The 57,050-nt window shown below is 56.9% G+C and carries 51 protein-coding genes and 1 tRNA gene; 28 read left to right on the top strand and 24 right to left on the bottom strand.

Features of this window, described 5'->3' with window-relative positions:
• A partial coding sequence (locus GO007_RS00005) for a phage polarity suppression protein (protein WP_286141672.1) occupies nt 1–317 on the top strand: 317 nt, incomplete at its 5' end.
• Nucleotides 318–935: 618 nt separating this feature from the next.
• Nucleotides 936–2,921 carry an ATP-binding protein gene (locus GO007_RS00010; RefSeq protein ID WP_095094202.1) on the top strand — a complete coding sequence of 662 codons (1,986 nt, stop codon included), beginning with the start codon at nt 936–938 and terminating at the stop codon, nt 2,919–2,921.
• Between the two features lie 51 nt (nt 2,922–2,972).
• Here GO007_RS00010 and GO007_RS00015 read toward each other — a convergent pair whose 3' ends face one another.
• The 4 genes from GO007_RS00015 to proB form a co-directional block, all read right to left on the bottom strand.
• Nucleotides 2,973–4,148, bottom strand: coding sequence for a tyrosine-type recombinase/integrase (locus GO007_RS00015; protein ID WP_095094204.1), 1,176 nt, complete (start codon nt 4,146–4,148; stop codon nt 2,973–2,975).
• Between the two features lie 163 nt (nt 4,149–4,311).
• A tRNA-Thr gene (locus GO007_RS00020) sits at nt 4,312–4,387 on the bottom strand.
• Between the two features lie 115 nt (nt 4,388–4,502).
• The gene (proA, locus tag GO007_RS00025; RefSeq protein ID WP_095094206.1) at nt 4,503–5,756 is read right to left on the bottom strand and encodes a glutamate-5-semialdehyde dehydrogenase; all 1,254 of its coding nucleotides are present in this window, start codon (nt 5,754–5,756) and stop codon (nt 4,503–4,505) included.
• 10 nt (nt 5,757–5,766) lie between these two features.
• Entirely contained in the window at nt 5,767–6,870 is a 1,104-nt protein-coding gene (proB, locus tag GO007_RS00030; protein ID WP_095094207.1) for a glutamate 5-kinase, read from the bottom strand.
• A 288-nt stretch (nt 6,871–7,158) separates the two neighbouring features.
• On the opposite strand from proB, the gene phoE reads away from it, so the two are divergent.
• Entirely contained in the window at nt 7,159–8,211 is a 1,053-nt protein-coding gene (phoE, locus tag GO007_RS00035) for a phosphoporin PhoE (RefSeq protein WP_095094208.1), read from the top strand.
• Between the two features lie 64 nt (nt 8,212–8,275).
• Here phoE and GO007_RS00040 read toward each other — a convergent pair whose 3' ends face one another.
• Complete coding sequence (locus GO007_RS00040; RefSeq protein ID WP_095094210.1) at nt 8,276–8,839, bottom strand: C40 family peptidase; 564 nt, start codon at nt 8,837–8,839, stop codon at nt 8,276–8,278.
• A 328-nt stretch (nt 8,840–9,167) separates the two neighbouring features.
• Between GO007_RS00040 and GO007_RS00045 the strand changes: the two genes are divergently transcribed.
• On the top strand, nt 9,168–10,112 hold the full coding sequence (locus GO007_RS00045; RefSeq protein WP_095094211.1) for a LysR family transcriptional regulator: 945 nt from the start codon (nt 9,168–9,170) through the stop codon (nt 10,110–10,112).
• Here the strand turns inward: GO007_RS00045 and GO007_RS00050 are convergent.
• On the bottom strand, nt 10,109–11,176 hold the full coding sequence (locus GO007_RS00050; protein WP_095094212.1) for an ABC transporter substrate-binding protein: 1,068 nt from the start codon (nt 11,174–11,176) through the stop codon (nt 10,109–10,111). The two genes, GO007_RS00045 and GO007_RS00050, sit on opposite strands and share 4 nt — an antisense overlap.
• 223 nt (nt 11,177–11,399) lie before the next feature.
• Here GO007_RS00050 and GO007_RS00055 point away from each other — a divergent pair, with 223 nt between their 5' ends.
• From GO007_RS00055 to GO007_RS00070, 4 genes are all read left to right on the top strand, one after another.
• Complete coding sequence (locus tag GO007_RS00055) at nt 11,400–12,968, top strand: ABC transporter permease (protein WP_095094213.1); 1,569 nt, start codon at nt 11,400–11,402, stop codon at nt 12,966–12,968.
• Nucleotides 12,965–13,723 (top strand): ABC transporter ATP-binding protein, encoded by a 759-nt coding sequence (locus GO007_RS00060; RefSeq protein WP_095094214.1) that lies wholly within the window; start codon nt 12,965–12,967, stop codon nt 13,721–13,723. Before GO007_RS00055 ends, GO007_RS00060 begins: the two co-directional genes overlap by 4 nt.
• Before the next feature lie 11 nt (nt 13,724–13,734).
• Nucleotides 13,735–15,525 (top strand): aryl-sulfate sulfotransferase, encoded by a 1,791-nt coding sequence (locus tag GO007_RS00065; RefSeq protein WP_095094215.1) that lies wholly within the window; start codon nt 13,735–13,737, stop codon nt 15,523–15,525.
• 167 nt (nt 15,526–15,692) lie between these two features.
• Nucleotides 15,693–16,355: an HAD family hydrolase gene (locus tag GO007_RS00070; protein WP_095094216.1), complete on the top strand. Its 663-nt coding sequence runs from the start codon at nt 15,693–15,695 to the stop codon at nt 16,353–16,355.
• 46 nt (nt 16,356–16,401) lie between these two features.
• On the opposite strand, the gene phnE (GO007_RS00075) is transcribed toward GO007_RS00070, so the two are convergent.
• The 8 genes from phnE (GO007_RS00075) to GO007_RS00110 all read right to left on the bottom strand — a co-directional run bounded on the left by phnE (GO007_RS00075) (nt 16,402) and on the right by GO007_RS00110 (nt 23,268).
• Entirely contained in the window at nt 16,402–17,280 is an 879-nt protein-coding gene (phnE, locus tag GO007_RS00075) for a phosphonate ABC transporter, permease protein PhnE (protein ID WP_095094218.1), read from the bottom strand.
• On the bottom strand, nt 17,277–18,149 hold the full coding sequence (gene phnE, locus GO007_RS00080) for a phosphonate ABC transporter, permease protein PhnE (protein ID WP_095094220.1): 873 nt from the start codon (nt 18,147–18,149) through the stop codon (nt 17,277–17,279). Before phnE (GO007_RS00080) ends, phnE (GO007_RS00075) begins: the two co-directional genes overlap by 4 nt.
• A 68-nt stretch (nt 18,150–18,217) precedes the next feature.
• On the bottom strand, nt 18,218–19,159 hold the full coding sequence (gene phnD / locus GO007_RS00085) for a phosphonate ABC transporter substrate-binding protein (protein WP_095094222.1): 942 nt from the start codon (nt 19,157–19,159) through the stop codon (nt 18,218–18,220).
• A 23-nt stretch (nt 19,160–19,182) separates the two neighbouring features.
• Nucleotides 19,183–20,025, bottom strand: a complete 843-nt coding sequence (gene phnC / locus GO007_RS00090) for a phosphonate ABC transporter ATP-binding protein (protein ID WP_095094223.1) — start codon at nt 20,023–20,025, stop codon at nt 19,183–19,185.
• Nucleotides 20,026–20,204: 179 nt separating this feature from the next.
• Nucleotides 20,205–20,900: an amino acid ABC transporter permease gene (locus tag GO007_RS00095; protein WP_095094224.1), complete on the bottom strand. Its 696-nt coding sequence runs from the start codon at nt 20,898–20,900 to the stop codon at nt 20,205–20,207.
• On the bottom strand, nt 20,890–21,642 hold the full coding sequence (locus GO007_RS00100; protein ID WP_095094225.1) for an amino acid ABC transporter permease: 753 nt from the start codon (nt 21,640–21,642) through the stop codon (nt 20,890–20,892). The genes GO007_RS00095 and GO007_RS00100 overlap by 11 nt, the downstream gene beginning before the upstream one ends.
• Nucleotides 21,639–22,457, bottom strand: coding sequence for an amino acid ABC transporter ATP-binding protein (locus tag GO007_RS00105; RefSeq protein ID WP_095094227.1), 819 nt, complete (start codon nt 22,455–22,457; stop codon nt 21,639–21,641). Before GO007_RS00105 ends, GO007_RS00100 begins: the two co-directional genes overlap by 4 nt.
• 1 nt (nt 22,458) lies before the next feature.
• Nucleotides 22,459–23,268 (bottom strand): ABC transporter substrate-binding protein, encoded by an 810-nt coding sequence (locus GO007_RS00110; RefSeq protein ID WP_157349052.1) that lies wholly within the window; start codon nt 23,266–23,268, stop codon nt 22,459–22,461.
• Nucleotides 23,269–23,541: 273 nt separating this feature from the next.
• On the opposite strand from GO007_RS00110, the gene GO007_RS00115 reads away from it, so the two are divergent.
• Nucleotides 23,542–23,718, top strand: a complete 177-nt coding sequence (locus tag GO007_RS00115) for a hypothetical protein (RefSeq protein ID WP_095094233.1) — start codon at nt 23,542–23,544, stop codon at nt 23,716–23,718.
• Between the two features lie 106 nt (nt 23,719–23,824).
• Here GO007_RS00115 and eutC read toward each other — a convergent pair whose 3' ends face one another.
• From eutC to GO007_RS00135, 4 genes are all read right to left on the bottom strand, one after another.
• Nucleotides 23,825–24,604, bottom strand: coding sequence for an ethanolamine ammonia-lyase subunit EutC (gene eutC / locus GO007_RS00120; RefSeq protein ID WP_095094235.1), 780 nt, complete (start codon nt 24,602–24,604; stop codon nt 23,825–23,827).
• 11 nt (nt 24,605–24,615) lie between these two features.
• Nucleotides 24,616–25,989: an ethanolamine ammonia-lyase subunit EutB gene (locus GO007_RS00125; RefSeq protein ID WP_095094237.1), complete on the bottom strand. Its 1,374-nt coding sequence runs from the start codon at nt 25,987–25,989 to the stop codon at nt 24,616–24,618.
• 9 nt (nt 25,990–25,998) lie between these two features.
• Nucleotides 25,999–27,378, bottom strand: a complete 1,380-nt coding sequence (gene eat / locus GO007_RS00130; RefSeq protein ID WP_095094239.1) for an ethanolamine permease — start codon at nt 27,376–27,378, stop codon at nt 25,999–26,001.
• A 370-nt stretch (nt 27,379–27,748) separates the two neighbouring features.
• Nucleotides 27,749–29,131 (bottom strand): glycoside hydrolase family 28 protein, encoded by a 1,383-nt coding sequence (locus tag GO007_RS00135; RefSeq protein ID WP_095094241.1) that lies wholly within the window; start codon nt 29,129–29,131, stop codon nt 27,749–27,751.
• 236 nt (nt 29,132–29,367) lie between these two features.
• Between GO007_RS00135 and mmuP the strand changes: the two genes are divergently transcribed.
• The 6 genes from mmuP to tauD all read left to right on the top strand — a co-directional run bounded on the left by mmuP (nt 29,368) and on the right by tauD (nt 35,327).
• Nucleotides 29,368–30,774 carry an S-methylmethionine permease gene (gene mmuP, locus GO007_RS00140; protein WP_095094243.1) on the top strand — a complete coding sequence of 469 codons (1,407 nt, stop codon included), beginning with the start codon at nt 29,368–29,370 and terminating at the stop codon, nt 30,772–30,774.
• The gene (gene mmuM, locus GO007_RS00145) at nt 30,761–31,693 is read left to right on the top strand and encodes a homocysteine S-methyltransferase (protein ID WP_095094245.1); all 933 of its coding nucleotides are present in this window, start codon (nt 30,761–30,763) and stop codon (nt 31,691–31,693) included. Before mmuP ends, mmuM begins: the two co-directional genes overlap by 14 nt.
• Nucleotides 31,694–31,914: 221 nt before the next feature.
• Nucleotides 31,915–32,877 (top strand): taurine ABC transporter substrate-binding protein, encoded by a 963-nt coding sequence (tauA, locus tag GO007_RS00150; RefSeq protein WP_041144238.1) that lies wholly within the window; start codon nt 31,915–31,917, stop codon nt 32,875–32,877.
• Between the two features lie 10 nt (nt 32,878–32,887).
• Nucleotides 32,888–33,655 carry a taurine ABC transporter ATP-binding subunit gene (gene tauB / locus GO007_RS00155; protein ID WP_095094247.1) on the top strand — a complete coding sequence of 256 codons (768 nt, stop codon included), beginning with the start codon at nt 32,888–32,890 and terminating at the stop codon, nt 33,653–33,655.
• Nucleotides 33,652–34,479, top strand: coding sequence for a taurine ABC transporter permease TauC (gene tauC / locus GO007_RS00160; RefSeq protein ID WP_095094249.1), 828 nt, complete (start codon nt 33,652–33,654; stop codon nt 34,477–34,479). The genes tauB and tauC overlap by 4 nt, the downstream gene beginning before the upstream one ends.
• Complete coding sequence (gene tauD, locus GO007_RS00165) at nt 34,476–35,327, top strand: taurine dioxygenase (protein ID WP_095094251.1); 852 nt, start codon at nt 34,476–34,478, stop codon at nt 35,325–35,327. The genes tauC and tauD overlap by 4 nt, the downstream gene beginning before the upstream one ends.
• A gap of 32 nt (nt 35,328–35,359) precedes the next feature.
• Here the strand turns inward: tauD and olsF are convergent, their stop codons facing one another.
• Both olsF and hemB read right to left on the bottom strand, forming a co-directional pair.
• Nucleotides 35,360–37,060 carry a bifunctional ornithine lipid synthase OlsF gene (gene olsF / locus GO007_RS00170; RefSeq protein ID WP_095094253.1) on the bottom strand — a complete coding sequence of 567 codons (1,701 nt, stop codon included), beginning with the start codon at nt 37,058–37,060 and terminating at the stop codon, nt 35,360–35,362.
• Nucleotides 37,061–37,214: 154 nt separating this feature from the next.
• Nucleotides 37,215–38,189: a porphobilinogen synthase gene (hemB, locus tag GO007_RS00175; protein WP_095094255.1), complete on the bottom strand. Its 975-nt coding sequence runs from the start codon at nt 38,187–38,189 to the stop codon at nt 37,215–37,217.
• A gap of 505 nt (nt 38,190–38,694) precedes the next feature.
• Here hemB and ehaB point away from each other — a divergent pair.
• A complete protein-coding gene (gene ehaB, locus GO007_RS00180; protein ID WP_095094257.1) occupies nt 38,695–41,646 on the top strand; it encodes an autotransporter adhesin EhaB in 2,952 nt (983 codons plus the stop codon).
• A 91-nt stretch (nt 41,647–41,737) separates the two neighbouring features.
• Nucleotides 41,738–42,361 (top strand): hydrogen peroxide resistance inhibitor IprA, encoded by a 624-nt coding sequence (gene iprA / locus GO007_RS00185; protein ID WP_095094259.1) that lies wholly within the window; start codon nt 41,738–41,740, stop codon nt 42,359–42,361.
• On the opposite strand, the gene ampH is transcribed toward iprA, so the two are convergent.
• Nucleotides 42,362–43,519, bottom strand: coding sequence for a D-alanyl-D-alanine-carboxypeptidase/endopeptidase AmpH (gene ampH / locus GO007_RS00190; RefSeq protein WP_095094261.1), 1,158 nt, complete (start codon nt 43,517–43,519; stop codon nt 42,362–42,364).
• A gap of 198 nt (nt 43,520–43,717) precedes the next feature.
• Between ampH and GO007_RS00195 the strand changes: the two genes are divergently transcribed.
• The 3 genes from GO007_RS00195 to GO007_RS00205 all read left to right on the top strand — a co-directional run bounded on the left by GO007_RS00195 (nt 43,718) and on the right by GO007_RS00205 (nt 46,717).
• Entirely contained in the window at nt 43,718–44,251 is a 534-nt protein-coding gene (locus GO007_RS00195) for an isochorismatase family protein (protein ID WP_095094263.1), read from the top strand.
• Nucleotides 44,252–44,368: 117 nt separating this feature from the next.
• Nucleotides 44,369–45,589, top strand: a complete 1,221-nt coding sequence (gene sbmA, locus GO007_RS00200; protein ID WP_095094265.1) for a peptide antibiotic transporter SbmA — start codon at nt 44,369–44,371, stop codon at nt 45,587–45,589.
• A gap of 18 nt (nt 45,590–45,607) precedes the next feature.
• A complete protein-coding gene (locus GO007_RS00205) occupies nt 45,608–46,717 on the top strand; it encodes a DUF1615 domain-containing protein (protein ID WP_095094267.1) in 1,110 nt (369 codons plus the stop codon).
• On the opposite strand, the gene GO007_RS00210 is transcribed toward GO007_RS00205, so the two are convergent.
• A complete protein-coding gene (locus GO007_RS00210; protein ID WP_095094269.1) occupies nt 46,714–47,016 on the bottom strand; it encodes a DUF2755 family protein in 303 nt (100 codons plus the stop codon). The two genes, GO007_RS00205 and GO007_RS00210, sit on opposite strands and share 4 nt — an antisense overlap.
• Nucleotides 47,017–47,270: 254 nt before the next feature.
• On the opposite strand from GO007_RS00210, the gene GO007_RS00215 reads away from it, so the two are divergent.
• The gene (locus GO007_RS00215; protein WP_095097897.1) at nt 47,271–47,474 is read left to right on the top strand and encodes a DUF2754 family protein; all 204 of its coding nucleotides are present in this window, start codon (nt 47,271–47,273) and stop codon (nt 47,472–47,474) included.
• Nucleotides 47,475–47,550: 76 nt separating this feature from the next.
• Here GO007_RS00215 and ddlA read toward each other — a convergent pair whose 3' ends face one another.
• Nucleotides 47,551–48,648 carry a D-alanine--D-alanine ligase gene (gene ddlA / locus GO007_RS00220; protein ID WP_095094271.1) on the bottom strand — a complete coding sequence of 366 codons (1,098 nt, stop codon included), beginning with the start codon at nt 48,646–48,648 and terminating at the stop codon, nt 47,551–47,553.
• 336 nt (nt 48,649–48,984) lie between these two features.
• Between ddlA and GO007_RS00225 the strand changes: the two genes are divergently transcribed.
• The 7 genes from GO007_RS00225 (at nt 48,985) to psiF (ending at nt 56,144) form a co-directional block, all read left to right on the top strand.
• A complete protein-coding gene (locus GO007_RS00225) occupies nt 48,985–50,184 on the top strand; it encodes a multidrug efflux MFS transporter (protein ID WP_095094273.1) in 1,200 nt (399 codons plus the stop codon).
• A gap of 176 nt (nt 50,185–50,360) precedes the next feature.
• Nucleotides 50,361–51,125: a gluconate 5-dehydrogenase gene (gene idnO / locus GO007_RS00230; protein WP_095094275.1), complete on the top strand. Its 765-nt coding sequence runs from the start codon at nt 50,361–50,363 to the stop codon at nt 51,123–51,125.
• A 111-nt stretch (nt 51,126–51,236) separates the two neighbouring features.
• Nucleotides 51,237–52,526 (top strand): MFS transporter, encoded by a 1,290-nt coding sequence (locus GO007_RS00235; protein WP_095094277.1) that lies wholly within the window; start codon nt 51,237–51,239, stop codon nt 52,524–52,526.
• A gap of 66 nt (nt 52,527–52,592) precedes the next feature.
• Complete coding sequence (gene idnR / locus GO007_RS00240; protein WP_095094279.1) at nt 52,593–53,585, top strand: DNA-binding transcriptional regulator IdnR; 993 nt, start codon at nt 52,593–52,595, stop codon at nt 53,583–53,585.
• Nucleotides 53,586–53,953: 368 nt separating this feature from the next.
• On the top strand, nt 53,954–54,214 hold the full coding sequence (iraP, locus tag GO007_RS00245) for an anti-adapter protein IraP (RefSeq protein ID WP_095094280.1): 261 nt from the start codon (nt 53,954–53,956) through the stop codon (nt 54,212–54,214).
• An 87-nt stretch (nt 54,215–54,301) separates the two neighbouring features.
• Entirely contained in the window at nt 54,302–55,732 is a 1,431-nt protein-coding gene (gene phoA, locus GO007_RS00250; RefSeq protein ID WP_157349053.1) for an alkaline phosphatase, read from the top strand.
• Between the two features lie 91 nt (nt 55,733–55,823).
• The gene (gene psiF / locus GO007_RS00255) at nt 55,824–56,144 is read left to right on the top strand and encodes a phosphate starvation-inducible protein PsiF (protein WP_095094281.1); all 321 of its coding nucleotides are present in this window, start codon (nt 55,824–55,826) and stop codon (nt 56,142–56,144) included.
• 44 nt (nt 56,145–56,188) lie between these two features.
• Here the strand turns inward: psiF and proC are convergent, their stop codons facing one another.
• Complete coding sequence (proC, locus tag GO007_RS00260; protein WP_095094283.1) at nt 56,189–56,998, bottom strand: pyrroline-5-carboxylate reductase; 810 nt, start codon at nt 56,996–56,998, stop codon at nt 56,189–56,191.
• Nucleotides 56,999–57,050: the final 52 nt, after the last annotated feature.

Raw genomic sequence — 57,050 nt, forward strand, 5'->3', positions numbered from 1 at the left:
ACCGGCTGAATGACTTCATGCAGGCGCACGGGACAGAGCTCGCCGCCACGCTTGCCCCGGAGCTGATGGGACTCAGCCAGCAGCCCGCACTCCTGACCGGCCATGCGCTCGACCGTTCGGCGCATTACCTGCGCGAAGCGCTGTCCGTGTGGCTGAGTACCGGTGAAGAAATTAATTATTCGGCAGAAGACAGCGATATTTTAACGGCCATCGGATTCAGGCCTGACGCGGCTTCGCGGGTCGATAATCAGGAAAAATACACCCCCGCACAGAGCCTGATTTATGCCCGCCGGCGCACGGAACTGGCCAGCAGGTAGCTCCGCAAAAAATCCCCGAAAATACCGCTATTTTTCCCGAATTAAGCCATGCATCCACAGGGTGCATGGTTTTGCATGCGTTTCCTCGCCCCGTCACTCCCTTCGCAGCCCTGTCCCGGCGCGGCCTGAGCCCTCCGATGCACCTGCATGAAAACCGACCCACGAAGCGTGCAGGCGAGGCGGGGAAAGCACTGCGCGCCAGCGGTAAAGTATTTATTTAATGATATTTAATTTCGCTGCCTGAGCGCGTCGCTGCGCTGCGCGTGTTTGCGGGAGTGTCAGTGGATGGTGCGGTGCTGTTCGAGAGCGTGGTGAACCTCTGAGGCGATCAGGCGAGAATCAAGAAAAGGTCGACCGGTGGATGAGGAAAATCAGTTATTTCGGCGTTGAAACTGTTGCCTCTTAAAGCACTCACCTCATGTCCATGCATTCATCTGATGCATTCAGGCCCGTTGCAGTTTGAGCCTGAATGCACCTGCATGAAAACAGACCCACGAAGCGTGCAGGCGGGGAGAACATTGCGCGCAAAAATAAAAGCGTTATATTGTTTATTATCAGGCAGTCACTACAGAAGATTGTTACATTACAGCATACGCACTGTGAGAAAAGGATGCATTCATGCGCATTATAAGTGGCGAAACAAACATCAATGATGTTGGTATTAAGAAGAGATTTAAAAACTACGAACCGTTTCAGTCCATTGTAGAATTAGCATGGAATGGCTTTGATGCAAAGGCTCGCAATGTAGGCATTGAACTTCGTAGAAATGATTTAGGGGGATTATCCTCACTATACATTCTTGATGATGGGGATGGCATCGATATTAAAGACTTCGACTCCAACTTTAATAGATTTGATGACTCACTAAAAAAAGACAATATCGAACTACACGGTTCCCAGGGTAGAGGACGCCTTTCATTTCATAAGCTAAGTCATCAAGCAGTCTGGTTTACAAAAAATGATAATATTAACGCCAGAATCGAAATTGATGATAATGATATAAAAAAATATCAGGCATTTATCGATATATCTAACCCTGAGCAACACCCTACTTTAACTAAGCTAAAAAGCGGAACATGTGTTGTATTTAATCATTTCCATAATGATTTACCAACTGACAATGAAATAGTTAGACGATTACAGAGTGAGTTTTGTTGCCACTTAGCCTTAAATGGACAACTTACTTTATCGTTCAATGGCGAGATCATTACCGCCCCTGAGCATGATTCTTACACATTTGAGCAATACTTTGACGACTCCTTATTTTCAATAAAAGCATTAAGATGGAATGAAAAACCATCGAAAGAGCGTTCAAATGTTTACCTTGTAAATACACATGGAAAGAAAGTATTTGAAGTTCCTAGCAAATTCAATCAAAAGAAAGACTTTTATCTGTCTGTTTTCGTAAGTTCAGAATGGGCGAATAACTTCAGTAGCAGTGGTGATGATATCTTCTCTGAAGCTAAATACAATCCTGACTCTCCAACATGGAAAAATCTCATAAAATTTGTCTGGAGCTTGGCAAAAGATATCTATGATGATTTTCTCAAAAAGAGAATAGAGGCAATTCTTGAGCGTTATCAGCAAGAAGGCGCATTCCCATCCTATAGTGAGTACTCTGACCCTCAATATGCAGAATGGCGTTTAAATAATATTAAGGCAATTGTAAGGGATATATATATTGCTGATCCGACATTACTTGAATCTTTAAGCTCAAAACAAAGGAAAGTTTTCGTGAGGTTATTAGATAAGCTATCTTCTTCAAATAATAATGAAGAATTATTTAATATTCTTGAAAGTGTACTGGATTTGAGCAAGGAAGGGATTGAAAAATTTTCTAAACAGTTAAGGCTTACAAAGCTTGATAATATAATTAGCGCAATAGAAGAATTGCAAAAAAGAAGACTTGTAGTCGACAAACTACGTTACTTAATGGATAACCATTATAAAGAAATAAGAGAGACTCCTGACCTACAAAAGATCATTGAGCATAATACTTGGCTTTTTGGTGAGCGTTATGAAACTATTGGTGCTGAAGAAGACACTTTTACAAAAATAGCCAGCGAATTAAGAAATAGCGTAAAACATATTGATGATATAGACGAAAGCGACATTGGATCAGGGAATGAATTAGAGGGGGCAAAAAGGCAAACTGATTTATTCCTCGCTAGAAAATATCCTTGTCTGGACTCAAATGGGAATCCATATTTTAAATGTATAATAATTGAAATTAAACGCCCGAGTATATCTCTCAATATAAAGCATTTGAGACAACTTGACGATTATGCCGCAATTATCCAAAGACATCCAGGTTTTGGGAGTCAGAACTTACATTTTGAGCTTATACTAATCGGGCGGAAAATATCCAAAGACAGTTTTGAAATAGAGAGTAGGATGAACTCCCATTTACAGAAAGGTGATATGGGCTTAGTTGGTGATGATCCTAGAATGAAGCGTTATGTAAAAAATTGGTATACTATATTTGATAGCTTTGACCTAACGAATAGGTTTATGCTCGATAAATTGAAGCTCGAACGAGATACTATTGAAGTAAGTGAAAGTATGCCTAACGATTTAGTATCAATACTTCAAGGTAAAGGTTGAATAATAATGCTGCATGCACAATTAAGTGATGCAGCATTTTCTACAAATAATTTATTCTTTTGTTCCAAAAATAATATTTGCATACCACTCAATCATTTCTCTTCTACCCTCAATATATTGAGCATGATTATAAGTGCCTCTGATACTATTTTTATCGATATGGGCCAACTGCAACTCAATCCATGCAGATGAGTATCCTTTCTCATGCAAAATTGTTGAGAAGGTATGCCTAAAACCATGCCCTGTAACACGACCTGCAAATCCAATCCGCTTTATAAGTTGGTTAATGCTCGCCTCACTCATCGGTTTATTTGGATCGTTACGGCCCGGAAAAACATAACGATAGTTACCTGTCATCATCTTGAGTTCATTAAGTAAATCTAACGCCTGAGTCGACAATGGCACAAGATGTGACCTGCGCATTTTCATCCTTTCAGCAGGAATTTCCCAGATAGCGTTATCTAGATCAAATTCTGACCACAATGCAGCACGTAATTCGATGGTTCTCACACCCGTAATCATGAGTAATTTCGTAGCAATCTGGACAAGCCGACTCCCTGTGTAACTGTCTAAGGCACGTAGAAAATCTGGTAGCTCATCAGCTTTTAGGAACGGGAAATGATTGGATTGATGTACTTCGAGGGCGCTCGAGAGATCTGCAGCAGGATTAAACTCAGCTCTCCCAGTAGCTATGGCATAACGAAACACTTCTGAACAACGCTGTCGCACTTTGCGCATCTTCTCTAAGGCCCCGCGTTTTTCAATTTTACGCAGCACATTAAGCAGTTCTAGCGGTTTTATTTCACCGATAGGTCTTGTCCCTACATACGGGAAAATGTCGTTCTGAAACGCTTCCATGATATCTGACGCATATCCTGCCGACCATTTGGCGGACTTCATCTGATGCCACTCTGTAGCTATCTTTTCAAACGCACTTTCGGATTCCGTTTGCAAAGCGATCTTCTGCTCTTTTCGAACTTCACTCGGGTTCTTTCCTTCCGCGACCAGTTTTCGGGCATCATCCCGACGAGAGCGAGCATCGGCAAGGGTAATCGTCGGATACACACCAAGCGAGATCATTTTGGGCTTACCGGCATAGCGATAGCGGAACCGCCAGCTCTTGCTTCCATTAGGCTCTATAAGCAATGACAAGCCTTGCCCATCTCCAAGTGTATAGGCTTTAGCTTCAGGCTTAGCGCGGCGAATCTGCATATCGTTTAAAGGCATGTGTATAGGAATCCAAGACCGAACAGGAACATATACACAATCCTATACACATTCAGTATCGGATTCTACTGGATGGTTACGGACAATGACGGACTAAAAATCAGTAAAATCTTTATAAATCATAGTGTTTATGGATGAATACGGACGTTTGGGGAAGTTGAGATGGTGCCGATAATAGGAGTCGAACCTACGACCTTCGCATTACGAATGCGCTGCTCTACCAACTGAGCTATATCGGCCCTGAAGAGGACGCGTTCACCAGAGTGAATCACGGGGTAAAAGGTTAAAACTAAGTGGGTGATGCGTCAATGGCCTTATGAATCAACCGGCTACTTTTGCATCACCCGTCTGGCTTTAAGCACGAATAGTATCGTCGCCGAAACCAATCCACTTATAGGTCGTCAACGCTTCAAGCCCCATCGGGCCGCGCGCGTGCAGCTTCTGGGTGCTGACCGCCACCTCCGCGCCGAGACCAAACTGGCCGCCGTCGGTGAAGCGGGTGGAGGCATTCACGTACACCGCAGAAGAGTCCACCTCGTTGATAAAACGATTCGCGTGGCTCAGGGTGCGGGTGAGGATGGCATCAGAGTGCTGGGTACCGTGCTGGCGGATGTGCGCAATGGCGTCGTCGAGGTCGGCAACGACTTTGACATTCAGATCCAGCGACAGAAACTCGTCATCGTACTGCTCGGCCTTCACCGGCTCTACGCTCGCCGGGCCGTTCTGCAACACCGGCAACGACCGGGCGTCAGCGTGCAGCGTCACGCCGCTTTCCGCCATCTGCTTGCTCAGCGCAGGCAGGAAGCGCCCGGCGATGTTCTCATGCACCAGCAGAGTCTCGACGGTGTTGCAGGTGCTCGGACGCTGGGTCTTGGCGTTGACGAGGATCTTCAGCGCCGGTTCAATCTCGGCGGACTCATCAACAAAGATATGGCACACGCCAATACCGCCGGTGATGACCGGGATAGTTGACTGCTCCCGACACAGCTTATGCAGGCCCGCGCCGCCGCGAGGGATCAGCATATCGATATACTTATCCATCTTCAGCATCTCGCCGACCAGCGCCCGATCGGGACTCTCAATCGCCTGTACCGCAGCGGCCGGCAGCCCGCACTCTTCCAGCGCCTGCTGGATCACCTTCACCGTCGCGGCGTTGGTGCGCCAGGTTTCTTTCCCGCCGCGCAGGATGGCCGCGTTGCCGGTTTTCAGGCACAGGGAGGCGACGTCTACGGTGACGTTTGGTCGCGCTTCGTAGATCACGCCGATAACGCCCAGCGGGACGCGACGGCGTTCAATACGCAGGCCGCTGTCGAGCAGCCCCCCGTCAATGACCTGTCCAACCGGATCGGCCAGGCTGCACACCTGGCGAACGTCGTTGGCTATCCCGTCGAGGCGCGCCGGAGTGAGCGCCAGGCGATCGAGCATGGCTTCGCTCAGGCCGTTGGCGCGAGCTTCTGCCAGATCCTCGGCGTTAGCCCGCAGAATAGTCTCGGTCCCGGCCTGCAGATAGTCGGCAATCTTCTCCAGCACCTGGTTCTTTTCGCGGCTGGAAAGCAGCGCGAGTTTGTAAGAGGCCGCTTTGGCAGCTATGCCCATTTGTTCCAGCATTTTCAGCTCCTTAACGGATTATCATATCGTCACGATGGACGGCGACCGGGCCATACTCATAGCCGAGGATCGCATCAATCTGCTGCGAGTGCTGGCCGGCAATCAGGCGCAGCGCATCGCTGTTGTAACGGCTAACGCCGTGAGCAATATCGCGGCCGTCGCTATTGCGGATGCGGATAACTTCGCCGCGTGAGAAGTTGCCGGTAACGACTTTGATGCCTTTCGGCAGCAGCGAGCTTCCTCGCTCCAGAATCGCCTGCACCGCACCGGCATCGACGGTGAGTTCTCCCGCCGGCGGGGCGCCGAAAATCCAGCGCTTACGGTTCTCCAGCGGGGATTCCTGCGCGTGAAAACGCGTACCGACCGGGAGGCCCTGCATCACATCGCCAATCACGCCAGGCCGGCTGCCTGCGGCAATGATGGTGTCGATACCCGCACGGCAGGCGACGTCGGCGGCCTGCAGCTTGGTGCCCATCCCGCCGGTACCGAGGCCGGAAACGCTGTCGCCGGCAATCGCGCGCAGGGCGTCATCAATACCGTGCACGTCCGTAATGAGCTCGGCCTGCGGATTATTACGCGGGTCGGCGGTGAACAGGCCCTGCTGATCGGTCAGCAGCAGCAGCTTATCGGCGCCGGCAAGAATAGCGGCCAGCGCCGAAAGATTGTCGTTATCGCCGACTTTAATCTCGGCGGTTGCCACGGCGTCATTTTCATTAATGACCGGCACGATGTTGTTATCCAGCAGGGCGCGCAGGGTATCGCGGGCGTTAAGGAAACGCTCCCGGTCTTCCATATCCGCGCGGGTCAGCAGCATCTGGCCAACATGGATACCGTAAATGGAAAACAGCTGTTCCCACAGCTGGATCAGACGACTCTGTCCTACCGCCGCCAGCAGCTGTTTCGACGCAATAGTCGCGGGAAGTTCCGGGTAGCCGAGGTGCTCACGACCGGCGGCGATGGCCCCGGAGGTCACAATAACAATGCGGTGGCCCATGGCGTGCAGCTGCGCGCACTGGCGCACTAATTCGACGATATGGGCGCGGTTCAGGCGGCGGGATCCGCCCGTTAAAACACTGGTGCCCAGTTTTACCACCAGCGTCTGGCTATCACTCATGATTCTCTGCCGTTCAAAAGGAATATCGATATCGAGGTGATGTTGTAACAGGAGTCAGGCCGCTTGCCAACAACGGCGTTTTTAGCGCGCCGTTTTATTGCGCGGGATCGGGCATTCTGGAGAGGGAAGATGACAATTTTATGATGGAAACATTTAAATACCCTTTTTTATAAAAAGTTCCACATTGTCATAAATTTTTAATACTGGAGCGTTAAAAAACCTCCTGTTTTCACGGGGCCTTCGCCCGGAATTGATTAGCGCGTATAAATAAATCACCAGGACTGAATAATGAAAAAGAGCTCACTGGCATTAATGATGATGGGTCTTATTGCTTCTTCGGCTACCCAGGCAGCCGAAGTTTTCAACAAAAACGGCAATAAGCTGGACGTGTACGGTAAAGTCAGAGCGATGCACTATTTAAGCGATGATGACAGCAAGGACGGCGACCAGACCTACGTTCGTTTCGGCATCAAAGGCGAAACCCAGATTAACGATCAGCTGACCGGATACGGTCGCTGGGAATCCGAATTCTCCGGCAACAAAACCGAAAGCGACTCTTCCCAGAAGACTCGTCTGGCGTTCGCTGGCGTAAAACTGAAGGACTTCGGCTCCTTCGACTACGGCCGTAACCTCGGCGCGCTGTACGATGTTGAAGCCTGGACCGATATGTTCCCGGAATTCGGCGGCGATTCTTCCGCTCAGACCGATAACTTCATGACCAAACGCTCCAGCGGCCTGGCAACCTACCGCAATACCGACTTCTTCGGCGTGGTTGATGGTCTGGATTTGACCCTCCAGTATCAGGGTAAAAACGAAGGCCGCGAAGCCAAGAAACAGAACGGCGACGGCTTCGGTACATCTTTAAGCTATGACTTCGGCGGCAGCGATTTCGCCATCAGCGCAGCCTACACCAGCTCTGACCGTACTGACGCCCAGAACCAGCTGGCTCGCGGCGTGGGTAAAAAAGCGGAAGCCTGGGCTACCGGCCTGAAATATGACGCCAACAATATCTACCTGGCGACCATGTATTCTGAAACCCGCAAAATGACCCCGATCAGCGGCGGTTTTGCGACTAAAGCGCAGAACTTTGAAGCGGTGGCACAGTACCAGTTCGACTTCGGCCTGCGTCCGTCCCTGGGCTACGTGCTGTCAAAAGGTAAGGATATCGAAGGCGTGGGTAGCGAAGACCTGGTCAACTATATCGACGTCGGCCTGACCTACTACTTCAACAAAAACATGAACGCCTTCGTTGATTATAAAATCAACCAGCTGAAGAGCGATAATAAACTGGGTCTTAGCGACGACGACATCGTTGCCGTGGGCATGACCTACCAGTTCTGATTATCCTGACGTATACAGTAAAAAAGCCGTTGCGGTTTACGCAGCGGCTTTTTCTTATGGTGAATTAGCGGTTTTTAGCCAGGTGCCGGCGATCGTCGTTCATCGTTATCTGGGCGTTATACTCTTTCGGCAGACGACGCGCCTGATAGAAAGCCGATTTCCAGTACGGATTGTCCAGCGAGGAGCGCATTACGCCCTGGCTGGCCGAGGCGTGGAGAAAATCATGGTTGGTGTCATAGAAGCCGACGTGCATGCCGCCGTTAATGCGAAAGAACACCAGGTCTCCAGGGCGCAGCTGCTGCGGCCTGACCCGCTCGCCCATCCGCAGCAGTTCTTTGGTCGTGACCCTGTCCATCGGCAGGTTGAAGCGGTCCTTCAGCGTGCGCCAGACGAAGCCGGAACAATCGACCCCGCTTTCATCGGTGCCGCCCCACTCATAGGGCGTACCGTGCCAGGTATGCATCTGATCGTGCAGCGCGGCGAGCACCGGGATCAGGTCATCTGAACCGCCGTCGATAGGCGCATATTCATGATGGGCTGCGGTTTTCGGGTGCTTAGCCGGGGATGAACATCCTGCCAAAATCAAAAAAGGAACAAATAATAAGGCATGCGCAAGCTTAGGCTTCATATCATTATTTTCATAGTGAGCTATAGAACGGAATTATTTATAGCGTATTCACCATACTGCCAGAATGGGATAGGGTGATATTTACGAAACCTTACGTTAGCTGCGCGCATAACTGGTCGCGCCGGCGGCGCAGAGAATATTGGTGTTAACATTTTTAATCTCATTTATTAATAAATAATTTCACTATTAAACAATATTTCACGGGAAACTATGCGGGCGCGCCTATTCCGGCTGATGGCAAGGTGAAAGATCCTCATCATTTCGGCATTGCGCCGCCGGGCCGCCCTCCAGTACTTTTATGGCATAAAAGAGAGAACAGGGCGGGTCTATGCATCTGGATTTTCGCCAACTGCGCAACTTTGTGGCGTTGGTTGAGTACGGTACCTTTAATCGTGCGGCGGAGGCGGTGTGCCTGTCGCAATCGGCCTTCAGCCGCAGCATCCAGGCGCTCGAACAGAGCGTCGGCCATCCTTTATTTGACCGTCAGAGCAGGCTACCGACGCTCACGCTGCACGGGCAAAAGCTGCTGCCGTACGCCCGGCGGTTTCAGGAGCTGAACGTCGAGCTCAGCAGCCAGCTGCGGGAGGCGGATGATGCGCAAAACGGCGAGGTCGCGTTTGGCTGCGGCCCGGCGCCCTCCGCGCGCCTGATCCCGGCCGCCGTGGGTGAGTTTCACCGTCTGCTGCCGCAGGCGCGGGTGCGCTTTCAAATTGATAACTGGTTTGCCCTGCATCATGCGCTCACCACCCAGCACTATCCTTTTGTGGTGGCCGACAGCTGGCAGGCCGAACTGGATCCGCAGCTGCGGGTCCAGCCGCTCAGCCCGCAGCGCTGCTTCTTCGTCTGCCACGCCGACCATCCGCTGGCAAAGCGGGGGCCGGTCTCTATCCAGGAGATGCTGCGCTATCCTTTTGCCGCGCCGTACTTGCCGCCCGGAGTGCGCAAAGTGCTGGCGACCCTCAGCCAGCAGCAGGACTTTGCCCCGGCGATTCAGTGCGACCATATCTACGCGCTGCTCTCCACCCTGGCGCATACCGACGCGATAAGCTTCGCCAGCGAAGACGGCTTTGCGCTTTGCCAGCACAGCCACCGGCTGGTCAAGCTGGAGCTAAGCGACCTGCCGGACGAGTGGCGGCTGATGCAGACTCGGTTTGCGATTATCTCCCCGGTTCACGCCGCGCAGCCGCCGTTGGTGGCAAAGCTGATAGAGGTTATCCTGCACGCCGACCGTCTGCATCAGCTGCAGCTCCTGGATCGGGAGGAGAGGGGCTAACCGCCGTTTAGCGCCTGCCCTTTGGCATCGTACTGCGGCCAGCGCTTTTCCAGGCCCTGCGTTTTTAGCGCCCGTTCGACAAACTGTCCGTCCACCCACTGACCGACGTCAAAAGCGCTGCGGATCAGGCGGCCGGATTGCGCCTGCCCGACGCTGCTGCTGAAGCTGTCGGTGAGGAACGGGTCGATGCGCGGGGAGGTGGTGAAGTTAAGATCCTGCGGCTGCAGCTCCTCCAGGAACAGCGCCTGCGGGATCTGGCTCTGCTGCGCCATCTCTGCCGACCAGGCGTCCCGGTTGGCCGGGTCGCTGATTTCAGCGGCGTTCTTCACCAGCACGTCGATAATCTGCTGGGTGGCCTGCGGCCAGGCCGCAATAAAGGTTTGCGTCCCGAGGAAGCCGGCTTGAGTGGTGTTCTGACGGCCGGAATCGCCGCTTTTCACCACCACGTCTATCTTATCTCCGCGCAGCGCCAGCAGCGAGACGCCGCCCCAGACCGCATCGACGCGACCGGCCGCCAGCGCGGCTTTGCCGGCGTTCCAGTCGAGATTAATCACCTGCATGCTGCGTTCGTTAAGACCGACGGTTTGTAAGGCGCGATCGAAGGCCAGCTGATCCGCCGTACCGCGATAGACGGCCACCCGTTTCCCCTTCAGGTCCGCGAGCTTTTTAATTCCCGAGGCGGTGGTTGCCGCGAGGTAAGATTCGGAGCCGCGGCTGCCCAGCAGCAGGCGCGTCGGGAGCCCGTTGGCTTTGCCGATAATCGCCGCCAGATCGCCGAGGTAGACAAAATCAAGCTGCCGGTTGGCCAGCGCCTCATTCACCGCCGGGCCCGCGCCTTTGAAAAACTGCCACTGCACCTCCACGCCCTGCGGCTTAAACACCTCTTCCAGCTGATGGCGGATAAACGCCATGCCGACGGGCCCTTCGATAAACGGCTTACTGCCCGCGCTTTGATCCGGCACGCCGATGCGGATCGTGCGCAGCTCCTCGCCCTGAGCGCCGGCCAGCAGGCCAACGGCGGCGACCAGCGCCAGCAGGGTGCGGCTAAAAAATGCTTTCATCATAAGTTATTGCTCCTCTGAGTTTTTTTCTCACCCTAAAGAGCCGAAGGGCCGGGTGTTAAATGCTTTTATGCGCAGAGCAAAGCTGAAAAAAAGCTAAGCCAGGGGCCGCGTGCCCGGCAGGCTGAAATGCATTCGCTGCATCGGGATTATTCGTCTAACGCAATGGCGGCAGGGCGCAAGGAACGTTTTTATAGCGCTATAACTTCAGCAAAAGTGGACCGATATGTCGCAGATGATCTTAAAAACAGGCGCACCGGGCAGGCCGCAGTTCAGGCTAAACGGTTGGCCGTGGCTGCTGCCCGCGCTGCTGCTGCTGCTGTGGTACGTCGCCGCCCGCGAACGCTGGATGGCGGAGCAAATCCTGCCCGCGCCGTCGGTCGTTGCCGATACCGCGCTGTCGCTGCTGAGCGGCGATCTGCTGGCGCAGTGGGGATTCAGCCTCCAGCATCTGGCGCTGGGCCTGCTGCTGGGAGCCTTGGCCGGAACGCTGCTCGGGGCGCTGTTCGGCCTGGTTCCGTCTGCCACCCAGCGGATCGAGCCGCTGTTTTACGCCCTGGCGCAAATTCCGACGCTGGGCTGGATCCCGCTGTTTATGGTGATATTCGGCATTGATAACGGCCTCAAGCTGGCGGTTATCGTCAAAACCACCGTGGTGCCGATGACCATCAATACCCAGCAGGCGGTCAGCGGCGTACCGCTGACGCTGAGCGAAGCGGCAAGGGTCATGAACTTCTCCCGCTGGCAGCGGCTGCGCTGGCTGGTGATCCCGGCGAGCCTGCCGGGCTGGTTTACCGGTCTGCGGCTGGCCCTTTCGCAGGCCTGGGTATCGCTGATCGTCGTTGAGCTGCTGGCCTCTTCCGAAGGGATTGGCTACCTGATGGTCTGGGGGCGCCAGCTGTTTCAGCTGGATATCGTCTTCGTCACCATCGCGGCGGTGGGCCTCAGCGGCATGGCGATGGAGTGGGCGGCCAACCGGGCCTGCTCCCGGCTGGTGTTCTGGCCGCAGCCGGCCACCGGGCGCCTGGCCTGGAAACCGCAGGCCAGCTGGCGGGCGTTACAGCTGCCGCTGGTGCTGCTGGCAATGTGGCAGCTGGCCAGCAGCTGGGGCTGGATCGATAGCGTACTTTTCTCGTCGCCGCTGGCGGTGGCCGAGCGCTTTATTCAGGGAGCGGCAAGCGGCGAGCTGGCTGCGGCGATGCTCGCAAGCCTGGGACGGGCGTTTGCCGGCGGCGCGCTGGGTATCGCCGGCGGGCTGCTCTGCGGACTGCTGCTGGCGCTGCGCCCGCGCGCCGGAGCGATCTTTACCCCGACGCTTAACGTCCTGCGCCATATCGCCCTGTTTGCCTGGCTACCGCTGCTGACCGCATGGGTCGGCAACGATAACGGCGGCAAAATCGTGTTCATCGCCCTGGCATCCTTTTTCCCGATGTTCTTCAGCACCCTGCAGGCCGTTCTTCAGCGCAGCCCGCAGCTGGATGAGGTTGCCAGGGTGCTGCGCCTGAGCGGCCTGACGCGCCTGCGCAGTCTGATCCTCCCCGGCGCCGCCGCGGGTATTTTTGCCGGCCTGCGCCTGGCGCTGATTTACGCCTGGCTTGGCAATATCGGCGCGGAGTATTTCATGTCCTCCGGCGTGGGTATCGGCAGCCTGATGATCAATGCCCAGCAGCTGCTGGATATGCCGACCATTCTCTGCGGCATGGTGCTGATCGGCATCACCGGCGCTGCGCTGGATAAAGCCGGACGTTTACTGGAAATTCGCGCCACCCGCTGGCGCCAACAGGAGTCGCTATGACCACTTCACCCCTGGTCTCTTTTGACCGCGTCCGTAAATCCTGGCAGCAGGTGACGGCGCTACAGAACTTCAGCCTGGATATCGCCGCCGGCGAGCTGGTGGCGCTGGTAGGCAGCAGCGGCTGCGGTAAATCAACGCTGCTGCGGATGCTGGTCGGCCTCGAATCCGCGACCCAGGGCGAGATTCGTATCCACGGCGAGCCGGTGACCGGCGTCGGCAAAGAGCGCGGCATCGTGTTTCAGGAGCCGCGCCTGTTTCCGTGGCTTAACGTTATCGACAACGTGATGCTCGGCCTGGCGGATGAGCCGCTGAGCCGGACGGAGAAACGCCAGCGGGCGCTGGAAATGCTGGAGCGCGTCCAGCTCACCGAGTTTGCCAGCGCGCTGCCCGCCCAGCTCTCCGGCGGTATGGCGCAGCGGGTGGCGATCGCCCGCGGACTCGTCGGCCGCCCGCAAATTCTGATGCTGGATGAACCTTTCGGCGCGCTGGATGCCCTGACGCGCCATACCCTGCAGCAGGAGCTGCTGCAGATCCACCAAAGCGCGGGAACCACCACGCTGCTGGTGACGCACGATGTGGAAGAGGCGGTCGCGCTGGCCGACCGGGTGGTGGTGCTGTCGCCGCGCCCGGGACGGATACGCGAAGTGGTGAGCCTTGAGCTCCCCCATCCGCGCCGGCGCGAAGAGGCCTCTTTTACCGCCGCCTGCCGCCAGATCCGCAATCTGATTACTTCTCTGCCTGATACCGTTATTTAAGGAGCAACACCATGGGACATCCTTCCGTTTACCCGACCGGCGCCACCGTTTACGATCCCGCGCGTGCCTGGAGCGGCTACACCCTTTTCCAGGCCACCGAGCGCGGCGCGGTGCTGGTGGATATGAACGGTCAGGTGGTACGCGAATGGCCTGAACTGCACGGATTTCCCAATAAAATCCTGCCCGGCGGCGCGATACTCGGCCACAGCGGCGAGCGCGATCCGCGCTACGGCATGCAGGATATGCTCGACCTGATCCAGGTGGACTGGGAGGGGAACGTGACCTGGAAGTTCGATCGCTACGAACGGGTCAGCGATCCCGGCAATGAAACGCGCTGGATGGCGCGCGCGCATCATGATTACCAGCGCGCCGGCAACCCGGTAGGCTACTACGCGCCGGGGCTGGAGCCGCAGGTGGAGGGGGGAAATACGCTGATCCTCGCTCACACCAATCTGGTTAATGCCGACATCTCCGACAAGCTGCTGCTGGATGACACGATTATTGAAGTCGACTGGCAGGGCAACGTGGTCTGGGAGTGGCGCTGCAGCGACCATTTTCACGAGCTTGGCTTCGACGATGCGGCGCGCACCGCGCTGTACAACAACCCCAATATGCGCGCCAGCGGCGGTGGAATGGGCGACTGGATGCATATCAACTCGATGTCGGCGCTGGGGCCGAATAAATGGTATGACGCCGGGGATCGGCGCTTCCATCCCGACAATATTATCTGGGACGCTCGCGAATCCAACATTATCGCCATCATTGATAAGCAGAGCGGTCGCATCGTCTGGCAGCTTGGCCCGGATTACAGTAAGCCGGAGCTCAAGCACATCGGCTGGATTATCGGCCAGCATCACGCCCATATGATCCCCCACGGGCTGCCGGGCGCGGGCAATATTCTCATCTTCGATAACGGCGGCTGGGCCGGATACGGCGCGCCAAACCCGGCGTCGGCGGATGGGGTGAAAAACGCCTGGCGCGATTACTCGCGGATCCTTGAGATCAACCCGCTGACCCTTGATATCGAGTGGCGCTACTCGCCCTATGAAGCGGATCTTCCGCAGCCAACCGACTCGTACCGCTTCTACAGCCCGTATATCAGCAATATGCAGCGTCTGGAAAACGGCAATACCTTGATTAACGAAGGCTCGAACGGGCGCGTTTTTGAAGTGACCCGCGACCATGAGATCGTCTGGGAATATATTTCACCGTTCTGGGGCAAGACGCTGAATAACAATATGGTCTACCGCGCCTACCGCATCCCCTACGCCTGGATACCGCAGCTGGCGCAGCCGCAGGAGACGCCGATCGCGGCGGTGGACGTGCGGACGTTACGCCAGCCCGGCGCGGCGGCCGCGGGCCCGGCGCAGAGCGTGGTGCGGGTAGCGGGGGTGCAGCCGTACAGCAAAAGCGCCGATGCGCTGTGCGTGGCGACCGACAACGATACCCTGCGCCGCAGTCCGAAGCTGTTCCGCGTGGCGGAAAGCGCCTTCACTCCCCTGACCGCGGCGCAGGACCTGGAAAGCGAGCGGCCAATACTGCTGTTTGTCGGCGCTGAGCGCTGCGTGCATTGCCGTAAACTCTGGCAGCTGCTGGCGCAGGAAAAGGTTGCGCAACGGATCGCGGCGCTGGACCGGCGCTATCTCGATGCCGATCGGCACCAGGATCTGGCGACGACCCTCGGGGTTCGCGGTCTGCCGACGCTGCTGCTGATCGAGCGGGGGCAGCCGACGGCGCGGGCGCCTGCGCAACTGTCGGTTGAAAATCTGCTGGCCTGGCTGAGCAGCGCGCCGGAGTCGTGATCCGTCGTTGAGGGCTGGCTTTATGCCGGCCCGGGTTGATGGGCGGATATTTCGTTTGCTACCTTGAGGCGGTGGCGTGACGGCGGACAGGCTGGGCGGATCATTCTGCTGTCATCTTTCTTAAGCATGCTCTGGCGAGCCTGTTTACTGATTAGGGAAAATTAACGATGTCCAAAACTCTCACGATCTTCGATCTGGATAACACCTTGATTAAGGGTGACAGCAGTACGGTATGGAGCCGTTTTCTGGTGAGGGAAGGATGGACCGGCGACCCGGACTATCTGGCGCGAGAAGCGATGCTGATGGAGGATTACGATCGCGGTGAGATGAATATCGCCGATTACGTGGCGCTGATCCAGGCGCCGCTGATTGGCGTACCGCAGGCGGAAGTCGACGGCCTGGTCGCCCGCTGCGTGCGCGAGGAGATCCTGCCCCGCGTCTACCCGCAGGCGTGGGAGGTTATCCGCACGCTACGGGCGCGCGGCGAACAGATGCTGGTGATCTCGGCGTCGGTCAGCCTGCTGGTGCAGGCGGTGTCCGATGAGCTGGGCATCGACCAGGCGTTAGGCATTGACGTAGAGATGGCTGATGGCGGCTATACCGGCGTGATTGCCGGGACGCCGAGCTATCAGCATGGGAAGGTGATTCGGCTGGCTGAGTGGCGGCAGGCCTACCCGCAATTCGGCGGAGAGGTGACGTTTTATACCGATTCAATTAACGATCTGCCGCTGTGCCTGCACGCCGACCGCGTGCGGCTGGTCAACCCTTGCCCGCAGCTGACGGCGGCGAATGAGGAGCACCGGTGGCCGGTGCTTCACTGGCAGCTTTGATCTCCCCGGGCAGGCGCATCGCGCCGCCTCGGGGACGTTCGCGATATCAGGATTTAAACAGCGGCACTACGCTGCCGCCGATATAGCGCCGACGGAGCCAGGCGGAGAGCATATCCATCGCCATCACCACTACCACCAGCAGGAGGGTGATAAACATCACCACGTCCCAGTTCCACAGGCGCATATTTTCCGCGTAAATCAGGCCGATCCCGCCGGCGCCGACGAAGCCCAGCACCGCTGCGGAGCGGGTGTTGGACTCGATTTGATACAGGCTCAGGGCCAGAAACGTCGGGAAGGATTGGGTGAAAATGCCGAAGCGGTGTTTCTGCAGGCCGTTGGCGCCGACGGCGGTTAGCCCGCGACCCGGTGAGCGGTCTACCGCCTCATGGCCTTCGGCATACAGGCGGCCGAGCAGGCCGGTATCCTGCATAATAATCGCCAGCACCCCGGCCAGCGGCCCGAGGCCGACGGCGCGCACGAAAATCAGCCCCCAGATAGCCATATCGATCCCGCGCAGGACGTCAAACAGCCGACGCATCAGCAGGGCGATAATCCCCGGAATAAAGCCGCGCATAATATTGCGCGCCGCGAGGAAAGAGAGCAGCAGGGCGATGACCGTGGCGGTGATCGTCCCGACGAAGACAATCGCCAGGGTAATCGCGATCTGCGTGAAATAGTAGCGGAACGGCCAGTTAAAAAAGTCGTGCCACACGAACATGCGCAGCAGATAGCGGCTGATTTGCTGCAGCCCGGTGGTGAGCTGCTCCCCGCTGATGCCAAACTGCATGAAGAACCAGACGTAATAGAGCACGCTCAGCAGCGCCAGCAGGCCGACGTAGCGTAAATAGCGTCCCTGGGCCTGATACAGCGCCCTATGCTGGCGGCGGCTGGCGGCGATATCCGGTTGGTTTTGCCACTGACTCATTTTTTACCCTCGAGAACCCACTGTCGCAGGCGGCCGGACAGCATATCCAGCAGCGAGACCACGATGATGATCAGCAGCAGCGTGAGGCTGACCTGATCGTAACGATCGAGCTTAATGTTGGTCATCAGCTCCTGGCCGATCCCCCCGGCGCCAACCAGCCCAAGAATGGTTGAGGAGCGGAAGTTGATCTCCAGGCGCATAAAGCCGTAGGAGAGAAAAATCGGTTTTACCTGCGGCCACAGGGCGAAGCGAACCCGCTGCAGCGGCGAGGCGCCGCAGGCCATCAGCCCGCGAACCGGCTTGTCCTGAGCGCTTTCCACCGCTTCATAAAACAGCTTGGTCAGGCTGCCGATGGTGTGCAGCATCAGCGCCAGAAAGCCGGGGATCGCGCCAATGCCGAAGGCCATCACGAAAATGACCGCCCACGCCAGCTCCGGCATGGTACGCAAAAAGGCGACTAAAACGCGGATGGCGAAACGCAGCGGCGGCGGCGACCAGGCGTTGTTGGCGGCGAGAAAGGCCAGCAGGGTGGCGATGACTACGGCGACCAGGGTAGATGCCAGCGCCAGCTGCAGGGTTTCCCAAATCAGCGGCAGCTGGATCGGCAGGCGGTAGCCCCAGTAGGCGAACGACCCCTTGGTATGCGAATCGGCGAACAGATCGCTGACGTGAAGCGTCGGCAGCGTCTCAAACATGTAATCGAGAAAGTTTGGCAGGGAGTGCCAGATGGTGAAGAGATTAAATTCAGCCGCGCTGCCCGCGGCGAAGTAAAGAACCAGTAAGAGCAGCGACCAGCTAAAGGTGTCGCGCTTCTGCCGCGCGCGTACCTGCTGGTAATAGCGTTCAAATTCGGTATTCGAAATATTCATACGTCAACGGGTCTTCAGCATACCGCCGCCTCGCGCTTGATAAGCCGGGAGGCGGCGTGGAGGCGGGATTAACGGGCGCTAACCAGCTCGCGCTTCATATCGATAATCTGCTGGAAATCGGCAACGCTACCCGGGCCGATATGCTGGGTGCCGCCCATCGCTTTGATAAAGCAGGCGTGGTTATCGGTATCCAGCTTTTTGATCGCGGTGATGACCTTGGCTTTAAAATCAGCCGGCAGCGCGTTGCTCACCAGGATCGGGCCGTTGGGGATCAGCGGCGATTGCCAGATGATGCGGATCTGCTTCATCAGATCCGGATGATCCATACGAATCAGGCGGTTGAACGCGCCCACGCTGTAGCCGCTGTTGTAGTCGCCAACCATAGAGGTCCAGGTCACCGCGCCGGCAAACTGGCCGTTCAGCACGCCCAGAATGTCCTGCTCGTGGCCGCCGGAGAAGGTCACGCTGGAGAAGAAGTTGTTATATTTATTATCCGTGGTGCCGCCAAATTTCTGCTTAAAGGTTTGGTTCGGAATCAGGAAGCCGGAGGTTGAATCCGGGTCGGCAAAGCCAAAGGCTTTGCCTTTCAAATCGTCTAAAGATTTATACGGGCTGTCGGCTTTAACGATAACCACCGAGTGGTAGCCGCGGGACTGATCTTTATCATCCACGGCGATGCCGACAATATCGACCGCTTTCGGGTTATTAATATAAACCGAGGCGTAAGAGGAGGGCGACATGCTTAATACCACGTCAACCTTACCGCCCAGCAGGCCCTGAATGACGCCGGAGTAATCGGAAGAGTTACGTAATTTCGTATCGACGTTCAGCTCTTTATCGAGAAAGTCTTTCACACACTGGTTATCACCAATTTGCTGGGTGGCGTTCTGGCCGCCGAGGATCCCCAGATTTAACTCTTTCGGCTGCCCGGCAGCGCTTGCCTGCCATGCCATCATAATGCCCGCGATCGCTGCGGATAAACGAACTGCGCCAGTGATATATTGTTTCATTATTTTGCCCGTGTGAGTGGAAATTAATGCAATTGGCTAATTTCATCCCCGTACAGCCGATGCAGAATATCCTGATTCAGCTGAGAGGGATGGTCGTCAAAAATAATGTTGCCCCGCGCCACGCCGATAACCCGCGTGCAGTATTCTTTAACCAGCTCGACCGAGTGCAGGTTGACCATCACGCTGATGCCCTGCTCGCTAATTTCGCGCAGCACGTTCATGATGCGCTGCGTATTTTTCGGGTCGAGAGAGGCGACCGGCTCATCGGCCAGCAAAATACCGGGGTTCTGCATCAGCGCGCGACAGATAGCCACGCGCTGCATCTGCCCGCCGGAGAGATTTTCCGCCCGCTGCAGCGCATGCGGCAGCATGTTCATCCATTCGAGCAGGGAGATGGCGCGCGCCCGGTCGGCATCGGGGAAGACTTTGAACAGCGACTTCAGCGTCGAGGTCTGGCTCAGGCGGCCGAGCAGCACGTTAGTCAGCACATCAAGGCGCGGCACCAGGCAGAAGTCCTGGAAAATCATCCCGCATTCGCTACGCCAGGCGTTCAGCGCCCGGCCCTTAAGTTTGGCGACATCGTGCGGCGTGCCGAGTTCCGGATAGCTGAGGATCTCGCCGCTGGTGGCGCTGTGGGTGCCGTTAAGCACGTGCAGCAGGGTTGATTTACCCGCGCCGGAGCGGCCGATAACGCCCACCAGCTCGCCGGCGTGGAGATCGAAGCTGATGCCATCCAGCACGGTTTGCTGCGCGCTGTAGGACTTGCTCAGGCCGCGCACGCTTAAGACTTTCCGCTGCCGATCGGTATCTGGCTGACTAAATTGTGGATAATCGGTATCGGTTACCGCGGCGAGAGAACTATTCATAACAGCGTCCAGGTTCGTCATTAAACTGGGCACTATTAATGGCGTTTTATATGATCGTTATATGACGGTAAGGCGAACAAATAGTGAACGGTGGCGATTTATCGCCGCAGAATGGGCGAAAATAATGCCCTCCGATGACGAAGGGCAGGGAAGCAACGGGCCTGGAGCGTCCGCGATTTTTATGCCGACTTCAGCCGCTTCCGCCAGCGAAAACGGCGGCTTGCCAGCAGGCTCAGGCCGCAGCACAGCAGATAGTAGACCGCGCCGGTGAAGACAAAAATTGCCAGCGGGTAGATCTGGACGCGGTTGTTCACCTGGCCGGCGACGGTGGTGAGCTCCGGGACGTTGACGATAAACGCCAGCGACGTATCCTTCAGCAGGCCGATAAAAATCCCCACCAGCGAAGGCTGAACGTTGCGCAGCGCCTGCGGCAGCAGAATCAGGCGCAGCGCCTGTCCGGCGGAAAAGCCCTGCGTCCGCGCCGCCTCATACTGGCCGTTGGGAAGCGACTGCAGGCCGGCCAGCACCGAGTGCATCACCGAGGCGGCGGTAAACCACGCCAGCGCCAGCGTCACCGTAACGGCGCCCGGTAGATCGCTGCCGGTCAGCATAGGCAGCAGATACCATAGCCAAAAAATAACGAAAATCAGCGGAATACCGCGAATGATTTCGGCCCACAAAAACAGCAGCCGACGGACGGTTCCGCCATAGCGCCAGGCGACGGCGGCCAATAGAACGCCGCCGGGTAGCGCCAGCGCCGCTGCGCCAACGGCCATCATCAGCGTCAGGGCCACGCCGCCGGGAATACCTTCCGCCAGGCGTCCCCACAGCAGGTAGTCGAGATTATCGGCGATAACCGCCAGATTAGCGTTCATGCTGGGCTCTCCTGTGCGGGTTCTTACCCGGGCCGAGGCGCGTCAGCAGCAGCCCCAGCGCCACGCCGAGCGCCAGATACAGCGCCGTACCGACGGCGAAGGCTTCCAGCGCATGGGCGTTATAGCTCTCAATTTGCCGCACCTGATAGGTCAGTTCGGCAAAGCCAATGCCGCTCGCCAGCGAGGAGAGCTTCATCAGGTTCAGATACTGGCCGACAATCGGCTGCCAGGCGTTAGCCAGCCCCTGCGGCAGCAGAATATGGCGCAGCTCTCCCCACGGGGTAAATCCCTGCGAGACGGCCGCTTCCCGCTGGCCGCTACCGACCGCGCGCAGCCCGGAGGCGATCTCTTCGATCAGGAACGCCGAGGTAAATACCCCCAGCCCCCACATCGAGCAGATAAACTCCGGCGTCAGCCACCAGACGTTACCCGGCAGAATCGACCAGGAATGGTCGGCGTTGATAAAATCACGGGCGCCGAGGGGCAGCAGGTTCCAGGCGGCAAAGTACCAGAACAGCAGCTGCACCAGCAGCGGGGTGTTGCGAAACAGCGAAACCCAGCAGGCCACCAGCCAGCGCCCCGGCCTGCCGCCGCCGAGGCGAAGCGCCAGCAGCAGAATAGCCAGCACGGTCGCCAGCGCCATCCCGGCAACGCTGACCCACAGGGTGGTGAGAAAACCGGAGACTATCCACTGCAGCGGCTGCCCGCTGAGTACGCCGTGCCAGTCGAGAATCGGCGTCACTCGAGGCCCTCCTGGTGCAGCGGATTAAGCACCTTTTGCAGAAAACGGCGGGTGCGGGCGTGCTGCGGCCGGGCGAAAAATTCCGCCGGCGGCGCAACTTCGAGGATATCGCCGCCGTCGATAAACACCACCCGGTCGGCAATCTCGCGGGCAAACTGCATCTCGTGGGTGACCACCACCATGGTGATGCCGCTGTGCGCCAGCGTTTTCATCACCTGCAGCACTTCGCCGATCATCTCCGGATCGAGCGCCGAGGTCGGCTCGTCAAACAGAATAATTTGTGGTGAAGAGGCGAGGGCGCGGGCGATGGCTACGCGCTGCTGCTGGCCGCCGGAGAGCTGGGCCGGCATCTGGCGGGCCTTATCCTCCAGACCCACCTGCTGCAGCAGCTCCAGCGCCCGCTGGCGGGCCGCGCTTTTCGTCCAGCCGTGCACGCGCTCCAGCGCCAGGGTGATATTTTCCTGCGCCGTCAGGTGGGCGTAGAGATTAAACTGCTGAAACACGAACCCGACGCGGCTGCGCAGCTGGCGTAACGCGCCGGCGGTGAGCCGACGCGTTGGCCTGCCGTCGATCAGGATCTCGCCGTCGCTCAGGGTTTCGAGCTGGTTGATCAGGCGGATCAGCGTTGATTTCCCCGAACCGGAAGGACCCAGGATCGCCACCACTTCCCCGGGATTTATCTGCAGATCGACGCCGTTAAGCACCCGATGGTCGCCGTAGCTTTTTGCCGCTTTGCGCAGTTCGATACTGGCGTTCTGCAGATGTGAAAAATCCGCGGACGAGGCCGCGGAGCGTGAAAATAAACCCGATAACATATTATTTAGCTTCTATGGTAAACGCGCGCGGCTGTGGGGTTTTGGTCGCCGGGCCGAACCAGACGTCGTAAATTTTCGCAGCCTGGCCGGATTTCTCCAGGTTCACCAGCTCGTCGTTCACCGCTTTCAGCAGCGCCGGTTCGCCTTTCTTCACGCCGACGCCGATCTCTTCTTTGCTCAGCAGATCGGGGATGATTTTAAAGTTGGCCTTATCCGGCGCTTCCGCCAGCAGGCCGGCGAGAATGGTGCTGTCCTGGGTAATCGCCTGCACGTTGCCGTTACGCAGCGCGGTCAGCGCGAGCGGAATATCGTCATAGGAGAGCACGCGCGACTGCGGGAAGCGCTGGTGCAGCGCCTGTTCGCCGGTCGTGCCTTTTACCGCCCCGATGCGCGCTTTGCTGTAATCGTCGAGCTTATCCGCCGATTTAGCCGGCACGAGGAACTGCTGGCCGGTGACAAAATACGGCGTTGAGAAATCAATAACCTGCGCTCGTTCCGGAGTGATGGTGATATCGGCAACAATCAGATCGGCCTTACCGGATTGCAGCAGCGGAATACGGTTGGCCGGGTTGGTGGCGACCAGCTCCAGCTTCACGCCGAGCGATTTAGCCAGCGCCTGGGCGAAATCAACGTCATAGCCGACGATCTGGTGCGTTTTGGGGTCAACCGAGCCAAACGGCGGGTTGGCGTCGAAGGTGGCGACTTTCACCACGCCGGCGGCTTTGATATCTGCCAGCTGGTCGGCCTGAGCCTGCGCGGCAAGCACCAGAATGCCCAGCGCCAGTGCAATTTTTGTTTTTGTCTTGCGCATTATTATATCCCCTGAGTCCCTGTATATGTTTTGTGGTTATTACGCTCCCACAAATTGGCCGCTGACGGCAAAGAAGAAAAAGTTCTTATCTATAGCGAAAAAGAACTTAGCAAGCTCATGGGTATTGGGCGGGGGCAGCGCCTGCGCGGCGAGTCTGGAGAAGACGCGTAATATGCATCTTCCGGGATTGAAAAGACGGAATTGATATTTCCCGACCGTCGCAAGCTGTGGTTGAAATAGAGTCAGGAAAAATGCTTTCCGACGGAGGAAAAAATGAAAGTCGCATTATGGCAACGAGTGACGCGCTGGCTGGCTTCGTTATCTAACGTTGAAGCCGGACAGCAGGATACCCAGCGAATGATGGAGGCCATATTACCGGTCGCCAGCCTGTATGGCATTGATATGGGGAATGTCGAAACACGGTGGTTTCGCCATGATAAAACATACTGAGCGGCGCTGGATGCGCGAAGCCTACTGGAACGAGGTGTGCTTTGTGTAGCAAAAGGCTGCTTGAGGTTGCGGCGATCGGAGTCATCTGCCGCAGCCCCGAGCAGCTTTAGTCTGCCCCAATGACCCGGGGTTTCACCCTGCCATGCAGGGCCGGATTATCGCTTTCATCCTTCAGACGTACGCCGGTCAGCCGGCGCAGAAAAGCCTGCTCCAGCAGCCACGCCAGCTTAAAGGCGGCGGCATCATAGCTCAGTCCTTCCGGGCGAATATTCGAAATACAGTTGCGCTCTGACTCCAGCCGCTGACGATGAGGTTGCCAGGTCAGATAAACTCCCAGGCTGTCCGGGGAAGAGAGCCCCGGCCGTTCGCCAATCAGTATCGCCACCGCGCGAGCCTGCAGCGTTTCGCCAATATCATCCCCCAGCGCTACCCGAGACTGATGAGCCAGCACCACCGGCGCGAGGCTAAGCCCCAGCGTTTGCAGATAGGGCAGCAGGGCGCGGATCAGCGGCAGGGCCTGGCGCTGCACCGCGTAAGAGGAGAGTCCGTCGCCAATCACCAGCAGCAGGTCGGCGGGGCGTGCGCCGCTGGCGGCGAGATCCGCGCGACTCTCATCGTTCAGCCGTCGCCCCAGATCGGGGCGGTTAAGATAGATATGACGATCGGCGGCGGCGCTATGCACCGTCAGCGACGAGAGGCCCAGCTGCGCCAGCGGGGATACCAGCCCTTCGCTGTCAAAGGGCTGGTGGATGGCGTCGCGCGCCCGGGCGTGAGCGAGGCCAAAATTCAGCACCTCGCGGGTTGGCAGGCTGGCGCCGCTGCGGCCCAGCGCAATGCGCGCATCGGTAAATTCACGTAGCGGGTTCCAGGCGTCGGGGCGATTCATACCGGTTCTCCTTACGCCATCACGGAAAGCAGAGGATGGCGGGCGTCGGTCAGGCGCAGCGCGCCGTCCGGGTTGGTTATCTGCATTTTCGTCAGCCAGGCGGCGAACTCCGGCGCGTGCCTGAGGCCCAGCAGGCGGCGGGCGTACAGGGCATCGTGGAACGAGGTGCTTTGGTAGTTGAGCATGATATCGTCCGCGCCGGGAACGCCGATTAAAAAGGTCAGCCCGGCGGCGCACAGCAGGGTCAGCAGGGTATCCATATCATCCTGATCCGCCTCGGCGTGGTTGGTATAGCAAACGTCGCAGCCGATCGGTAGCCCCATGATCTTGCCGCAGAAATGATCTTCGAGACCGGCGCGAATAATCTGCTTCCCGTCATAGAGATATTCCGGGCCGATAAAGCCCACCACGGTATTGACCAGCAGCGGATCGAAATGGCGGGCGACGGCGTAGGCGCGGGCTTCGCAGGTTTGCTGATCGACGCCGTGGTGGGCGTTAGCCGAAAGACAGCTCCCCTGGCCGGTTTCAAAATACATGACGTTGCTGCCGAGGGTGCCGCGGTTGAGGCTCAGCGCGGCCTCCCTGGCTTCCTGCAGCAGCGCCAGATTGATACCGAAGCCGCCGTTGGCCGCTTCGGTACCCGCCACCGACTGGAACACCAGGTCCACCGGCGCGCCGCGCTCAATCAGCTGCAGGGTGTTGGTGACGTGGGTCAGAATGCAGGACTGGGTGGGGATCGCAAAGCGCTGAATAATATCGTCGAGCATATGGTTGAGCTGCGCCAGCACCGGCAGGCTGTCGCTGGCCGGGTTGATGCCAATGACCGCATCGCCCGCGCCGTACAGCAGGCCGTCGAGCATGCTGGCGGCAATGCCTTTCAGATCGTCGGTCGGATGGTTGGGCTGCAGACGCACGCTAAGATGCCCCGGCAGGCCAATTGTGTTGCGAAAGCGGGTGGTTACCTGGCATTTGCTGGCGGCGAGGATCAGGTCCTGGTTACGCATCAGCTTGCTGACCGCGGCCGCCATCTCCGGGGTTATCGCCCGCGCCACCTGCTGCAGGGTGGCGGTATCGGTGGCGTCGTCAAGCAGCCAGTCGCGAAAGTCGCCCACCGTCAGGTGGCTAATCGCCGTAAAGCGGCGGCTATCGTGCGTGTCGATAATCAGCCGGGTGACTTCGTCCTGCTCATAGGGGATCGGGGGGTTATCGAGGATCTCCTTTAGCGGCACCTCCGCCAGCGCCATTTTCGCCGCCATCCGCTCTTCGGCGCTATCGGCGATAATGCCGGCGAGGGCATCGCCGGATCGTGCCGGAGATGCCTTCGCCATTAACGTCTTCAGACTATCAAAGCGCCAGACCTGGCCTGATAGCGTTGTTTTATACATGCCGCCTCCTCAGGAGACTATACGAAGCTGCGGGTCCACCGGCGCGCGCTCGCGGGCCGCCGCGGTTTTACGAAACCACAGGTAGCCGCCGAGCATCATAGCCGCAAAAATCAGCGCCAGCAGCGTGTTGTACCAGACCATGGCCACCAGGCAGAGCACCGCCATCGCCAGAGCGAAGGCCGGCGCCCACGGATAGAGCGGCGCGCGGAACGGGCGAATCAGTTTCGGCTCGCTGCGGCGCAGTTTGAACAGCGCCGCCATCGAGGTGATATACATAACAATAGCGCCAAATACCGACATCGTGACGATGCAGGCGGTTAGCGGCATTCCGCTGATGGTGATCAGCGAGTCGGAGAAAATAGCGGCAATCCCCACCACGCCCCCGGCGAGGATCGCCAGATGCGGCGTGCGGGTGCGGCGGTTGAGCGCCGCCAGGCCGGCAGGCAGATAGCCGGCCCGGGCCAGCGAATAGATCTGCCGGGAATAGCCCATGATAATGCCGTGGAACGAGGCCACCAGGCCGAACAGCCCCAGCCATACCAGCATATGCAGCCAGCCGCTGCTGCTGCCAACCACGATTTTCATCGCCTGCGGCAGCGGGTCGTTGATGTTGGCGAGCGCCCGCCAGTCGCCGACGCCGCCGGCAAACACCATAACGCCGATCGCCAGCACGGTAAGGGTCAGGATCCCGCCGCCCAGCGCGCGGGGGATGGTACGCTGCGGATCTTTAGCTTCTTCGGCGGCCATCGACGCGCCTTCAATAGCCAGAAAGAACCAGATAGCAAAAGGAATGGCCGCGAACATTCCCGGCAGCGCCAGCCCGCTGAAGCTCTCAGCCCCGGCCCAGCCGTTAGCGGTAAAGTGGCTCCATGAGAAGCCCGGAGCGACCACGCCCATAAACACCAGCAGTTCGAAAATCGCCAGCAGGGTGACAATCAGCTCAAAGGTGGCGGCAATACCGACGCCGAGAATGTTCAGCGTCATAAAGATAACGTAGGCGCCGCAGGCCACCCATTTCGGGTCCAGCGCCGGAAACTGTACGTTGAGGTAGGCGCCAATCGCCATAGCAATCGCCGGCGGGGCGAAGACGAACTCAATCAGCGTCGCGAAGCCGGCAATAAAGCCGCCGGTGGGGCCAAAAGCGCGATAGGCGTAGGCGAACGGGCCGCCGGCGTGTGGGATCGCGGTCGTCAGCTCGGTGAAACTAAAAATAAAGGCGCAGTACATGGCGGCAACCGCCAGCGCCACGATCAGAAATCCCAGCGTCCCGGCCTGAGACCAGCCGTAGCTCCAGCCAAAATACTCCCCGGAAATAACCAGCCCGACGGCGATCCCCCACAGGCGGAAACTGCCGAGCGTTCTTTTTAGCGTTGTGGTTTGCTCTGTCATTTTTGCTACCTCGCCAGATAAAGTTACCCGGCTCACCACGCTATTTTATTTGCCAGTTTAGGCCTGGGCAGTGCTCAACAAAATACGCGAGTATTTTGAACGCCCTTTAGGGCGGCCCGCAGGGCGAGCGCAGTGAATAAATCCTCACGTACTACGTGTACGCTCCGGTTTTTGCGCGCTGTCCATGCCCAAACTGCCTGCAACAATGACGCCTGGTGAACCTGGTATTTCAGATATGTGGAGGGTTGCAAAGAGAGTGCCAGGTCAGAGCCCTGATAAATGTGGGGGGTTAGCCGCGGGACGATCCAAAAAAGGGCAGACTGCCTGCGCGAAGATATGCGCCGTGGTGCAGCTGCCCGGAAATGCGGCGCTAATCGAGAACGACGGCGCCTGCGTCTTTTTGAATCACCGGGCCTTCTTTCACCTTCAGGCTGAGCCCTTTCGTCTCCAGCTCGGCGTGGCGAATTCGCAGGCCGCGGGTGGCGTCGATGTTGACGTTGCTAAAGTGGAACCCGCTGAGCGGCGCTTCCGGGGTGCCGATAATATAGGCCGCCGCTTTGCTATCGCCGGTGGAGGTTAAATTCTCCACGGTGATATTGCTGAAGTGCGGGGTCCGATATTTGTCGAACGGCTGTTGCGGGTCGCTGTCCGGCGGATAGATCTGCTCGCCGAGGGTAAACCCTCCGGCCTGTAGCTGTTTGTCGACCTCGGCCTGCACGATAGGCGCGGCCTGGTAGTAAGCGGAGAAGACCAGCGGCACCTCGACGTTATGCATTTTGGTGTTGCGGTAAACGATATTTTTCACCTCGCCGCCTTTGCCGCGCGGGCTCTTAATGCGAATGCCGTACATCGAGCCTTCGAAGGTGTTGTTTTCCACCAGCACGTTATTGACGCCGCCGGCGCTTTCGCTGCCGATAGAGATACCGCGCCCCTGCTTCAGCGTATTGTTGGCGATGTAAATATTCTCGACCACCCCTTCGGGGAAGCGCGGATCGGCTTTCTCCGCTTTGATGGCGATATGATCGTCATTGCAGTCGATATAGTTGTTGGTGATGCGGATGTTCTGGCTGTCGATAGGATCGATGGCGTCGGTATTCGGCGCATGCCACGGGGATAAAATTCGCGTGCCGTTAATGTCGATATCATGCGCGTAGCGGGTGACGATGTGGAAGCTGGGAGAGTGGGTGAGGGTCACGCCGTCGATCAGCACGTTGTTCGAGCGGGTGATGTAGATCAGCCGCGGCCGGTCGGTGCCGCCTTTCTTGCCGCTGGCGCGAATGTTTTCTCGCCAGCGCTCCCACCATACCGCCCCCTGGCCGTCAATCGTCCCTTCACCAACGATAGCGACGTTTTGCGCATCGGCGATGCTGATAAACGGCAGCCAGCCGTTTTCCGCTGCGGCATATTTCGTTTTTTCATCTCCGCGCCAGGCTGCGATTTCGCTTGCGGCGATCAGCGTCGCGTCTTTCTCCAGCTTGAGCCGAATATTGCTCTTCAGAAACAGCGGGTTGGTCAGATAGTTTCCTCTCGGGACCAGCACCGTACCGCCCCCTGCGGCGGCGCAGTCGTCAATCGCTTTTTGAATGGCGTCGGTATTCAGCGCAATCTGCAGCCGCTGGCCTTCTGCGCCGTAGCGGGTGATGTCGCAGACTTTATCCGCGAACGTCACCTTGCTGGCGGCGAGAGCCGCCTGAAAGGGGATAGCGCCGGCGATAGCGGCGGCAGCCAACAGAGGAAAGGTGCGGGTCGTCATCTGATTATCCTTTTTAGGTGTTGTGTTTTGTAAAAATAGCAACATTGTTTTATTTTTGTGTTTATGCCGATCACGTTTTGCCTTTTGTCGTTTAAATGCCCAGATTCAGCGCTCGTTTTTCGGGCAAACGCCCGTAAAACGGCGTGAAAACCGGCGCTAGTTTTGCAATTTCATCTTCGGCGCGGTATAACTGCACCTCTTTGGATGTTTAGATGTCCATACGTTTAGAAGGTAATATGCAAAGTACACCGCAGCAGGGTGAGCCGCTGAAGCGCACCATGAAAACCCGCCACCTGATCATGCTCTCGCTGGGCGGCGTGATTGGCACCGGCCTGTTCTTTAATACCGGCTATATCATCTCTACCACCGGGGCGGCGGGAACGCTGCTGGCCTATCTGATTGGCGCGCTGGTGGTCTGGCTGGTGATGCAGTGCCTCGGCGAGCTGTCGGTGGCGATGCCGGAGACCGGCGCGTTTCACGTCTACGCCGCCCGCTATCTCGGCCCGGCAACGGGGTACACGGTAGCCTGGCTCTACTGGCTGACGTGGACGGTGGCGCTCGGTTCGAGCTTTACCGCCGCCGGTTTCTGTATGCAGTACTGGTTTCCGCAGGTGCCGGTGTGGGTATGGTGCGTGGTGTTCTGCGCGGTGATTTTTATCCTCAACGTCATCTCTACCCGCTTCTTTGCCGAAGGCGAGTTCTGGTTCTCGCTGGTCAAAGTCATCACCATCATCGCCTTTATTATTCTCGGCGGGGCGGCGATATTCGGCATTATCCCGATGCAGGACGGCTCGCCGGCCCCGGGGCTGCGTAACCTGACCTCTGAAGGCTGGTTCCCGCACGGCGGCCTGCCGATCCTGATGACTATGGTGGCGGTGAACTTCGCCTTCTCCGGTACCGAGCTGATCGGCATCGCGGCGGGTGAAACGCAAAACCCGCATAAGGTCATCCCGATCGCCATTCGAACCACCATCGCCCGGCTGATTATCTTTTTTATCGGCACCGTGTTTGTGCTGGCGGCGCTGATCCCGATGCAGCAGGCGGGGGTGGAGAAAAGCCCGTTTGTGCTGGTCTTTGAAAAGGTTGGCATTCCCTACGCGGCGGATATCTTTAACTTCGTGATCCTGACGGCGATTCTGTCGGCGGCCAACTCCGGCCTCTACGCCTCCGGGCGGATGCTGTGGTCGTTGGCGAACGAACGGACCCTGCCGGCGTGCTTTGCCAAAGTGACCAGGAACGGCGTGCCGCTGACCGCGCTGTCGGTGAGCATGCTCGGCGGCGTGCTGGCGCTGTTTTCCAGCGTTATTGCGCCAGATACGGTATTTGTCGCGCTGTCGGCGATCTCCGGCTTTGCGGTGGTAGCGGTGTGGCTAAGCATCTGCGCCTCGCACTTTATGTTCCGTCGTCGCCATCTCCAGCAGGGGAAAGCCCTGAGCGAGCTGCACTATCGCGCCCCTTGGTATCCGCTGGTGCCGGTGCTGGGGTTCATTTTATGCCTGGTGGCCTGCGTGGGCCTGGCGTTTGACCCCAGTCAGCGAATTGCGCTGTGGTGCGGAATTCCCTTCGTGGCACTGTGCTATGGTGTCTGGTATCTGACTCACGCACGACAACTTAACAGGGAGCAACAGCATGTCGCAGATTAACCCGTTAACCTCTATCCTTGCCCGCGAGCCCTTTGTGCTGCTCGACGGCGCGATGGCGACGGAGCTGGAAGCGCGCGGCTGTAACCTGGCCGATAGCCTGTGGTCAGCGCGGGTACTGCTGGAAAATCCGCAGCTGATTCGCGACGTGCACCTGGACTATTTCCGCGCCGGAGCGCAGGTCGCGATCACCGCCAGCTATCAGGCAACCCCGGCGGGCTTCGCCGCCTGCGGGCTGGACGAGGCGAAGTCGAAAGCGCTGATTGGGAAAAGCGTTGAGCTGGCGCGTAAAGCGCGGGAGGCGTACCTTGCGGAAAACCCGCAGGCCGGCACGCTGCTGGTCGCCGGTTCGGTGGGGCCGTACGGCGCGTATCTCGCCGATGGTTCGGAATATCGCGGCGATTATCAGCGCAGCGCGGAGGATTTTCAGGCCTTCCATCGCCCGCGCGTTGAAGCGCTTCTCGATGCCGGAGCCGATCTGCTGGCCTGCGAAACCCTGCCGTCATTTGCCGAAATTAAGGCGCTGGCGGCGCTGCTGACGGCGTACCCGCGCGCTCGCGCCTGGTTCTCGTTTACCCTGCGCGACGCTGAGCATCTCAGCGACGGCACGCCGCTGAGCGAAGTGGTGGCGGCGCTTGCGCACTATCCGCAGGTGGTGGCGCTGGGCATTAACTGTATTGCCCTGGAGAACACCACCGCCGCGTTACGGCACCTGCACGGTTTGACCGCGCTGCCGCTGGTGGTCTATCCCAACTCCGGGGAGCATTACGACGCGGTGAGTAAAACCTGGCACCATCACGGCGAGTCCTGCATCGCCCTGAGCGAGTATCTGCCGCAGTGGCTGGCGGCGGGGGCAAAACTGATTGGCGGCTGCTGCCGCACCACGCCGAAAGATATTGCCGCGCTGGCGGCCAAACGCTGACCGGTCTCCCGGCCGCGGCGCAGCGCGTCGCCGGCCGGGGATCTCCCCGCTCGCGCTATGCTTACCGGGCCAGCGCTTCTGCTACTCAATCCCCATTTTTAACTATCGTTTGCCAGTTTTTTTCTAATGACGATTGGCTATTAGCCAGAATTTTTAATTACTTCATCAAACGCATCAGGCCGGAAATACTGCACCCATAACAACGAAGGGGAGCAGACACTATGGCACACGCATCGCGCATTACACTTTTCGCCGCCCTGGCTTTCGCCGCTTTTCAGGCGCAGGCGGTCAACGTCACCGTGGCGTATCAAACCTCTGCCGAGCCGGCGAAAGTCGCTCAGGCTGACAATACCTTTGCCAAAGAGAGCGGTGCGACCGTTGACTGGCGCAAGTTCGACAGCGGGGCGAGCATCGTACGCGCGCTGGCTTCCGGCGATGTCCAGATCGGCAACCTCGGCTCCAGCCCGCTGGCGGTAGCCGCCAGTCAGCAGGTGCCGATTGAAGTCTTCCTGCTGGCCTCAAAGCTCGGTAACTCCGAAGCGCTGGTGGTGAAAAAGAGCATTACTAAACCCGAAGATTTGATTGGTAAGCGCATCGCGGTGCCGTTTATCTCCACCACCCACTACAGCCTGCTGTCGGCGCTGAAGCACTGGGGCATTAAGCCGGGCCAGGTACAGATTATCAACCTGCAGCCGCCGGCGATTATTGCTGCCTGGCAGCGCGGGGATATCGACGGCGCCTACGTCTGGGCCCCTGCGGTCAACGCGCTGGAAAAAGAGGGCAAGGTGCTGACCGATTCGTCTCAGGTCGGCGAGTGGGGTGCGCCGACGCTGGACGTCTGGGTGGTGCGTAAAGACTTTGCCGAGAAGCATCCTGAGATTGTGAAAGCCTTTGCGAAGAGCGCTATCGACGCCCAGCAGCCCTACATCGCTAACCCTGATGCATGGCTGAAGCAGCCGGAAAATATCAGCAAGCTGTCGCGCTTAAGCGGCGTGCCGGATGCGGACGTCCCGGGGCTGGTGAAGGGCAATACCTACCTGACCGCGGCGCAGCAGGCGCAGGAGCTGAACGGACCGGTGAACAAAGCGATTATCGATACGGCTAAGTTCCTCAAAGAGCAGGGCAAAGTACCCGATGCCGGCGCCGATTACAGCCAGTACGTTACCGACCGTTTTGTGAAATAAGGAGGTCACGATGCTGCAAATCTCGCATCTCTTTGCCGACTACGGCGGCAAACCGGCGCTGGCGGATATCAACCTGACGCTGGACAGCGGCGAACTGCTGGTGGTTCTTGGACCGTCGGGCTGCGGTAAAACCACGCTGCTGAACCTGATTGCCGGATTCGTGCCTTATCAGCACGGCAGCATCGTCCTTGAAGGGCAGCGCGTAACGGGACCGGGCGCCGAACGCGGCGTGGTCTTTCAGCATGAAGGATTGCTGCCGTGGCGTAACGTGCAGGATAACGTGGCGCTGGGGCTGCAGCTGGCGGGCGTGGACAAAGCGCTCCGCCGGGAAACGGCGGCGCAGATGCTGAAGAAGGTGGGTCTCGAAGGGGCGGAAAAACGCTTTATCTGGCAGCTTTCCGGCGGCCAGCGCCAGCGGGTGGGGATTGCCAGAGCGCTGGCGGCCAACCCGCAGTTGCTGCTCCTTGATGAGCCGTTCGGCGCGCTGGACGCCTTTACCCGTGAACAGATGCAAACCCTGCTGCTCGGCCTGTGGCACGAGACCGGCAAGCAGGTACTGCTTATCACCCATGATATTGAAGAGGCCGTGTTTATGGCCACCGAGCTGGTGCTGCTGTCGCCCGGCCCGGGGCAGGTGCTGGAGCGACTGCCGCTCGACTTTGGCCGCCGCTTCGTTGCCGGTGAGTCCTGCCGCAGCATTAAATCCGATCCGCGGTTTATCGAGCAGCGTGAATACGTGCTGAGCCGGGTATTTGAACAACGGGAGGCCTTCTCATGAGCGTGGTCATCAATGATAAACCGCGTCGGCGGCCGCTGAAGTGGCGCTGGCCTGTTTCCCGTCAGCTGACGCTGAGCGTGGCGACGCTGGCGGTGCTGCTGGCTATCTGGTGGGCCGTTGCGGCGTTACAGCTGATTAGCCCGCTGTTTCTGCCGCCGCCGGGCCAGGTGCTGCGCAAGCTGATAACCATTGCCGGCCCGCAGGGCTTTATGGATGCCACCCTCTGGCAGCATCTGGCGGCGAGCCTGACGCGGATCGTGATAGCGCTGCTGGCGGCGGTGCTGCTCGGCGTTCCGGTGGGGATCGCGATGGGGCTCAGCCCGACGGTGCGCGGCATTCTCGATCCTTTAATTGAGCTGTACCGCCCGGTGCCGCCGCTGGCCTATCTCCCGCTGATGGTTATCTGGTTCGGCATCGGCGAGACGTCGAAGATCTTATTGATCTATCTGGCGATCTTCGCCCCGGTGGCGATGTCGGCGCTGGCGGGGGTGAAAAGCGCCCAGCAGGTGCGCATTCGCGCCGCGCAGTCATTAGGCGCCAGCCGCGCGCAGGTGCTGTGGCTGGTTATTTTACCCGGCGCTTTACCGGAGATCCTCACCGGCCTGCGCATTGGTCTTGGCGTGGGTTGGTCAACGCTGGTGGCCGCGGAGCTGATTGCCGCCACCCGCGGGTTAGGCTTTATGGTGCAATCCGCCGGCGAATTTCTGGCAACCGACGTGGTGCTGGCCGGGATTGCGGTGATTGCGATTATTGCGTTTCTGTTGGAACTGGGGCTGCGCGCGCTGCAGCGCCGCCTGACGCCCTGGCATGGAGAAGTACAATGAGTGAACGTCTGAGCATTACCCCGCTGGGGCCCTATATTGGCGCGCAGATAGCCGGCGTGGACCTCGCGCGTCCTCTGAGCGATAACCAGTTTGAGCAACTGTATCATGCGGTGCTGCGCCATCAGGTGGTGTTCCTGCGCGAGCAGAATATTACCCCGCAGCAGCAGCGTGATTTTGCGCTACGCTTTGGCGATCTGCATATTCATCCGGTCTATCCCCACGCGCCCGGCGTCGACGAAATTATCGTGCTCGACACCCATGATGATAATCCGCCGGATAACGACAACTGGCATACCGATGTCACTTTCATCGAGACGCCGCCTGCCGGCGCGATTCTGGCGGCAAAAGAGCTGCCGTCCACCGGCGGCGACACCCTGTGGGCCAGCGGCGTCGCGTCGTACGAAGCGCTTTCCGCACCTTTTCGTCAACTATTGAGTGGTCTGCGGGCGGAGCATGATTTCCGTAAATCGTTCCCGGAGTATAAATACCGCAACAGCGAAGAGGAGCACCGGCGCTGGCTGGAGGCGGTGGCGAAGAACCCGCCGCTGCTGCATCCGGTGGTGCGCACTCATCCGGTGACCGGCAGGCAGGCGCTGTTCGTTAACGAAGGGTTTACCACGCGCATCGTTGACGTGACGGAGAAAGAGAGCGAGGCGCTGCTGAACTTCCTGTTTAGCCATATAACGAAACCGGAGTTTCAGGTGCGCTGGCGCTGGCAGCCGAACGATGTGGCGATTTGGGATAACCGCGTCACCCAGCATTACGCCAACGCCGATTATCTGCCGCAGCGGCGCATTATGCATCGGGCGACGATCCTCGGCGATAAGCCGTACTATCGCGCCGGTTAAAACCTGCGGCAGCGCGCCGCAGGCCGGGCTGATTACAGATGCGCGCCGATATAGCGCTGATAGCGGTTGGCTTTTAAAAACGTCAAATCCACCAGCACCAGCCCGTCCACGCAGTTGTTAAAATCAGGGTCGCTGCCGAAGTCGATAAACTGCACGCCGCCCGGTTCACACACCTCGGAATATTGCTTATACAGCGGCGGAATGGCGCAGCCGAGATTACCGAGCAGCGACTTCAGGCGGGTGAGATCTTCGGCATAATCCTCGCCGCTAAACTGCGCCAGCACGTCGGGCAGCGAAGCGGGATAGGGACGGCGCGACTCCGCCAGCGGGTGGGTCGCCGGGAACCACAGACGATAGAAGGCCACCAGCAGATCGCGGGCCGCTGGCGGCAGGCCGCCGGAAATCGACACCGGGCCGAACAGATAGCGGTAGTGCGGGTAGCGTGCGAGGTACGCGCCGATCCCCGACCACAGATAATCCAGCCCGCGTCGTCCCCAGTAGCGCGGCTGGATAAAGCTGCGCCCCAGCTCAATACCGTGGCGGAGAATATCCTCCATCCGCTGGTCGTAATGGAACAGGCTATAGCTGTAAATGCCCTCCAGCCCGCGCTTTTCCAGCTGCATTGCGGTAGGCATAAAGCGATAGGCGCCGACGATTTCCAGATCCTCTTCATCCCACAGAATCAGGTGCAGATAATCATCGTCGTAGCCGTCGACGTCGCGACGTTTGCCGCTACCTTCGCCCACCGCGCGGAAAGCGATCTCCCGCAGGCGGCCGAGCTCGCGCAGCAGCGGGGCGTCGTCCTGACCGTTGCGCTGCCACAGGTAGATGGTTTTGCCGTCGGCGGTGTGCCCCAGACACTCCGCGCGGTGTAGCTCGCGTTTTATCAGCGCCCGATCTTCAGGGCGGGCGATGGCGCTTTCCGTTTTGAATATGCCCGCCTGACCTTTGCCCATCAGTTCGACGTGGCGATAGCATCGATCCGCCAGCTCCCGAGGAGACATCTGCGGGCTATACCAGCTGGACCAGGCAATCTGCTGGCCAATGCCGATCGGCAGGCTGCTGTTGCGGCGACGAAACATTTGCTGCATGAGCAGCAGTAGCGGCAGGTTTTCTGAGAGCAGGGTGCTGGCGTAGAACAGGGCGCTGTTGTGCGCGCGGATCCACACCGGCAGCAGCGGGGCGCGATATTTGGTCGCCAGCTTGATAAAGCCGGGGTGCCATTTCTTATCGCGGATCCCCCGGCGCGTCGGGCGCGAGACCTCACCTGCCGGGAAAAAGATCAGCACGCCGCCGTTTTGTAGCTGCCGATCCATTTGCTGCAGCGCGGCTTTAGCGGTGCGGCCGTTGATATTATCGACCGGAATGAACAGTGAGCTGAGCGGCTCAAGGTGGGTCAACAGGCGGTTGGTCACGACTTTAACATCGCGACGAACGCGGGAGACGGCATAAAGTAGCGCAAGGCCGTCCAGGGTACCGGTAGGATGATTGGCAACGATCACCAGCGGGCCGTGTTCAGGAATTTGTTCCAAATCGTGCGTCGGAATAGCGCAGCGAATATTAAGGTGTTCCAGCACCTGTTCGACCGTATCGAGCCCCTTCAGATGGCGATGGCGGGCGGCAAATTGTTGAAACTCTTCCTCATGGAGCAGTTTTTTTAGCAGCTTCTTTTGCCAGGCGGCGGGCCTGGCCTGAGGCCACAGGTCGTCGAGTACATGATCGAGACTAAACATAGCGCTTCCTCCTCCGTCCTGCCGAGACAGTAGAAGGCGGAAGTGTCGCTTATATTGCAGTTGGGTGAAGATTCGGTATTGGCAGACCCGAAAGCGCGACGCAGGTCAGGAAAATTCCCGGCCTGCGGCCTGCGGCGTGGAACGGGTAGCGGGGTTAACGCAGGATTTTCTTTTCGGCCAGGTCAAGGGCGAAATAGCTGAAGATCAGATCCGCGCCGGCGCGCTTAATGGCGCCAAGACTTTCCAGAACCACTTTTTCTTCATCGATGGCGCCCGCCTGGGCGGCAAATTTGATCATCGCGTACTCACCGCTGACCTGGTAGGCGCCGAGCGGCAGATTGCTGCGCTCGCGGATATCGCGCAGGATATCAAGATAGGCGCCGGCCGGTTTCACCATCAGGCAATCAGCGCCCTGGGCTTCATCCAGCAGGGACTCGCGAATCGCTTCCCGGCGGTTCATCGGGCTCATCTGGTAGGTTTTACGATCGCCCTTCAGCGCGGTACCCGCCGCTTCACGGAACGGGCCGTAGAACGATGAGGCAAACTTAGTGGAGTAAGACATAATGGCCGTGCGGGTAAATCCAGCGGCGTCCAGCGCCTGGCGAATAGCCTGTACCTGACCGTCCATCGCAGCGGATGGCGCAATAAAATCAGCGCCGGCCGCTGCCGCAACAACCGCCTGCTTACCGAGGTTCACCAGGGTCGCATCGTTGTCTACGCCGTGCTCGCAGAGTACGCCGCAGTGGCCGTGGGAGGTGTATTCGCAGAAGCAGGTATCGGACATCACGATCATCTCCGGTACCGCCTCCTTACAGATACGCGACATCCGCGCGACCAGGCCGTTTTCGTTCCAGGCATCGCTGCCGTTGGCATCGGTGTGATGGGAAATACCGAAGGTCATAACCGAGCGGATGCCGGCGTTGGCGATACGCTCGATTTCACGCGCCAGGTGCTTCTCCGGGATGCGCATCACGCCGGGCATGGCTTCGATGGCTTTGTAATCGTCGATTTCTTCTTCAACAAAGATCGGCAACACCAGGTCATTCAAACTCAGTGTTGTCTCTTCAAACATGGCTCGTAGCGAAGCGGACTGACGCAAGCGGCGCGGGCGAGTGATTAAATCTGTCATGGTTTGCCTGATTTTGTGAAATGAAAGACTGCAGTATACCTGAACCTGAGGGCCGACGTTTTACGAAAGTGGCTTAAAATCCCCCTCGCCGGATGGCGCTGACAATAATAATGAGCACCGAAATTTAATACGCATGACGAATGTTTATATTCGCAGGTGATGTTTTTGTTTTGTTGATTATTTTAAATGTCGAGGCGGCTTGTTGATTTTATGCGGAATTAAGACGCTGAGCTGTTTATTCACTGATGTTCTGTTTGTGGGTTAATATATTTGTTTGTTATATGTTTGATTTTGCATTTCTAATCCTCTGAAAATAGTGATTTTAATTATCCCTCACCAGAAAGAATCCCGATGAAGATATTGTCCGGTTTCGGACTTTGGCTAAAGAATAATTGAACCTTTAACTGGTGACGCCGCATAATCGTTCCGCGAAGCATAATAATGTTCTTCTCAGTATTGATAATTGATGGATCAACTATATTACGTCCCTGAGGAGGGATGACAAATGCACCCTTGGAAAAAGAAATTTGTAGTTTCACAATTAGCATTAGCCTGCACTTTGGCAATCACCTCTCAGGCAAGTGCTTTTAATGATATATCTGGAACCAACTACACGACATTTAAACATTATAATGACGCCAGCTATGCTGACGGCGTTTACTATAATGGTTATGTAGGCTGGAATAACTATGCGGCGGATAGTGTTTATAACGGTGACATTTATCCGGTAATCAATAAATCTGTCGTGAATGGCGTGATCTCTACTTACTATCTGGATGATGGTCTTGCTACCAACGCGAACAGCAATAGCCTTACCATTAAAAACAGCACCATCCACGGGATGATCACCTCTGAGTGCATGACCACCGACTGCGCGGGTCGTGACGCTACCGGCTATGTTTATGACCGCCTGGCGCTGACCGTTGATAACTCAACCATTGATGATAACTATGAGCACTATACCTACAACGGCACGCACGCCGATGGTTCCGTAGATACGCATGTTGTTGACGTTTACGATCTGGGGACGGCCATTACGCTGGATCAGGAGGTTGATCTGGTCGTCAAAAATAACTCCCATGTTGCCGGCATAACCCTGACTCAGGGTTACGAGTGGGGAGATATTGACGACAATACCGTCAGTACCGGCGTCAACAGCAGCGAAGTGTTTCACAACGCGATCAATGTAACGGATTCTACCGTGACGTCTGGCTCATGGTCGGATGAAGGTACCTCTGGCTGGTTCGGCAACAACAATAACGCCAGCGATTACGGCGGTACTGACTTTAGTGCGAGTGGTCATGCCGGTTTTAATGCTGATGACGTCGCGATCTCGGCGATCGCCAATCCGCATGCGGATAACGCAATGCAGACGACGGTTAACCTCACTAACTCTACCTTAATGGGGGACATCTTATTTTCCAGTAACTTTGACCACAATTTCTTCCCGAGCGGTGCGGACAGCTACCGGGATACCAACTCTGCCGTAGACACTAACGGCTGGGACGGCACCGACCGTATGGATGTCACGCTGAATAACGGCAGCAAGTGGGTGGGGGCAGCGATGTCCACACATCAGGTTGATTCTGATGGCGATGGCGTTTACGACAGCTTTGCCGAAGGCACCGAAGCAACCGCAACGCTGCTTGATGTCGCAGCGAACAGCCTCTGGCCGTGGTCGACCTATGGTCTCAGCAACAGCGACACGGCCTATAATGAAAACGGTCACGTTGTCGGCAATGAAGTCTATCAGAGCGGTCTGTTCAATGTGACGCTGAACAGCGGTTCACGGTGGGATACCACCAAAACGTCGCTAATTGATACTTTGAGCATCAACGGCGGTTCTGTCGTGAACGTAGCGGATTCCACCCTGGTTTCCGACACCATCTCCCTGACCGGTGGTTCTGCCCTGAAGATCGATGAAGATGGCCATGTGGCGACCCACGCGCTGACAGTCGACAACAGTACCGTAATGATTGCCGACGATGTCTCTGCTGGCTGGGGCGTGGATGATGCCGCGCTGTATGCCAACATCGTCAACGTTACCCACGATGGTATTCTCGATGTGGGCAACAGCACGGCGTACGCGATGCAGGCCGATACGCTGAATCTGACCAGCTCGACGGATGCCGGCGGGAAAGTACACGCTGGCGTGTTTAATGTTCACAGCAATCGCTTCGTGCTGAATGCCGATTTAACCAACGATCGTACTAACGATACCGCTAAGCCTAACTACGGCTACGGCACCATCGCCATGAACTCCGATGGTCATCTGACCATTAACGGCAATGGTGACTCCGACACCTCTTTCGACCAGTCCGAAGTGGATAACGCGGGCGACAACGTTGCGGCAGCCACCGGCAACTTCAAGGTTCGCATTGATAATGCGGCGGGTACGGGCTCCGTTGCCGATTACAAAGGCAAAGAGCTGATCTATGTTAACGACAAGAGCAGCACCGCCACCTTCTCTGCGGCAAACAAAGCCGATCTGGGTGCCTACACCTGGCAGGCTAAGCAGGAAGGTAACCTGGTTGTGATGCAGCAGAGGGCGCTGACCGATTATGCGAACATGGCGCTCAGCATCCCGTCCGCTAACAGCAATATCTGGAATCTGCAGCAGGATACCGTGGCGACTCGTCTGACCCACTCCCGGCATGGTCTGGCGGATAACGGCGGCGCCTGGGGCAGCTATTTAGGCGCTAGCTTCAGCGGCGACAATGACACCATCAGCTACGATCAGAACGTGAACGGCGCCATGCTGGGTCTGGATACCAAAATTGATGGCAACCATGCTCAGTGGATCGTCGGTGCCGCCGCGGGCTTCGTGAAAGGCGACCTGAGCGATCGCAGCGGTCAGGTGGATCAGGACAGCCAGACCGCCTATATCTACTCGTCCGCTCGCTTTGCAAACAACGTTTTCGTTGACGGTTCTCTGAACTACTCTCACTTCAGCAACCAGCTGTCTGCCAATATGAGCAACGGCCAGTTCGTGGACGGCAGTACTTCCTCCGATGCCTGGGGCTTCGGTCTGAAACTGGGTTACGACCGGAAGCTGGGTAATGCAGGGTATGTAACTCCTTACGGCAGCGTATCAGGCCTGTTCCAGTCCGGGGACGACTACCGCCTGAGCAACGGCATGAAAGTGGGCGGCCAGTCTTACGACAGCATGCGCTATGAGCTGGGCGTTGATGCGGGCTACACCTTTACCTACGGTAGCGATCAGGCCCTGACGCCTTACTTCAAGCTGGCCTATGTTTATGACGATGCCGACAACAACGCTAAGGTAAACGGTGACTCTATCGATAACGGCACCGAAGGTTCTGCGGTACGCGTTGGGCTGGGTACTCAGTTCAGCTTTACCCGCAACTTCAGCGCCTACTCCGATGTGAGTTACCTCGGTGGCGGGGATGTGGATCAGGACTGGGCTGCTAACGTCGGCGTTAAATACACCTGGTAAGATTGTTTGCAGTGATAAAACATTAAAGGTTATTTAATCTAAGAGTATGCCCGTCAAGGATTTGACGGGCATTATTGTCAGGAATGCATAAATGTTATCACTGAGTAAACCGCTTAATGAATTTGATCAGCTGGATCAATGCTTGTCAAAATACGGCACTCACTTCGAATTTTGTAGTAAAAAGCAGATGGTATTTTCGAATGATATACATTGTGACAAAACGGTAGTTATTTTAGCCGGCGTGATCTCTCTGCGCAGAGGTGAAAATATTCTGGTTGGTATCGCTCAGGCCCCCTTTATTATCGGGCTGGCCGATGGGGTCATGAAAAATGAGGTTAAATATAAAATCATGACTGAGGGGGAGTGTACTGGATATCATCTGCCTTCCTCGCAGGCGATTAAAATAATCGACCAGAATAATTTGTGGCGCGACGCATTCTGCTGGCTGGTATGGCATAATCGTATTATGGAGCTACGCGACCTGCAGCTAATTGGTAATAATTCCTATGAGCAAATTCGCGCAACGCTGCTGTCGATGATTGACTGGGACGAGCAATTACGTTTTCGTATTGGCGTTATGAATTATATCCATCAAAAAACGCGTATTTCGCGCTCCGTGGTGGCCGAAGTGCTTGCTGCTCTCCGTAAGGGCGGCTATATCGAAATGGATAAAGGCAAACTGGTTAGCATCAACCATTTGCCTTCAGAATATTAATCAGGATTCGGGAACAGCCAGCGGCTTTTCCCCGCTCAATTCGCTGACCAGGTCATTGATGCCATTACTCATATTGCTAAAGCGCGTCAGCGAAGAGCGGGTGACCACCACAAAGGCGCCCACGTTAGCCTGCGGGTTCATCGCCATATAGGTAATAAATCCGCCGCCGCCGCCGGTCTTCTGAATAATGCCCGGATGGCCGTCCTTCGGCTTCATATAAACCCAGCCAAGGCCCAGCGCATCGGCTTTCCCCGGCACGTCCATACCGATAACGCGGGTCAGCTGGCTGCGCTGATAGATCAGCGTCTGCATGCGGTCAGCCTGCTGGCCGCGGGTGTAAAAATCAGAAGAGAGGAACTGCTGCATCCAGCGCATCATATCTCCCGGCGTGGAGTAAACGCCGCCGCTGCCGATCGCCGCCAGGGTGTTGTTGCACGGGCTGGCCCCTTTCTCGGCGACCATCAGGCGGCCGCATTGATCCGGCGATGGCGTAAAGGTGGTGTCTTTCATGCCCAGCGGGCGGGTAATTTGCTCTTCAAACAGCTGCGGATAAGGCTTGCCAGCGGCGTTCGAAAGGGCGTCCGCCAGCAGATCGAAAGCGAGGTTGGAGTAGGCGGCCTGGGAGCCGGGCGCGGCTTTCAACGACGTTGTCGACAGCCATTCCCAGCGCTGCTGGCGGGTCGGCCAGACGAAGACCGCGCGGTGCGCCGCGCCGCCGGGCTGTTCACGCGGCAGGGCGCTGGTATGCGTCGCCAGGTTAACCAGCGTAATCGGCGTGCCCTGATAGCTCGGCACCCGAGCGCCCGGCGGAGCGTATTTGCTCAGCGGATCGTTAAGCTTAACCACTCCCTGATCGAGCATTTTCACCAGCATTTCGCTGGTCATCAGTTTACTCAATGAGGCGATGCGGATGACGGAATCCAGCTGAGGATGTTCATTATTGCCCGGGCGCGTCTCGCCAAAGCTGCGAAAAACGCGCTGGTTGCCGTCGATGACGACCAGCGCCATGCCGGTAGCGCCGCTGCCGTAGTAGATATGGTTGGCGTAACGGTCGACAATATCGGAGGCAAATTCCGGATCGACGCTCGGTTGAGCAGCCTGGACCGATGTCCACGACGCCGCGCACAGCGCAGCAAAAATGAGCAGACTACGTTTCAACGGGGGTATCCATATGATGAAAAGAGATATAGAGCGTATTTATACTACGAAGCGAGGCAGAGCAAGGCGGGAATAACGTCAATATTGTGCGGAAAAACGTAACGGTGCGTAAAAAGGACTTTTTTGCGTATCAGCATATCCGCTTTCCCCGGCGGGCGGGTATGATTAGCGTTTGATTAATCGGGAGATGAGAGAGAGATGGCGACTCAGCGGGTGGTAATGGTAGTCGATATGCAAAATGGCGTCTTTGCGACGCCGCGGGTTGAGCGAGCACGCTGCGTCGCGCACATTAACCGCCTGACACGCGCCGCGGATCGCGTTATTTTCATTCAACACGCGGAAGACGGCGGGCTGGAAGAGGGCAGCGACGGTTTCGCCCTGCTGGCGGAACTGGAGCAGCCGGCGGGATCGCTGTATGTCACCAAAACCGCCTGCGATGCGTTCTATCAAACCCGCCTTGCACAGCTATTGAGCGACCTGAACATCGAAGAGTTCGTCATTTGCGGCTGCGCAACCGATTATTGCGTCGATACCACCATCAAAAACGGCGCCAGCCGCGGCTATGCCATTACCGTTGCCGAAGATGCGCACACCACCGCCAACCGCGCTGCGGCGCAGGCGAAAACGCTGATTGCCCACTATAACGAGGTCTGGCGCACGCTGACCGTCCCCGGCAATCCTGTACGCGTGAAACCCATAGAAACAATTCTTAGCGATTGGCAGACGAACTAAGCTGCTGATATCCGGTCTCATCATCCGGTTGCCTTTCTTTGCCGCTGCCGATCTGCAGCGAGCATTGTCGTGGTACACAGCATAATCAGAACGATAAGAAGTTAGCAGGAGAGCATGATGTTTAAATCTTTTTTCCCCAAACCGGGGCCGTTTTTTATCTCTGCCTTTATCTGGTCACTGCTGGCGGTGATCTTTTGGCAGGCGGGCGGCGGCGACTGGCTGCTGCGCTTAACCGGAGCCTCGCAAAACGTGGCCATCAGCGCCGCGCGTTTCTGGTCGCTGAACTATCTGCTGTTCTACGTTTACTATATGTTCTGCGTCGGCGTGTTTGCTCTGTTTTGGTTTATCTACAGTCCGCATCGCTGGCAGTACTGGTCGATCCTCGGCACCGCGCTGATTATCTTCGTCACCTGGTTTATGGTCGAAGTCGGGGTGGCGATTAACGCCTGGTACGCGCCGTTCTACGATCTGATTCAGTCCGCGCTGGCCACGCCGCATAAGGTCAGCATCAACCAGTTTTATCAGGAGATCGGCGTATTCCTCGGCATCGCGCTCATTGCGGTCATTATCGGCGTGATGAACAACTTTTTCGTCAGCCACTACGTCTTCCGCTGGCGCACCGCGATGAACGAACACTACATGGCGCACTGGCACCACTTACGCCATATCGAAGGTGCGGCCCAGCGTGTGCAGGAAGATACCATGCGCTTTGCCTCTACCCTTGAGGATATGGGCGTTAGCTTTATCAACGCGGTGATGACGCTGATTGCCTTCCTGCCGGTGCTGGTGACCCTGTCCGAGCACGTGCCGGACCTGCCGATTGTCGGCCACCTGCCGTATGGCCTGGTGATTGCGGCGATCGTCTGGTCGCTGATGGGAACCGGTATGCTGGCGGTGGTGGGGATTAAGCTTCCGGGCCTCGAGTTTAAAAACCAGCGCGTTGAGGCGGCCTATCGTAAAGAGCTGGTGTACGGCGAAGACGACGCCGCTCGCGCGACGCCGCCGACCGTACGCGAGCTGTTTGGCGCCGTACGCCGTAACTATTTCCGCCTTTATTTCCACTATATGTACTTCAACATCGCGCGCATTCTCTATCTGCAGGTTGATAACGTTTTCGGTTTGTTCCTGCTGTTTCCGTCGATCGTTGCCGGTACCATTACGCTGGGCCTGATGACGCAGATAACCAACGTATTTGGCCAGGTGCGCGGTTCGTTCCAGTACCTGATCAGCTCCTGGACTACGCTGGTGGAACTGATGTCCATCTACAAACGTCTGCGCAGCTTTGAACGTGAACTCGATGGCAAAGAGCTGAGTGAAGTGACGCAAACGCTCGGTTAATTATCTCAAGGAAGGATTATGGCGGCAGCAGCCTCTACCCGTATCGTTTCGCTCTCCCTGACGCTCCTGGCGGGGATGGTTCTCAGCGCCTGTACCAGCAATCAGGGGCCGGCGCTAAAAAAAGACGAAAAGCCCGTGGACGTTGCCGCCGTGGTACGGCAAAAAATGCCGGCCAGCGTGAAGGACCGTGACCAATGGGCGCAGGCGATCGCTAAAGCCTTCGAAAGCCAGAAGCTGGCGCCGACGGAAGAAAACGTCTGTTCGGTGCTGGCGGTGGCCCAGCAGGAATCCAACTATCAGTCAGACCCGGTCGTGCCGGGGCTGAATAAAATCGCCTGGCAGGAGATAGACCGCCGGGCGGAGAAAATGCACATTCCGCTGTTCGTCGTGCATACCGCGCTAAAAATTCCCTCGCCTGATGGTAAAAGCTACAGCGAACGCTTGGATAGCGTGAAAACGGAGAAGCAGCTAAGCGCCGTATTTGACGATTTTATCGACATGGTGCCGATGGGCCAGACCCTGTTTGGCTCCCTCAATCCGGTGCATACCGGCGGGCCGATGCAGGTAAGCATCGCCTTCGCCCAGCAGCATACCGATGGCTATCCGTGGAAAATGGAGGGTACCGTGCGCAAGGAGGTCTTCAGCCTGCGCGGCGGCCTGTGGTTTGGCACCCGGCATTTGCTGAACTATCCGGCGAACTATAGCGTGCCGCTGTATCGCTTTGCTGATTTCAACGCCGGCTGGTACGCCAGCCGCAATGCCGCATTTCAGCATGCGGTCAGCAAAGTTAGCGGCGTGAAGCTGGCGCTGGACGGGGATTTGATTCGCTACGACAGCGATGAGGCGGGAAGCACGGAACTGGCGGTGCGGCGCGTAGCCGGACAGCTGGCGATGAGCGATGACGATATTCACCGTCAGCTGAAAAAAGGCGACAGCCTGGCGTTTGAAAAAACCGACCTCTATCAGCAGATTTTCCGCCTTGCCGATCGGAAAGCAGGCAAGGCCGTGCCGCGAGAAATACTCCCCGGTATTCAGCTCGAAAGCCCTAAAATTACGCGAAACCTGACGACAGCCTGGTTCGCTAAGCGGGTTGATGACAGGCGCGCCAGCTGCATGGCGCGTCGTTAGCGATTATTGCGCCAGCGCAGGATCAGCCCGAGCAGAGCGACCAGCAGGCAGCCAGACAGAAAGGGGACCAGGCCAAATACTGTCCCTACCGCCAGGCTTATTTCTATACGCGGATGGTGGGTGTTCTGGACCTGTATTAAGTGTTCAAAAACGCCGGGCGCGTGCACCAGCATGCTCAGCATTTGCGCCCCGGCCCAGAAGCAGAACAGCACAAACAGTCCGTAGGCGATATTGCTGCTGGTCAGCGGGCTCCTTCTTTTTTTGCCAAAGAGCGCTTTTGAAAAGGCAAACTCTGCCATATAACCTCCGTACTCCACTTCTCAGCCGCTTTTTACACCGGCTACACGGCGATTATTCTGGCAGCGGAGGGCGCTATCCAGTATCAGATTGCTGGTAATTTTCGGCCAGGAATACTCCTGAACTTGCCACTTTGCGAGCGTGCTAAAAATTTGTGAAATGGAGAGCCATCTCCCACTGTTAAATAATTCTCAACGTCGCTACAGACCGCGGATTGCGCCTGTGCGAAGATGATTTTTTTGCCGTTGGAGTTGTCATGAAGCTCACTGAGAAAATTCGCCGTGACTGGCACTATTACGCTATTGCGCTGGGGTTAATTTTTATTCTGAATGGCGTTGTGGGGCTGCTGGGGTTTGAAACTCAGGGCTGGCAATCCTATGCCGTCGGGCTGGTGACCTGGGTCATTAGTTTCTGGCTGGCGGGGTTTATTATTCGCCGTCGTCCGGCAGAGGAAGCTTAGGGCGCTGCGGGTTATCCAGCCGACCGGGCCGTAAACCTGTCGCCCCGGCAAGCGCAGCGCCGCCGGGGCAATCTCATCAGTTCATCGAAGTTTTCAGCGCCCGATCGGCGGCGTGACGCTCCAGCGCCAGCTCAATCAGGCGGGTGATCAGGCTGGTATAATCCAGCCCGCTGGCTTGCCACAGTTTGGGATACATGCTGATATTGGTAAATCCTGGCAGCGTGTTGATTTCATTGATAACAACTTCATTATCTGCCGTCAGAAATACGTCGACGCGCGCCATGCCGCTACAGCCGAGCGTCTGATAGGCACGAACGGCAATATCCCGAATTTTATCGTTAACTTCACCGTCGATGGCCGCCGGAACGACGACTTTCGCTCCCTGGTCGTCAATGTATTTGGTGTCGTAGGCGTAGAATTCGCTGTTGAGGACGATTTCGCCGCAGGTGCTGGCCTGAGGAGCGTCGTTACCCAATACCGCGCACTCGATCTCCCGGCCTTTAATCCCTTGTTCAACCACCACTTTATGGTCAAATTCAAAGGCCAGCGCGACCGCCTGCTGATACTGTTCTTCGTTGTTCACCTTGCTGACGCCCACCGACGAGCCCTGATTGGCCGGTTTGACAAACAGCGGCAGGCCGAGCGTGCTTTGCACTTCAGCGAAGCTAAAACGCTGGCGGTTGGCGCGGGTCAGGGTAATAAACGGCGCGATAGACAGGCCGGCGTCACGCAGCAGGCGTTTGGTGACGTCTTTATCCATGCAGGCGGCGGAGCCGAGCACGTCCGAGCCGACGAAGGGCAGGTTAGCCATCCGCAGCATACCCTGCAGCGAGCCGTCTTCTCCCAGAGTGCCGTGCACTATCGGGAAAATGACGTCGATGGCGGCCAGCGGTTGGCCGCTGTCGGCATTAATCAGCTGCCCGGATTCGCGACCGGGAATCTGTGCCAGCGTGACATCAGAGGGACGCAGCGCAATACGGGCAGGATCCTGCGGGTTCAACAGATAGTTACCGGCATCGTTAATATGCCAGATACCCTGCTTATCAATCCCCAGCAGAACGACGTCAAAGCGCGATTTATCAATTGCTTCCACGATGTTCTTCGCCGACTGCAGCGACACTTCATGTTCTGCCGACTTGCCGCCAAAAACGATCCCAACCCTCATCTTAGCCATTTCAACTTCCATCCTGATTACATCAAAGCACATAACATAGCATGCGCAATGACGGCGTGGCTGCCAGAATCTCTGCGGCAGATCGCAGGGGGTTAAAAGCTGTTCAACCGCCGCTGCGGATCGGCAGGCGAGGGCGGAAACCGATGCCCGCCGGTGCCGGAGCCTCAGCACAACGCGCTGAGGCTCCGGCGATTAGCTCTGATAATATTTTATAAATCGGGATATGGAGCGATAAAATACTAAACTGATCGCTAGCGCATCTCTGGTAATACGCCCGCTGAGGGAAATTGCTAAGCTAGATAATAATTCACAAAAAACTAATGAATACGCGTAGTTATGGAATCCTGGAAGGTTAATCTTATCTCCGTCTGGTTCGGGTGCTTTTTCACCGGCCTGGCAATCAGCCAAATTCTCCCGTTTTTGCCGCTCTATGTTTCCCAGCTCGGCGTCACCTCTCACGAGGCGCTGTCGATGTGGTCGGGCCTGACCTTTAGCGTCACCTTCCTGGTATCGGCCATCGTTTCGCCGATGTGGGGCAGCCTCGCGGATCGCAAAGGGCGCAAGCTGATGCTGCTGCGCGCCTCCCTGGGGATGGCGATTGCCATCCTGCTCCAGGCCTTTGCGACTAACGTCTGGCAGCTGTTTATCCTGCGTGCGGTGATGGGGCTGACTTCCGGCTATATTCCCAATGCGATGGCGCTGGTGGCCTCCCAGGTACCGCGAGAGCGCAGCGGCTGGGCGCTCAGTACCCTGTCGACGGCGCAAATTAGCGGCGTAATCGGCGGACCGCTGCTGGGGGGCTTCCTTGCCGACCACGTTGGGCTGCGAATGGTATTTATCATTACCGCCATTTTGCTGACGGTGAGCTTCCTGGTGACGCTGTTCCTGATTAAAGAGGGCGTGCGCCCGCAGGTCAACAAAGCGGATCGCTTAAGCGGCAGAGAGGTATTTGCTTCGCTGCCGTATCCTGGCCTGGTTATTAGCCTGTTCTTCACGACCCTGGTGATCCAGCTGTGCAACGGTTCAATCGGCCCGATTCTGGCGCTGTTTATCAAATCGATGGCCCCGGAGAGTAATAATATTGCCTTCCTCGCCGGAATGATTGCCGCCGTGCCGGGCGTTTCGGCGCTGATCTCGGCCCCGCGTTTAGGCAAGCTTGGCGATCGGATCGGAACCTCGCGTATCCTGCTGGCGACGCTGTGCTGCGCGGTGGTGATGTTCTTCGCGATGTCGTTCGTGACCACGCCGCTGCAGCTGGGCGTGCTGCGCTTCATGCTTGGCTTTGCCGACGGCGCGATGCTGCCCGCGGTGCAAACCCTGCTGCTCAAATACTGCAGCGATAGCGTTACCGGACGCATCTTCGGCTACAACCAGTCGTTTATGTATCTGGGGAACGTGGTCGGGCCGCTGATTGGCGCCTCGGTATCGGCAATGGCCGGCTTCCGCTGGGTGTTTATCGCCACGGCGATTATCGTCCTTATTAACCTTTGGCAGCTGGCCGTTATGCTGCGGCGCAGCCGCCAAACGACGGCTTAATCACACTCCTCCCTTCTGCCGGTATTTACGTCACAGCGTAAATGCCGGTTACCGATATCTCTCGGTTATAAATGTATCTCCGATCACAAAATGATCATTTTCACCTCTTCGCCCCTTCTATTTGTAGCTGTTACGCGTATACAGTTACGCGTAACAGCTATCTGGAAAGAGGTTTTATGAGAAATTTATTCGATTTGTCAGGGAAACGAGCGCTCATCACCGGTTCTGCTCAGGGGATTGGCAATCTGCTGGCCGGCGGCCTTGCAGAGTACGGCGCGGAGATCATTATCAACGATCGGACTCAGCAGCGTGCGGACCAGGCCGCGCAGGCGCTGGTTGCCCGAGGCTATCGCGCAGTGGGATGCGCATTTGATGTGACTAAGGCGGCGGAGATTGAGCGTGGGATTACCCGTATTGAGCAGGAAATTGGTGCGATAGATATTTTAATTAATAACGCCGGGATCCAGCGTCGATATCCTTTTACTGAATTCCCCGAAGAGGAGTGGGATCGGGTTATTGAAGTTAACCAGAAAGGCGTATTCCTCGTCTCGCAGCAGGTTGCTAAATATATGATGACACGTCGTGCGGGTAAAATAATAAATATTTGCTCGATGCAAAGTGAATTAGGTCGAAAAACCATTACCCCTTATGCCGCATCGAAAGGGGCGGTTAAAATGCTAACCCGCGGAATGTGCGTGGAACTGGCGGAATATAATATTCAGGTTAATGGCATTGCACCCGGCTATTTTGCTACCGAGATGACGGCTGCGCTGGTGGACGACGAGGCGTTTTCCGCGTGGCTGTATCAGCGTACGCCGGCGGCCCGCTGGGGAAAACCGGAAGAGCTGATTGGCGCTGCGGTGTATCTGGCCTCTCCGGCGGCAAACTTCGTTAACGGTCATGTGTTGTTTGTCGACGGCGGGATGCTAGCCGCAGTCTAATTCTCACTATATTTCAGGCTGCATCGCTATTGTTTTTAGGCGCAGTTAATAAAATTAAGCTGAAGTAATAATTAAACCCGGTTGATTACGATCATAATCTGAGGATTGCTTATGCAAATGCTCGCGAAGTTACCAGCGCGTCGCTGGTGGTATTTAATGCCCATCATTTTTATTACCTATAGTCTGGCATATCTTGACCGCGCGAATTACGGATTTGCCGCCGCGGCGGGAATTGAGAATGATTTAGGTATAACCAAAGGGACTGCGTCGCTGATTGGTGCGCTCTTTTTTCTCGGCTATTTCTTTTTCCAGGTTCCCGGCGCGATATATGCCGTAAAGCGCAGCGTGCGCAAAATGATTTTTTGCAGCCTTATATTATGGGGCGTCTGCGCGGCGGCGACCGGATTTGTCAGTAATATTCCGATGTTGATGGCTATTCGCTTTACCCTCGGCGTGGTCGAGGCGGCGGTGATGCCAGCGATGCTGATTTATATCAGCAACTGGTTTACCAAAACCGAGCGTTCGCGTGCCAATACCTTCCTGATCCTCGGTAATCCGGTGACCGTGCTGTGGATGTCTATCGTTTCCGGCTACCTGATTCAGTCCTGGGGCTGGCGGGAGATGTTTATTATCGAAGGCATTCCGGCGGTCCTGTGGGCGGTATGCTGGTGGATACTGGTTCGCGATAAACCCTCAGAGGTCTCCTGGCTGAATGAGCAGGAAAAACAGACTCTGCAGCAGGCGATGGATAGCGAACAGAGTAATATCAAGCCGGTACGTAATTATGGCGAAGCGCTGCGGTCGCGCAACGTCATTATGCTGTGCGCCGTGCATGCGCTGTGGAGCATCGGCGTGTACGGTTTTATGATGTGGATGCCGTCGATTCTGAAAAATGCCGCACAGATGGATATTGTGGCGGTAGGCTGGCTGGCGGCCGTGCCGTATCTGGCTGCCATTATATTAATGCTGACGGTCTCCTGGCTGTCGGACAAGTTCCAGAATCGTAAGCTGTTCATTTGGCCATTGTTACTGATCGCCGCTATTGCCTTCTTCGGTTCATGGATGGTGGGCAACCAGGCATTCTGGTTCTCTTATGCGCTGCTGGTGATTGCCGCCGCCTGCATGTACGCGCCGTACGGTCCTTTCTTTGCGCTGATTCCTGAGCTGCTGCCGCGTAACGTCTCCGGCGTTTCTATGGGGCTGATTAACAGCTTCGGGGCGCTTGGTGCTTTCCTCGGCGCGTGGCTGGTTGGCTATTTGAATGGCGTTACGGGCGGTCCCGGCGTTTCTTACACCTTTATGGCTATCGCGCTGCTGGCCTCGGTGGTGCTGATGTATAACGTGCGTGCCAATAATGAACCCTCTTCATCACTGGTAACGGCAAAAAAGGTTGCGGGTTAACATAAACCGTAGCTGCTGTGGTAAGGTTCTCTGCGAGCACATAAGTCGTTTGTCGTAGAGAACCTGATGAAAAACAGCCGGATGACATTACAGGATATCGCCAACCTGGCGGGGCTTAATAAAATGACGGTGAGCCGCTATTTGCGCGACCCAGGCCAGGTGTCGCAGCGCAGCCGCGAGCTTATTTCTAAAGTCATGGAAGAGAATAACTACATCCCTAACCGGGCACCGGAAATCCTGCTCAACGCGCGCAGTAAAACAATCGGCGTGCTGATCCCCTCCTTTCGCAATCAGATTTTCGCCGACGTGCTGGCCGGTATTGAGTCGGTGACTTCCGCGCATCAGTACCAGACCCTGATCGCTAACTACGAATATGACCCGCAGCGCGAAGAGCGCGAAGTGCTCAACCTGCTTTCATATAATATCGATGGCCTGATCCTGACCGGCAAGCAGCATAGCGATCGCATGATCCAATACGTACGCGCGAGCGGTATTCCGGTTGCGGAACTGATGGACTTCGGTGGCCAGCAGCTTGATATTCAGGTGGGATTCGATAACGAAAAGGCCGCATGGGACATGACCAACGCTTTTCTCGAAAGCGGCAAACGGTCAATCGCCTTTTTTGGCTCAATGGACGATCCCCGCGATCTGAGTCGTTTTCGCGGTACCGAACTGGCGCTGCAGGCTCATGGCCTGAAGGCGTATCATATGGCTCCGCGTACTATTTCTTCGGTCGCCCTTGGGCGGCAGATGTTCCTGAAAATGCAGCAGTCGTGCCCGGGTATCGACGCGATTTTTTGTACCAATGACGATCTGGCGGTTGGCGTATTGCTTGAATGCCAGTCGCAGGGTAAAGCGGTGCCGCAGGAGATGGCTATTGCTGGTTTTCACGGGCTGGAAATTGGCCGCGCGAGTTTGCAGAAAATAGCCAGCGTCATTACCCCACGTTATGACATCGGTAAAACGGCCAGCGAAATACTGCTCGCCAGACTTGCCGGTAAAGATGCGCCGGACAGCGTGAATTTGGGCTATCAGATATATTATGGCGATACGTTATAGTTATATATGCGCCATGCTTAAAATTGCCGATGCCTTGACCCTGCGGCGCCCGGCCTCGTCCATGAGTCCCGACCCGTTACATAGCTATGCTCGAGGTGCCGCCAGGTTTACCGCCTTTCGGCATCCGGAATTATTGCCGGGCCCGCTGAATAGCAATATTCTTTTTAACTCTTATCTATTAAATTTAGTTATGAAGATTATTACGCCGGTATTCGCGGTATTCCTCATGCCAAATAAGTAATGAGCAAAACGTTTCGCTTAATATTGATGGCGGTAAGTAATCATTTTAAAAAAATAATTCTGGTATCCGACGGCTAATGTATGACATAAATAGCAACTCAACTGACCTCGCCTAAGGATAAAGCGTTGTGAAGAATCTCATTGCCGAGCTACTGGTAAATCTGGCACAAAAGGAAGAGGAAACAAAGGAGCTGACGGTGCAGGTTGAGGCGCTGGAAGTGGTGGTGACGGCGCTGCTAAGGCATATGGCGCAGGACGCGCAGCAGGCGTTAATTCACGACATTGAACAGGCTATAGAGCAGGCCAGCCCGGGCCCGCTGGTCGATGAGCGCGATACCCAGCGGTTGCAGCAATATATAAAAAAGCTGTTGCGGCATCCTCGTAGCTAGCGCCAGTGACAAGGTATGGATGCTGTCATTTTACTGTCACATCGCTTTTATAAAGTCTCCCACGTTTTGTTTTTTAAGTATTTTTACATGGAGACGACAAAAGTGAAATTAAGCGCCCTCTTTATTGCCCTGCTGCCTCTGCTGGCTTCCCCGGTTATTCATGCTGATACCCCGTCCGCCCCGGCTCTGGATAATCGCGCCGCCCAGGGAGATATCACAACTCCCGGCGGCGCTCGTCGTTTAAGCGGCGACCAAACTGCCGCTTTGCAGGCCTCATTAATCAACAAACCTGCGAAAAATATTATTTTGCTGATTGGTGACGGAATGGGGGATTCAGAAATTACCGCCGCCCGCAATTACGCCGAAGGCGCAGGCGGCTTCTTCAAAGGTATTGATGCGCTGCCGTTGACCGGCCAGTACACCCATTATTCTCTGGATAAGAAAACCGGCAAGCCGGATTATGTGACCGATTCCGCCGCGTCCGCGACGGCCTGGACCACCGGCGTAAAAAGCTATAACGGCGCGCTGGGTGTCGATATCCACGAAAAAGATCACCAGACCATCCTTGAGCTGGCGAAAGCCGCCGGCTTTGCTACCGGCAACGTCTCTACCGCCGAACTGCAGGACGCCACCCCAGCCGCGCTGGTGGCGCACGTGACTTCACGTAAATGCTACGGTCCCAGCGTCACCAGCGAAAAATGTCCGGCCAACGCGCTGGAAAAAGGCGGCAAGGGTTCGATTACCGAGCAGCTGCTGAACGCCCGCGCCGACGTAACGCTAGGCGGCGGGGCTAAAACGTTCGCCGAAACCGCCACCGCCGGTGAATGGCAGGGCAAAACGCTGCATGACCAGGCGGTCGCTCGCGGCTACCAGATTGTCACCGACGCCACTTCGCTGGCCGCGGTCGGCGAAGCCAACCAGGGCAAACCGCTGCTGGGGCTGTTTTCTGACGGTAATATGCCGGTACGCTGGGAAGGGCCTAAAGCCTCCCTGCACGGCAATATCGACAAGCCGGCGGTGACCTGCACGCCGAACGCGAAGCGTGACGCCTCGGTGCCGACGCTGGCGCAGATGACGGAAAAAGCCATCAGCCTGCTGAGCAGCAATGAGAAGGGCTTCTTCCTGCAGGTTGAAGGGGCCTCCATCGACAAACAGGATCACGCGGCGAACCCGTGCGGCCAGATTGGCGAAACCGTCGATCTTGACGAAGCGGTGCAAAAAGCGCTGGAGTTCGCCAAAAAAGATGGCAACACCCTGGTGGTGGTGACCGCCGATCACGCGCATTCCAGCCAGATTATCCCCGCTGATTCGAAAGCGCCGGGCCTGACTCAGGCGCTGACCACGAAAGACGGTTCGGTGATGGTGATGAGCTACGGTAACTCCGAGGGAGAGTCGATGGAGCATACCGGTACGCAGCTGCGTATCGCCGCCTACGGCCCGCATGCCGCGAACGTAGTGGGCTTAACCGATCAAACCGATCTGTTCTACACCATGAAAGCTGCCCTGGGTCTGAATTAAGCCCGTGCCGGCGGCGAATTTCTGCCGCCGGCTGGTTTTTTTCCCGTCAGCGACCAGACTTACAGAGATTGACTCACAGAAGGATGGTGCGATGAAAATAACATTACTGGTAGCCCTGTTGTTTGGTTTGGTCTTTGCCACAGCGGTAAGTGCCGCGGAAAAAACGCCGACTCCCCAGCAGCAAAAAATGACGGTCTGTAACAAAGATGCGTCGGCAAAATCGCTGAAAGGGGATGAGCGCAAAGCGTTTATGAGCAGCTGTCTGAAGAAAGATGCGCCGGCTCAGGAGAGTAAAGGGTTAACGCCTCAGCAGCAAAAAATGGGCGAATGTAACGGCCAGGCGACCCAGCAGTCGCTGAAAGGGGACGACCGTAAGAAATTTATGAGCGCCTGCCTGAAAAAACAGGGGTAGTGGAAACGGGTGAGGCCAGGCCTCACCCGCGATTATTCCTGGCTTCAGGAGCGGCTGAGCTTCTCTGATTTTTCCATGCATTTCACCATCGCTTCGATCACCGCTGAACGGAAACCTTTCTCTTCCAGCACCCTAACCGCCTCGATAGTGGTTCCGCCCGGCGAGCACACCATATCCTTCAGCGCACCAGGATGCTCTCCGCTTTCCAGCACCATTTTAGCCGAGCCCATCACCGCCTGGGCGGCAAACTTATAGGCCTGGGCCCGCGGCATTCCGCCGAGGACGGCGGCATCAGCCATCGCTTCAATAAACATAAATACGTAGGCCGGCGCGGAGCCGCTGACGCCGACCACCGGATGGATCATCGGCTCCGCGATAATCTCAGCCTGACCAAAGCAGCGGAAAATAGTCAGAATTTCAGCGGTTTCTTCGCTGGTGACCAGCGCGTTAGGCGTGACCGAGGTCATCCCCGCGTTGACCAGAGACGGCGTGTTCGGCATGGCGCGGACGATTTTGCGATCGTGTCCCAGCGCGCGCGCGAGCTGATCGAGGGTGACGCCCGCAGCGATGGAGACCACCAGAGAATCTTTGTTCAGGCTGGAGGCGACGTCGCTCAGCACTTTAACCATAATCCCCGGCTTCACCGCGCCGAACACGATATCCGCGACCTGCGCAACGTCCTGGGCGCTCTCCGCCGCATTGATCCCGTACTGGTCGCGTAGGGCCGCCACTTTTTCCGGCGACGGGGTGTAGACCCAAATTTGTCCCGGCTGTACCTGCCCGCTGGCGATCAGGCCGCCGAGAATGGCCTTACCCATATTACCGCAGCCGATAAAGCCAATTTTCTTCTCCATCACCCTTCTCCTGTGCTTATTTTGTCGTGAGCTATCTAGCTTATCACTCCGG

It is taken from the genome of Klebsiella sp. 10-1 (genome assembly GCF_009758445.1).
Lineage (GTDB): Bacteria > Pseudomonadota > Gammaproteobacteria > Enterobacterales > Enterobacteriaceae > Klebsiella > Klebsiella scottii.

Excerpts from the sequence above, each read along its gene's own strand:
- mmuM (WP_095094245.1), top strand. The coding sequence starts at position 30,761 with ATGTCGCAGATTAACCCGTTAACCTCTATCCTTGCCCGCGAGCCCTTT.
- GO007_RS00235 (WP_095094277.1), top strand. The coding sequence starts at position 51,237 with ATGCAAATGCTCGCGAAGTTACCAGCGCGTCGCTGGTGGTATTTAATG.
- GO007_RS00060 (WP_095094214.1), top strand. The coding sequence starts at position 12,965 with ATGACCACTTCACCCCTGGTCTCTTTTGACCGCGTCCGTAAATCCTGG.
- GO007_RS00045 (WP_095094211.1), top strand. The coding sequence starts at position 9,168 with ATGCATCTGGATTTTCGCCAACTGCGCAACTTTGTGGCGTTGGTTGAG.
- phnE (WP_095094218.1), bottom strand. The coding sequence starts at position 17,280 with ATGAGTCAGTGGCAAAACCAACCGGATATCGCCGCCAGCCGCCGCCAG.
- GO007_RS00210 (WP_095094269.1), bottom strand. The coding sequence starts at position 47,016 with ATGGCAGAGTTTGCCTTTTCAAAAGCGCTCTTTGGCAAAAAAAGAAGG.
- idnO (WP_095094275.1), top strand. The coding sequence starts at position 50,361 with ATGAGAAATTTATTCGATTTGTCAGGGAAACGAGCGCTCATCACCGGT.
- ehaB (WP_095094257.1), top strand. The coding sequence starts at position 38,695 with ATGCACCCTTGGAAAAAGAAATTTGTAGTTTCACAATTAGCATTAGCC.
- tauC (WP_095094249.1), top strand. The coding sequence starts at position 33,652 with ATGAGCGTGGTCATCAATGATAAACCGCGTCGGCGGCCGCTGAAGTGG.
- GO007_RS00195 (WP_095094263.1), top strand. The coding sequence starts at position 43,718 with ATGGCGACTCAGCGGGTGGTAATGGTAGTCGATATGCAAAATGGCGTC.
- GO007_RS00105 (WP_095094227.1), bottom strand. The coding sequence starts at position 22,457 with ATGTTATCGGGTTTATTTTCACGCTCCGCGGCCTCGTCCGCGGATTTT.
- GO007_RS00065 (WP_095094215.1), top strand. The coding sequence starts at position 13,735 with ATGGGACATCCTTCCGTTTACCCGACCGGCGCCACCGTTTACGATCCC.
- GO007_RS00215 (WP_095097897.1), top strand. The coding sequence starts at position 47,271 with ATGAAGCTCACTGAGAAAATTCGCCGTGACTGGCACTATTACGCTATT.
- GO007_RS00015 (WP_095094204.1), bottom strand. The coding sequence starts at position 4,148 with ATGCCTTTAAACGATATGCAGATTCGCCGCGCTAAGCCTGAAGCTAAA.
- olsF (WP_095094253.1), bottom strand. The coding sequence starts at position 37,060 with ATGTTTAGTCTCGATCATGTACTCGACGACCTGTGGCCTCAGGCCAGG.
- GO007_RS00225 (WP_095094273.1), top strand. The coding sequence starts at position 48,985 with ATGGAATCCTGGAAGGTTAATCTTATCTCCGTCTGGTTCGGGTGCTTT.
- GO007_RS00135 (WP_095094241.1), bottom strand. The coding sequence starts at position 29,131 with ATGACGACCCGCACCTTTCCTCTGTTGGCTGCCGCCGCTATCGCCGGC.
- phoA (WP_157349053.1), top strand. The coding sequence starts at position 54,302 with ATGGAGACGACAAAAGTGAAATTAAGCGCCCTCTTTATTGCCCTGCTG.
- psiF (WP_095094281.1), top strand. The coding sequence starts at position 55,824 with ATGAAAATAACATTACTGGTAGCCCTGTTGTTTGGTTTGGTCTTTGCC.
- GO007_RS00110 (WP_157349052.1), bottom strand. The coding sequence starts at position 23,268 with ATGCGCAAGACAAAAACAAAAATTGCACTGGCGCTGGGCATTCTGGTG.
- idnR (WP_095094279.1), top strand. The coding sequence starts at position 52,593 with ATGAAAAACAGCCGGATGACATTACAGGATATCGCCAACCTGGCGGGG.
- phnE (WP_095094220.1), bottom strand. The coding sequence starts at position 18,149 with ATGAATATTTCGAATACCGAATTTGAACGCTATTACCAGCAGGTACGC.
- tauB (WP_095094247.1), top strand. The coding sequence starts at position 32,888 with ATGCTGCAAATCTCGCATCTCTTTGCCGACTACGGCGGCAAACCGGCG.
- mmuP (WP_095094243.1), top strand. The coding sequence starts at position 29,368 with ATGCAAAGTACACCGCAGCAGGGTGAGCCGCTGAAGCGCACCATGAAA.
- sbmA (WP_095094265.1), top strand. The coding sequence starts at position 44,369 with ATGTTTAAATCTTTTTTCCCCAAACCGGGGCCGTTTTTTATCTCTGCC.
- GO007_RS00070 (WP_095094216.1), top strand. The coding sequence starts at position 15,693 with ATGTCCAAAACTCTCACGATCTTCGATCTGGATAACACCTTGATTAAG.
- ddlA (WP_095094271.1), bottom strand. The coding sequence starts at position 48,648 with ATGGCTAAGATGAGGGTTGGGATCGTTTTTGGCGGCAAGTCGGCAGAA.
- proC (WP_095094283.1), bottom strand. The coding sequence starts at position 56,998 with ATGGAGAAGAAAATTGGCTTTATCGGCTGCGGTAATATGGGTAAGGCC.
- iprA (WP_095094259.1), top strand. The coding sequence starts at position 41,738 with ATGTTATCACTGAGTAAACCGCTTAATGAATTTGATCAGCTGGATCAA.
- GO007_RS00050 (WP_095094212.1), bottom strand. The coding sequence starts at position 11,176 with ATGATGAAAGCATTTTTTAGCCGCACCCTGCTGGCGCTGGTCGCCGCC.
- GO007_RS00055 (WP_095094213.1), top strand. The coding sequence starts at position 11,400 with ATGTCGCAGATGATCTTAAAAACAGGCGCACCGGGCAGGCCGCAGTTC.
- GO007_RS00115 (WP_095094233.1), top strand. The coding sequence starts at position 23,542 with ATGAAAGTCGCATTATGGCAACGAGTGACGCGCTGGCTGGCTTCGTTA.
- proA (WP_095094206.1), bottom strand. The coding sequence starts at position 5,756 with ATGCTGGAACAAATGGGCATAGCTGCCAAAGCGGCCTCTTACAAACTC.
- proB (WP_095094207.1), bottom strand. The coding sequence starts at position 6,870 with ATGAGTGATAGCCAGACGCTGGTGGTAAAACTGGGCACCAGTGTTTTA.
- phoE (WP_095094208.1), top strand. The coding sequence starts at position 7,159 with ATGAAAAAGAGCTCACTGGCATTAATGATGATGGGTCTTATTGCTTCT.
- phnC (WP_095094223.1), bottom strand. The coding sequence starts at position 20,025 with ATGAATAGTTCTCTCGCCGCGGTAACCGATACCGATTATCCACAATTT.
- hemB (WP_095094255.1), bottom strand. The coding sequence starts at position 38,189 with ATGACAGATTTAATCACTCGCCCGCGCCGCTTGCGTCAGTCCGCTTCG.
- GO007_RS00125 (WP_095094237.1), bottom strand. The coding sequence starts at position 25,989 with ATGTATAAAACAACGCTATCAGGCCAGGTCTGGCGCTTTGATAGTCTG.
- GO007_RS00010 (WP_095094202.1), top strand. The coding sequence starts at position 936 with ATGCGCATTATAAGTGGCGAAACAAACATCAATGATGTTGGTATTAAG.
- GO007_RS00205 (WP_095094267.1), top strand. The coding sequence starts at position 45,608 with ATGGCGGCAGCAGCCTCTACCCGTATCGTTTCGCTCTCCCTGACGCTC.
- eat (WP_095094239.1), bottom strand. The coding sequence starts at position 27,378 with ATGACAGAGCAAACCACAACGCTAAAAAGAACGCTCGGCAGTTTCCGC.
- GO007_RS00040 (WP_095094210.1), bottom strand. The coding sequence starts at position 8,839 with ATGAAGCCTAAGCTTGCGCATGCCTTATTATTTGTTCCTTTTTTGATT.
- tauD (WP_095094251.1), top strand. The coding sequence starts at position 34,476 with ATGAGTGAACGTCTGAGCATTACCCCGCTGGGGCCCTATATTGGCGCG.
- eutC (WP_095094235.1), bottom strand. The coding sequence starts at position 24,604 with ATGAATCGCCCCGACGCCTGGAACCCGCTACGTGAATTTACCGATGCG.
- tauA (WP_041144238.1), top strand. The coding sequence starts at position 31,915 with ATGGCACACGCATCGCGCATTACACTTTTCGCCGCCCTGGCTTTCGCC.
- GO007_RS00095 (WP_095094224.1), bottom strand. The coding sequence starts at position 20,900 with ATGAACGCTAATCTGGCGGTTATCGCCGATAATCTCGACTACCTGCTG.
- phnD (WP_095094222.1), bottom strand. The coding sequence starts at position 19,159 with ATGAAACAATATATCACTGGCGCAGTTCGTTTATCCGCAGCGATCGCG.